This window comes from Thermorhabdus hydrogeniformans (assembly GCF_049310025.1).
Classification (GTDB): Bacteria; Bacillota; Thermosediminibacteria; order Thermosediminibacterales; family Tepidanaerobacteraceae; genus JBJYKD01.
The window spans coordinates 1-57,671 of record NZ_JBJYKD010000014.1 but is presented as its reverse complement, the minus strand read 5'-3'; the positions used below and the strand labels follow the sequence as shown (position 1 = coordinate 57,671).

Sequence of the window (57,671 nt, the reverse complement as noted above, 5' to 3'; positions counted from 1 at the left end):
TATGACGTCAACAGCCTTGATTTTCATTATATTTTCTGCCATGGGATTAAAAGTTGTAATAATACCATTCTGATCGACCGCAATAACCCCGTCATGCACGTTCTGTATTATTGTTTCTATCCTTTTTCTTTTGATTTCTTCCTCTTTTTTTATCTCCAAAATGTACTGGGCCTGCCTTAATGTCCTTAAAATAGATTCTTTATCAGTACCAATGACAATTCCCTTTTTGCCTAGTTTTTCGGCAAAACTAACGGTATAAGCTCCCCCAATGATTACGTCGGCTCCGTTTTCCAATGCAGTTATAACCAATCTTTCTATTTCATCTTTTGTTTCGTATTTATAAAAGTGAACATCTACTTGTAATAATGTATATATAAAGTCCTCGTCGTAAGAAATTTCGTTGTACCATATAATTGCTAAATTTTTTCCGTAACCTGCTGCCTTTTGAATCGCCCTTAAAATCTCTAAATTGTTGTCATAGATTTCCACGACTGGCAAACTGCATTCATTTCTTATTGCCGCCAATGTGGCCCCACGGCTTATAATTACTTCTATACCATCCTGTTCGGCTTTTTTTGCAAGTTCGGCAGCTTCCTCCATTAAAGCCGTCTTTACCTTCACATCAAAATGGTATAAGCTTGCCATTTCTAAAGCCATTTCAGCCATTTCTTGATATGGTGCGATAAACAGTATTTTTTCGCTCATAAAATCGCACTTACGCCTCCTTTCGACATATTTTATTATTTTACTTAAATTTTCAAATAATTATACCTGCCTTCTATAAAAAAACCCCGCAATCTTAGATGCAGGGGCTTCTATACACTTCGATATTATTGTATTTCTTCAAAAATTATTTAAAATCCTGCAAAACATGAGCATGCTTTCAAATATTTATTTTTTTTAATTTTATCAAATGGCCGTTATGCATAATTATACTGTATACATGCATTTAATTTCTGTTGTATTCAGTGGTTATCTGTAGATTTCGGTTACCCACGGAATAGAATAGAATAAGTGTAATTTTATAAAAATTGGTTGGGAGGGAAAAGAATGGGCAAAAAGATAATTGCTCTTACGGCAGCCGCCCTGTTGCTGGCGTTGCTGGCAGCCGGGTGCGGTGGCAACAGCGGCGGTTCTCAGGATTCAAACCAGAGTTCCGGAGAACAAAAATTTATCACCATCGCCACAGGCGGCACCGCCGGTACCTATTTCCCGCTGGGCGGCGCTCTCGCCGACATCTGGAATAACAACATAAAAGGCGTCAACTCCACGGCGCAGAGCACTGGAGCTTCTGTGGCAAACGTTAATCTGCTCAGGGACGGCAAGGTGGATGTCATCTTTGTTCAGAACGACATAGCTTATTACGCCGCCAACGGTACCGAGATGTTTAAGGACAAAAAATATGAAGACATCAGAGGCCTTGTAACTCTGTATCCCGAAACCATACAGATAGTAACGCTGGAAAGTAAAGGCATAAACAAAATTGAAGACTTGAAGGGCAAAAAGGTGGCGGTCGGCGCTGCCGGCAGCGGCGCTGAGGCCAATGCCAGGCAGATACTGGCCGCGGCGGGTATTACTTACAATGACATCAACGCCCAGTATCTTTCCTTTGCCGAAGCCGCCAACAACTTAAAAGACGGCAACATCGATGCGGCTTTCCTGACAGCGGGATTCCCCACCGCCGCAGTACAGGATATCGCAGCCCAGCACAAAATCAAACTTATACCCGTCGATGACGCTTTTGCCGACAAACTCATTCAGCAATATCCATTTTATACAAAGACGGTGATACCGGCCAACACATACAGCGGTCAGGCGGAAGATGTCAAAGCCGTTTCGGTCATGTCAATGCTGGCCGTCAGTTCCAAGATGGATGAAGAAACGGCCTACAATCTGGTGAAAACCATGTATGAGAACCTCAACAGGCTGGAAGCCGCCCATGCCGTGGGCAAGAAAATTAAACCAGAGACGGGACAATTGGGCATGTCCATCACACTTCATCCGGGAGCCGAGAAATACTTCAAAGAGAAAAAATAAGCCTGAGGAGGTCGCTGAGCATTGGAGAAATCCAATGCTCAGTATTTTATGAAGCTGCGATTGGAAATATTTATACTTCTTTTCATTTTTTTGATTGGAGCTTTTTTTGCAAATTACAGGATAGCTCATGAAAAAGCGGTAGCAATCAAAGACTTAGACCGTAAAACGAACACTGTCATACCCGCGCCGGACGGAAAATTTACTCTCAGCTTCATTCACTCGGTCCAGAAGACTCCGGTGTATGAGTTCTTTCGCATCGATGGCGATAACAAACTGGTGCTCTATGAAACAAAATACTATTCTCTGGGGGTGGGACTGCCATTTTCGGAAGAAAACGGAACATTTGTCAACGACAAAGGCGAGTTTGTATTGAACTTAACCAGAACATTCGATTCAATCCCGATCAGAGTTTCGCCTATCCCGAACCATGCCATAAGTATTGGCGGCAGGACATATCCCCTGCTGAATTTTGCAGGCCCTGAAGATCTTGTCGAAATAAGGGCAATCAACAGGTGGATAATAAAAAGAAAGGAGCGGGAAAATGACCGTTGATAAGCTGCAGGAAGCAGTAGCCAGAAACGAAGAGATCCTAATAAAGTTCGACAGGGAGTCAGATTACCGCAGGCTGACGGGATTTTCGGCAAAAATCATTGCTGCCATAGCCATTACCTTTTCTCTCTTCCAGCTTTATACGGCGACCTTTGGAGTGCTGGACGCCATGATACAGAGGTCCGTCCATGTGGCCTTCGGTCTTTGCCTGATTTTCCTGCTATACCCAGCCAGAAGCAGCTGGCCCAGGGACAGGATCCATCCGGTGGACATTGTTTTTGCCGTTCTGGGGGCCGCCGCGCCCATGTATATAGTTGTGTTTTACAGAGAACTAGTCCTGAGGGCCGGGACGGTGACCACACTGGACTACGTGGTAGGTCTCATTGCGGTCTTACTGGTTCTGGACGCCGCCAGGCGGGTGGTGGGCTGGCCCATGGTCACCATAGCTTCACTGTTTATTCTGTACGCGCTGTTTGGCCGGTACATTCCGGGGCAGCTGGCTCACCGGGGAGTTGACCTCCCGAGCCTGGTCCAGCACCTTTTCTACACAACCGAAGGTATTTTCGGAATACCCATAGGTGTTTCTTCCACTTTTATATTCCTGTTCATATTGTTCGGTGCATATTTGGAGAAAACCGGTATGGGACAGTTCTTTATCGATCTTGCCAACGCCGTGGCCGGCTGGGCTGCCGGCGGTCCCGCCAAGGTGGCAGTACTCTCCAGCGGTTTGATGGGCACCGTCTCCGGCAGCTCCGTGGCCAATGTGGTGGGAACAGGTAGTTTCACCATCCCCATGATGAAAAGCCTGGGTTACAAACCGGAATTTGCCGGAGCCGTTGAGGCTACAGCGTCCACCGGAGGGCAGCTGATGCCCCCCATCATGGGTGCAGCCGCTTTTCTGATGGCGGAATTTACTCAAATCCCGTATGTAAGGATTATCGGTGCGGCGGTCATTCCGGCCGTGTTATACTACTTTGGAGTATGGACCGGCGTCCATCTGGAGGCCAAGCGCCTGGGGCTCAGGGGCTTGAACAGGGACGAACTGCCAAAAATTAAAAATATTCTCCTGGAACGGGGGCATCTTTTCCTCCCCCTCATAGCCATTGTATATCTTCTCGTTACCGGATATACTCCTATGAAGGCCGCCCTCTACGCAATCGTCTTATCTATCGCGTGTGCAATGCTCAGAAAAAATACGCGGATCAGCTTTGCCGACATCATGAAGGGCCTTGAACAGGGGGCAAGAGGCGCTCTCGGGGTTATTGCGGCAACCGCATGCGCGGGTATCATTATTGGCGTGGTCACCCAGACGGGCCTCGGCCTTAAAATGGGGACAACGCTTGTGGGGCTTGCCAAAGGCAACCTTTTCCTCACGCTGTTCTTTACGATGATCACATCTCTTATTCTGGGCATGGGAGTGCCCACAACGGCCAATTATGTCATTACCTCCACCATTGCCGCCCCCGCACTCTTAATGATGAACGTGCCGGTGCTGGCTGCGCACATGTTTGCCTTCTATTTCGGCATTATTGCCGACGTGACGCCTCCCGTGGCCCTGGCCGCCTTCGCCGGAGCCGGCATAGCAAAAGCCAATCCGCTGCGGACCGGTATTAACGCTTCAAAGCTGGCGGTTGCCGCTTTTCTGGTGCCCTACATCTTCGTATATAATCCGGCTTTACTGCTCATAGACGTCCACGCGGCGGAAATAATCCAGATAGCCGTAACTTCAATAACAGGTATCATCGGAGTAGGCTCGGGCGTGGCCGGATTCCTTCTTACCCATGAGTCCTGGCCAGAGCGCATCATATTCTTTGTGGGCGGGATCCTGCTGGTAACCCCCGGCCTGAGAACGGACCTCGTTGGTGCGGTCCTCCTGCTGGCCGGCTACCTTATCCAGAGACAGAAATTATCGAGAGGAAGAAATATCCAGGCCGCCGAGAGTAAATAATATATAAATAATATTTAAACTTTGGTACTCTGAAGAAATCTGGCAGGCGCCGCAATACGGATCCCCTTCAGTAAATAAGGCTCCGTAAGATGAGACTTATGGAGCCTTGAATTTTATACTAAACCCGGCACAATAATGCGCTTCCCTCTATGAATTTTTTAATGTTTATCTTCCCGCCGGTGGGGCTTTTTCCTCTTAAAAAATCCATCTCTTTTTTTACCTCCACAAAATCGAATAGAGTGGAGGCAAATCTTAAAAACAGTTCGTTGTTATAATCCTCTATGCCCAGGGTGGCCACGTTGCGAAGGGCTTTGTCCACGGCCCTCCGGATCCTCATTTCAATGGCCTTTATGTCCGTTGACTTCTTCTTATCGTAGTTTTCATAATATTCCCTTAAATACTGGTACAGGTCCTGCAGGTTGTTCATCTTTTGCCTGACTGTGTCGTAGTTTTCCATTATCACCCTTATGTCTTCGCTGCCTGCTTCTCCCAGTATCCCCAGGTCCGCCAGGAAAAACTCTACTCTGGAGAGCCCCTTTTTTTTATCTATTTCCCGGTGCTCTTTACCTCCTATGTTAATCACGGTATTTTTTATCATTTCAAAGGTGTCTTTAAGCCTGATGATCTCTTCCACTTTAGAAATGACGTTTACGGTCTCTATGGCATTGATGGGCTTGTGTATAAAGAATTCAATCCCGCTCTTGTAAGCCTGGGATATCATCGCCTGGTCTTCCACCTGGGAAATCATAATAAAACAGGTTCTGATATCCCTCTGTTTAAGGCTCTTTATAACTTCAATCCCATCTTTTCCCGGAAGGAGCAGGTCCATAAGGACAATATCGGGCTTCAAAACGGATATCTTTCTCTCGGCTTCTTCCCCGTCCTCGGCCTCACCTATTATTTCTCCCAGGTCGTTGTTTTCAATGATTCCGGCCAGAATCCTCCTTACAGCCCTGTCGTCGTCCACTATTACTAATCGAAACCCCATTTTTACCTCCCTTTTCAACTGGTTAATTTTAAAAAATTGCCATCTATAGGAATCTGCACCTCAAATTTTGTGCCCCTGTTCAGAGCCGAAACTACTGATATCCCGCCCCCCATATCTTCCACGAGGTTTTTTACATGGGTTAGCCCGAGGCCCGTGGAAATAAAACCGTCCTCGGCGAATTTTGTGGAAAAACCCGGTTCAAATATATAGGGCAGGTCCCTCGGATCGATGCCTTTTCCATTGTCAAAAACCGAAAGTCTGACATACTCTTCATCCGAAGAAACTCTTACCTCTATAAAACCGTTTTCGCCGTCGATGGCGTCCAGGGCGTTTGAAACCAGATTGTTGATAATGGAGAACATGGAAAAGTAGTTCACAACAATTAAATCTTTATCGATCTGCACTCTGAATTCGGGGCTTTTCCCTGCGGTTTTCATCCACCTTTCGGTATTGGATTTTATTATGGAAACTATCGCGCTCAGCCTCATGCCTTCCCGCCTTTCTTCCGGTAAAAGCTCGTTTACCCCGGCGGCGATCCTGAGGTAGTCCTTTTTTATCTCATGAATATCCTTGGCAAGATTCAAAGCTTTCTTCTTTAACTTCACCACATCATCCTCTGAAATACCCGGATTCAATGACCGGTATATTTCATAACCTTCTTTCATGGCGTATTCCAGGTCGCCGGTGGATTTTTTTATATAAAACAGCTCGGCCTTCAACTCCGAGAGCAGTTCAAGCAATTCCTCATAGCGCTTCTGATGTTCTTCCCGGACTATTATAAGCCTGTAACGTTCAATCAGCCAGTACAGCGCAAAGGTGGTAATGCTGCGAATTAAACCCACGCCCAGCACCCTGGTAAATATATCCTGGAAATAGTTTAAACCCATTTCCCGCCTTACGGCAAGTTCAATAAAATTGGCACCGACATCAGCCAGTGTCATCACCGCAACGAAATTGACGGGTACCCTCAAAAGAGCTTTGATCCTTCCGATCCTCAAAAAAAACGCATAAGACAGGTAATAAAAGAAAGCCGGATAATGCAGATTAAAAGCTGCCATAAAGCTTTGGTACCGGATGAAACAGCCCAAAAAAACCCGGAAAGCGACCACCGCCACTCCGGAAAACGGAATGAGGACGAGTTCGGGAATCTGGTGAAAATACAGCATCAAAAAGGAAATGGTTATAACTCCGGCGGTAAATCTAAAACCGCTGTCAAAGGGGTAAAAATATATCTCTCCGGTAAGAGCTGTAAGTCCTGCGGTAATCAGCATTTCTCTATAATATTTCTTCAAAGGCAGAATATCACCTCCAATTATCCATTTCGGATGAATTGTCATTTTTAATACAATTTTTAATACAGAATTACTTTTCTGTTTGGAAAACGCCCCGGCAAAAGAGCGAAAGACCCAATTTCCAAGGGCTGCTTTTATTATACCAAAGTTCCGGCGGTTTATCTTGACATTGTAAATATCATCTGTTAAACTAGCATATTAATTTTATTAGATATCTAAATAACCGGAAGGTGACGCTATGATTATAATCCTCAAATATCTTAAACCTTACTGGAAAGCCGCAATACTTGCACCCATTCTCATGTTCATAGAAGTCATATCAGACCTTATGCAGCCGACCTTCCTCGCCACCATTGTGGATAAGGGAATCGCCGCAGGCGATTTACAGTTAATCGCCGAAACAGGACTAAAAATGATCGGCATTGCAATGATAGGTTTTTTAGGAGGATTGGGATGTGTAATCGCCTCAAGCATCGCAAGCCAGAATTTGGGAGCCGATTTAAGGCTGGATTTATTCCAAAAGGTCCAGTCGTTCTCCTTTGCCAATCTTGATAAATTCAAAACATCATCCCTTGTTACCAGACTAACCAACGATGTCATGCAGATCCAGAATATGGTGCTCATGATGCTGCGCATTTTTGTTCGCGCCCCCCTCCTGTGTATCGGCGGAATAATAATGGCCGTCAGAATCAACATGCGACTGGCCGCCATACTTCTGGTAGCCATACCCGTTGTTGCCATTCTGCTTGTAGTAATTATAAACAGGGGCTTTCCGCTTTTTGTTGCTGTGCAAAAAAGACTGGACAGGGTCAATGCGGTAGTGCAGGAAAATCTTTCGGGAATACGGGTTGTAAAGGCATATTTGAGGAGCGAAAAGGAAAAGGAAAGGTTTGGAGAGGCGAATAAGCAGCTCCGGGATATAAATTTAAAAGCTTTCAGAACGGTAATACTCACCATGCCTGCCATGATGCTTGTAATAAATCTCAGTATAGTTGCAGTTATATGGTTCGGCGGTATTCATGTAAGCAATGGAAGTATGCATGTCGGACAGGTTATGGCATTTATCACCTACATGACCCAGATACTATTTTCGCTTTTGATGGTGTCTTTTGTTCTCATGATGTTTTCCCGGGCAAAGGCTTCGGCAGACCGGATAAACGATGTCCTTGAAACCGATGTCGATATTAAAGACGCTCCCGGTGCCGTAGATAGTCCTGTAAAAGAAGGCCGTGTCGAGTTTAAAAACGTATCCTTTTGTTATGAAAACAGCAGTGCCCCGGTGCTCAGCAACATAACATTTACGGCCGAACCCGGAGAAACCATCGCTATTTTGGGGGCCACCGGCTCGGGAAAATCGACTCTGGTAAGTCTCATACCGCGCCTTTACGACCCCACAGAAGGCTCCATTTTTATAGACGGCATAGACGTAAGAGAATATAAATTAGATACTCTCAGAAGCAGTATAGGCGTCGTTCTTCAGGACACCATACTCTTTACAGGCTCAATCAAGGATAATATAAAATGGGGCAAAGAAGAGGCTTCGGATGAAGAAATAATTGAAGCCGCAAAAGCCGCCCAGGCCCATGATTTCATAATGAGCTTTCCCGAAGGATACGACACCCGGCTCGGGCAGATGGGTGTAAACCTTTCCGGCGGTCAGAAGCAGAGGCTGGCGATTGCGAGGGCGCTCATCAAAAAACCCGCCATCCTCATCCTGGACGACAGCACAAGCGCGGTCGATTTGGGCACCGAAGCCCGGATACACAAAGCGATAAAAGAGTTTATGAAAAATGTCACTTGCTTTGTAATAGCGCAGCGCGTTAGTTCTGTAATGGATGCGGATAAAATCATAATCCTGGATGGGGGCCGCATAGAAGCTGTAGGAACCCATGAAGAATTGATGGAAAAGAGTCCAACTTACCAGGATATCTACAGATCGCAAATAAGAGAGGAGGAGGGTTTAAGTGCCTGAATACAACACAAACAGTCAAAAATCCGGTATAGAGAGGCTGGCACCGCGTCCCGGGTTTGGAGGCGGGCATCACCGGGCGATGTTTGCCCCAAAGGCCAAAATAAAAGACGCAAAGGGCACATTGAAGCGTCTGTGGGGTTATCTCAGCCATAAAAAAGTTGCTTTAACTGGAGTATTTATAATGGTTGTAATCGCTACCGCTTCTAATCTGCTGGGGCCTCTTCTCATCGGAAGGGCAATTGACAATTATATAATTCCGGGAGACTTTGAAGGACTCCTTAAAATGACGGTTGCAATGCTTACAATATATGTAACAGGAGCCTTCGCCACATGGCTTCAAAATTATATAATGGTCGGCATTGCACAGGACACGGTGCAGGAATTGAGAAATGACCTTTTTGCCGGGCTTCAGACGCTTCCTCTAAAGTTTTTCGACAATCACACCCATGGAGAACTCATGAGCAGAATAACCAACGACATCGATAATATCAGCAATACATTGAACACCGGTGTAACGCAGCTTTTTTCTAGCATAATAACGGTAAGCGGGACCGTCGTGATGATGCTGCTTTTAAGCCCGCTTCTGACCTTTATAACCATGCTGATTATACCACTGATGATTTTTTGCACGGGAAAAATAACCGCCCATACAAGAAATTATTTTTTGAGCCATCAGGAAAAACTCGGCGAGCTAAACGGTATTATTGAAGAGACGATATCCGGTCAAAGGGTCGTCAAAGTATTTACCCATGAAAGAAAGGCCGTGGAAAAATTTACCTGTGCCAGCGACCAGCTTCGAGAAGTGGGTATACGCACCCAGATTTTTTCAGGCGTCATACCGCCTCTGATGAATGTGCTCAATAATCTCGGTTTCGCCATCGTAGCCGGTGTGGGCGGGTGGCTTGCGACAAAAGGCATAATCACCGTCGGCGTTATAGCCAGCTTTATAAACTACACCAGGCAGTTTACCAGACCGCTGAACGAAATTGCCAACCAGTTCAACATGATTCAGGCCGCAATAGCCGGCGCTGAAAGGGCTTTTGAAATAATGGAAGAAAGCCCCGAAATCGACAATCCCGAAGCAGATACGCTCGAAAATGTGTCGGGAGATGTAAAGTTCGAAAATGTGTCTTTTGAGTATAAAAAAGGCGTACCGGTATTAAAAGATATAAATATCGCCGTAAAACCCGGCCAGACCGCTGCCATCGTGGGGCCCACAGGTTCCGGAAAGACGACAATTGTGAACCTCCTGGCCCGTTTCTACGAAATCAATAAAGGCGCCATTTATATAGACGGAAAGGATATCCGCAACGTAAGACTGGACAGCCTGCGCTCTTGTCTGGGGATAGTGCTTCAGGACACCCACCTGTTTTCCGATACGGTGCGCGAAAATATTCGTTACGGCAGGCTTGACGCCACCGACGCCGAGGTGGAAGAGGCCGCCCGCCTGGCCTACGCAGATCACTTTATCCAAAGGCTTCCGCATGGTTACGATACCATGCTGTCAGAGGATGGCGGAAATCTCAGCCAGGGGCAAAGACAGCTTTTATCCATAGCGCGGGCGATACTGGCTGACCCTGCCATATTGATACTTGATGAAGCTACCAGTTGTGTAGACACTCGTACAGAATTGCACATACGCAAGGCCATGCTAAATCTAATGAAGGGCCGCACCAGTTTTGTCATCGCTCATCGTTTGAGCACCATACGAGATGCCGACCTCATCCTCGTCATAAACAACGGTCGGATCATCGAACATGGAACCCATGAGCAATTGATGAAAGCAAAGGGCTTCTATTATAACCTTTATATGCACCAGTTCTGGGAAAAAGCTTCATAAAAAAATCAAAACCGCACCGTGAAGACATCACGGTGCGATTTACGATTTTTTTAAAATTTTACTCGCTCCATCGCTCCATAGATCACTATCACTGTGCGCTAGTCATTTTTTAAGACTTTAATAACGGCCAGAGCCAGCAGCAGGCCGCCCGGCAAATATTTGGCCCATCCCCCGCCGGTCCAGACTTTTTTTCTTCCGATGCTGAGTCCCGCCGATAAAAACAGGAGGCTCATCACGGTGACAAGGATCGTCGTCCATATCAGCTGAAACCCCGCCACTGCCGCTCCAAATCCGGCTCCAAAGGCATCCATTGCAAGAGCTGTACCCAGTAAAAAAGCTTCCTTTGAGTCGATAACCCCCGAAGTATCGGCATCTGCAATAACAGGTTCTTTCAAAATTGTTATTACAAGGCCCAAAGGCTTTACCTTAAAGGTAGCAACGGTTTCCTGGATGTCCTTTCCGGTGTGTTTTGCAGAAGCTTCCCAAAAGGACCAGATGCCCATGGCAAATAATATAAGGGCGCCTAAAAGTCTGGCCAGGACCGGGTTGAAAAAGTTCATGATCACGTTCCCGAAGCACATGGCTATCGTCAAGGCCGTGGAAGTGGCCAGGGCAATGATTAACTGCGAAAACCAGGGAATTTTAATACCTTTCATGCCGTAAATTATCCCCACCGAAAGACCGTCAATACTTACTGCGATAGCCAGAATCAGGCTGGTAAATATACTCAATTAAAATCTCCCCCTCGCATTTTTTATACAAAAACATCAAAGAGCCAATTCTCTGGCGCTTGCTTTTATAACTTCCTCCTGCAGAAGGTGCCATATTTCCTCATATAGAGCCCCGAAATTAGGAGAAGACCTGAGAGAAAGTATATCCCTGGGCCTTGAAATATTAACATCCACAACGGCTTTCACCTTCCCCGGGTGTGCGGTCATCACCAGTATCCTGTCTCCCAGGATCAGCGCTTCATCGATGCTGTGAGTAATAAACAGCGAGGTCTTGCCGCTGCCTTCCCATATTTTTAGTAGTTCTTGCTGGAGTATCAGCCTGTTTTGCTCATCCAGAGCGCCAAAAGGCTCATCCATCAATAAAATCTCCGGATCGTTCACAAAAGCCCGGGCCACGTTAATCCTCTGCTTCATGCCCCCTGAAAGCTGATAGGGAAATGCGTCGGCAAATCTGGAAAGCCCCATCAATTGCAAATACCTCCCCGCTATTTCTTTTCTTTCCCCGGCCGGGACGCCTTTTATCCTGAGGCCGTAAGCCACATTTTCCACCACGGTCATCCACGGAAATACCGAGTCTCCCTGGAATACCATGGAAGTCATGGGTTTTTCGGGATTTTTTCTCCTCATGTAAACCTTCCCCATGGTTTGTTTTTCCAGGCCCGCCAGTATTCTGAGAAGGGTGGTCTTGCCGCACCCGCTGGGACCCACTATGCACAAAAATTCCCCTTCTTTAACCGAAAGATTCACGTTATCCAGTGCCACTACCCTTCCCCGCCGGGTGTTGAAAACTTTTGTTAAATTCTCGACGAGTATTGCTTCGGTGGGATACAAAACTTTCACCCCCTGCCCCTCTTCCACGGTATTACGATTCTTTCTATGAAATCAAGGGCGCTGGAAAAGACATAACCCAGAAATGCCATGGTTATAAGCGCTACGAACATCTTCTCTATATCGAACATGTCGTAAGCCCGCCATACCAGCCAACCGACTCCGGCCCTGGCCGCAGAAAGCTCTGCCGCCACAATCAACAGAAGGGCGGTTCCCATCCCCAGCTTAAATCCCGCAAAAATCATGGGCATTGCCCCGGGCAGAGCAACCGTAATATAAAACTGGAACCGGCTGGCGCCAAAGTTTTTGGCCACGTCCATGTAAATGTCGTCTATATTCAACACCCCCACCATCGTATTTATCAGCACCAGGTAAAACACTCCTATGGCGATGGTGAAGATTTTTGATGCTTCGCCGAGGCCGAACACTATGAGGATCAGGGGCATGACGGCCAGTTTCGGTATGGGAAAGGTGGCCGCCACCATGGGCATGAGGCTTGCTCTGACCGGCGGAAAAAGTCCCATTGAAAGGCCCAGTACGACACCCGGCACGGCTCCCGCCAGAAATCCCAAAACTATTCTTTGTGCGCTCACCAGAGTATGATGCACCAGTTCTCCGGAATAAATCATGGGAACCAGCACTCCAAATATCCTTGAAGGGCTGGAAAAAAGCCTCACATCTATAATCCCGAACCTCGCCAGTATTTCCCAAAGCACCAGGAGAAGCGAGGGTGACAGGAAAGCCAGGACTTTAAGCAGAAACGCTCCGGTAAGCCACGCGTTTTTCTTTGATTCCCCCTTTTCTTCCTTTATTATGACCTGACTGAATTTTTCACGGACTCTCCCTTCCGCCAGGCTCATCATGATGTCACTCCCTTCTAGTAATTGTGGCCGAAAACCGGTATCCGGTTTTCGGCCACAACAATTACTTTTGATACTTGCCAAGCACTTCTACAGCAAAATCCGCAAAACTATTGTCTACCACGTCTTCGGCCTTGAGGTCGCCTTTCAGCAGGCCTCTTTCTTTATACCAGTCAAGATCCATCTGGATGCCTTTCATCCTGACGTAGCCGTCAGGATTAAGACCTACCGGATACATTTTTTTGTAAAGTTCCCTGTCTTTTACCACTGAGTATTCGGCAAGAATCGATATTATCTCATCCGGGTTTATGTTTTTAAAGAACGCATCATTGTAGTCCCTGAGGGATTTTACGTACGCCACCATGAACCGCCTGGCCACTTCCGGCCGCTCCAGCATGCTCTTGCCGTAAACCAGCAGAGCCGTCTGGGCATCCGGGTCGTACTCCGAAGGGTCTTTCCACGGGTCCGCGATGCCCTTCGCCATGGCCGCGGTTACAAAAGGTTCTATGACCATTCCGCCGTCGATGCTCTTATTGCTCATGGCCGCCACTATATCGGGGAAAGCCCGGATTACCTGCAGATCAACGTCTTTTGTGGTCATTCCGCCTTTGTTTAGAACCCGGTCCAGGGCTATTTCATCAAGTGAGGCGGTGCCCACCACGGCAAGTTTCCTGCCCTTCAGGTCCCTGAAGTCTTTTATCTCATCCACCAGGTCTTTTCTGATCATCAAACGGTAGTATCCCTTGCCCGCCACATTGATGCCCTTGTCGGCCACAATTTTAATGGGGATACCCCTCAGCATGGCATTGAACAGCCCCGATGCGGTTACGGTGCAGCCCACATCCAGCTGCCCGGCCCCCAGGGCGTTTATCATGTCCTGACCGGTATTGAACTGCACCGGTTCAATCTCTATGCCCAGGTCTTTGTAATACCCCCTGGCCATGCCGATGAGGACCCCGGCATCCGAAACCACCTGCTTCATGCCCACCGTCACTTTTACCGCCGGAGATAGAGGTGCAAGTTCTGTTTTTTGTTGTGGTTCAGCGGCCTCCTGATTTGAAGTCTGCTGTGCAGGCTGTTTTTCCGCCTGTTTGGGTTCTTCCTTTACAGCCTGCCGACCGCATCCCGCCGCCAGGATGGAAAAAAGCATCACAAACACCAACACCCACGCCAAACGCTTCAACGCACTCACTCCCTTGCCCTTTTATAAGGATTTTAAAACTCAACCTTCTTTATATTATTCCAGAGGGCATGAAGAGGTTACCGGAAAATTATATTCATATCAGAAAACGGCATTGAGCATTAAGGATAAAAAAACCGGGTGATAACACTGAAAAAAGTGTCATCACCCGGATCATTTCTTTCAGGGAGTTCAGGGAGGAAGAAAAATTGTTCTGTTAGAAAATTTATTTTATTTTAAAAGGGTCTGCCTGTATTTTTGTATTGCTTTAAAGATATAAAAACTAAGCCCCACTAAATCCCCTTTTTTTAATAGATTTTCCACTTCCTCCTGCATGCGGGCCCAGTTAGGCGAATTATAGTACCTGTCGATAAAGTAAGCCAGGTTATTTTGTATTAAATCATCCTCACTATACTTTTCTCTGTTGGGAATTTTATTAATTAACTCAAGGAAATACTGGTATGTCTGTTCTTTAGTCAAAATCGAGACCCCCCATGAAAATTTGATTTTTCAATGCCGTTTTTATTGCCGCTGCTGGCATTAACAGGAAATATATTTTCCCAACAACTCTATATTATAATATTCGATATAAATTTTATTTTATTGGGGGTTTTTTAAAATAAAATTCTGGAGTACTTTACATCATGCCTTGCTGATTGGCATTCCCGACGGATTTTTACATACTTTCTTTTTTGTAAGTAAAAAAGCCGTTGACCAGCTCTGTCAACAGCCACAAAACTTTCACGAACTTTAATTTATAGATACCCTTCTGATTTCAGGATATGCACGGCCTGTTTTAAATCCTCCCCGGCCACCAGGATAACCGGACCGGTGCAGCCCATGCCGGTTTCGGCATATATGTTGTTTTTCCATAGGGTATTTGCCGCTTCTTCCATTTGAAGCACATCTATGCCGCTTATCTCTTCGGTTACGGTTTTTTTGGGGGGCGGGCAAACAGATAATTCGCTTTTCCCCGGCATTCCACCGGTTCTCCCCGTTCCGGGCAACGAAACCCGGCCGTCCGGGGCGCCTTCGGCGGCGCCTTTTAAGATTTCGTCAAACCCCAGAGCCTTAAGCTTTGAAAATTCCTCTCTGGTCTTTTCCAGGAGGTTCCCCCGGACCATTTCCACGGCATATCTTATGGCTCCCTCCACCACCGGCGCTCCCGAAGCCCGGGACAAAATCAGGATTATCCTGCGGGCATTTTCTCCAATGCCGGGGCCGTAGCCCCAGCCCGAAGCCTCATAGTGTCCACCGGTGGTGTAGGCGGAAAATATTTTCACAAGAAGGTTTCCCGTGAGGGTGTCGGTGACCATGATGTCGCAGGAGCCGGCCAGAAGGTCGTTCCCCCTCATGATACATCCGCCGTCGGCCCTGAGAGACTCGGCAAAATTTATATCATAACCTCGGTCTTTTAGGGCTTTCAACAGGCGCTCCGCCTGCCGCGCTCCGTCCAGGTTCAGGATTCCCAGAGAGGGGTTTTCATTGCCGGCGGTTCTGGCGGCGATGATGCCGTATATGGCGTTTTTTACCATGGCCTCCACCCTTCCGGCGGCGGCGCTCCCGGTGGTGGTGGCTATATACATGGGCCTGCCCTTTCCGGGGGTGACCACCCTTCCCACCGTCGAAATGCCGAGGGGGAAGTTATAGTGCATGGTCACCACTGCGTCGAGCTCGCCCTCATCCAGCATCTTTTCCATTAATCTATGCGCATCGGCCAGGCAATCCGCCGGAATGCCTTTCAGGCTTTCTCTCGCAATGGTTTCGGCCGGGCCGAGGGCGATGACCTCCACGCCGTCCAGCATATCCTGCGCTTTCCTGGCCGCGAAAAGGAGCATTTCGGGAGGGTGTTCGCCGCCTGAAACGGTAATTCCAATCTTTATTTTCTTACGTTTGCCTTCCAGGGCCTCGGCCAGGTGGTAGAAAATCTCCGCTCTGTCAAGAGCCATCGCCCTTCCCCCTTGTCCTGAGGTAATCGGCAAATTCCCTGAAGGCTTCTGCCAGGTAAATGGAAATATCTTTTGACTCAGTGGCCTTTGCCGGTTCTTTTACGTTCTCTGCCGCGGGTTTTTCTTCAGGAATAATTCCGGCGTTTTTCTCAATTATAAAGGATATGCCGTCAAAGAGGTTGGTCATACGGCCCAAAAAGAGGCTGCCCTTGCCTATGATCATGGTCCTTGTCATTTTACCGGAAAGTATAAGTTCTTTGGCGTGACCGATGAAAGGTACTCCGGAGGGGATATGGCCCTGAGTGGGTGCAAAGCCCGGCATACCATGTTCTTCTATAAATGTTTCCATGGCCGCCTTTTCTATCTCACCCCTTCTTACCGCCAGTGCCGCAATCATCTTGAAGTTTGCTTTGGGCACATCTCCGGCTCCGGCAGGTTCTGTGATTTCCGGGTTCTGGAGCTCTGGAGCAAATTTATCCACATCCGTAGCCTTGAGACCCAGTTTATCCAGCGGGTCGAAGACGATGGACTGAATCACCGCCTGGGGTGAGGCGCCGGTGGCGATGGTATGCCTCCCCACTGAATCGGTCCTTATAACGGGGTTTTTGCCGTCGTTGCTGCTTACCAGCACTCCGAATCCCCCCAGCATATCTTCCAGGAGGGGCATTCCCCTGTTGACGTGGTCTCTGCCGTTCATGCCCAGTTTTGCAACGGCTCCGCCGGCCACCACCGCCACATTTTTGAAAACCCCAGCGGACACCAGTGCCGACGCATTGACTATGGCGTGGGCCGGCCCGGCACAAAATCCCCTGATGTCCGCACCGGTGGCATTGCCGCAGCCGGCCACCTCACCGATGGCCTTGGCGAAATTGCCGCCGCCCCTCTGGTTCATATCGCCGCAGGCCTCTTCTGAGCACTCAATTATGTAGTCGATGTCCTGCGGCGATATCCCGGAGTTCTTTATTAGGTATTTCAATGCCAGCACCGCCGAAGCTTTAGCGGCGGTATTCTCCAGCATGGTATGTGCGGACAGGTTTTCATCCTTGTCATGGGCCTTTCTTACGCATCCCACCAGCCTGCCGTCATATATGAGCTCGACGGCTCCGCTTTCCAACAGCTTGCCGACGGCGTCCAGATCAGCCCCCTCTTTGAGGCGTGAAAGATCGCTTTCGGTAATAAGCGGATGGCGGGATAGCTTTTCCTTTACATCCCTGGCAAAACTCTTTTCCAGGATTACAAGGTCAAAGGCGTCGGATATGGCCATCAGGCCGTAAAACTCGTCTTCCGGCATTATTTCGCCGTAAGGCCCGAAGCGCCGGGCATCCTGCAGTAAATTCTCATACCAGGGTCTTTTATGATTTTTCAGTTCTTCAGGGGTTATGTTGCCGATGTACGCCTGATTTGGCGGGTAGGCGAGAGCATCTTTGAAACTCCTGATATGTTCCGGAGCCCTGCGGCAGTATTCCGATTTTTCGTTGTATTTTTCCAAAAGCTGTGTGGTGCCGGCCGCCATCATGATGTTCGGGGTGTGCACCAGGATGTAACCGGCACCGGAAATTACCGGAAAAGCCAAGGGACCGGCCTCCTTTCAAAAGACGATATTTTAACTTGCACTGGCCCTTTCCTGCACTGCTTCTTCGAAAACCGTCTGCTTATCCACATCGGTTTGCAACGCACGCAGCGCCTTCAACACAAGGCTCCGCCGCAAAGCTTTTTCCTGCTCGCAGGTAAGTAAGGGATTCCCCAGAGGATGAGGTATGGCCACTGCGGGCACAATGCGGTTTGCGCCTACCGTAAGGGATATGGGGACTATCGTACATACATGCACCGCCGGAAGCCCCGCCCGCTCCAGTTCCTTTACCATCGTTGCGCCGCAACGAGTGCATGTGCCTCAGGTGGATGTGAGTATAACCGCCTGGACTCCGTCGGCTATTAGTTCTCCTGCTATTGTCCGGGCAAACCTCCTGGCACTGGCCACCGAGGTGCCGTTGCCGACGGTGGCGTAGTAGTACCTGTGCAGCTTTCCTATGACTCCTTCCTTTTCCATGTCGCGCATAACATCCACCGGCAGCACGCGGTTGGGATTCTCGTTGGCGTAAGTCGGGTCGTAGCCGCCGTGGGCCGTCTGGAAATCTCTTGAAGTGAGGGATTCCACTCCTTCCAGGTCATATTTACCAAACCTGGAAGCGCTTGACGCCTCTATCCGGTCCGGGTTGCCCTTCGGGACTATCCCTCCCGACGTCACCAGAGCAATGGTGGCTCTGGAAAGGTCTTTTACCGCGGGTGCTGGTGTTACCCTGTCAAAATTCGGCATTGGATATTCGGTGGTGAAGGGTTCACCTTTCAATTTCCTCACAAGCATATCCACCGCCCGGCGGGCGCCGTTTTCTCCCGCGAAGATGTTCTTGCGGACTCCCCGGGGAATATAGCCTTCCTCGGCCGGCAGACCTATTTTTTCCCCTCTGGCCAGCTTCAGTGCCAGCCTGGCCATCTTCGGCACCGCTTCCCTCATGCCCGCCACTGAATTGGCGGTTTCTATGATATAGACGTCTTTTTTAAAGACTTCGACCCCCGGGTTCTCTGGATACATGCCCGTCACGGCAGGTATGGAAAGTTCATCCATTACGGCCTTGCATACACTGCCGCAGGCCATGCCATAGCGGCCCGCATTGAAGGCCGGCCCTGCTATGACCAGATCCGGATTATATTTTTTAATCCTGGAAAGCACATCAGCCCTGGCCTCATCCTGATGCTCATTATAGTATGAATCACCGCAGATGACGGTACCCACAATTTCTGCCTCTTCACCAAAGGCCATCTTGAAGGCCATGCCGGGCCCTACTATTCCTTCTCTATCCCGGGGGGGAGTATCGGCTTTTTCCTCTCCGCCTATCTGTCCGAAAAACTGATTTATATAATGGACAACCTTATATTTCCCCACAACAGACCCTCCTTTCAAAGTGTATTAATTTAACTTCCAGAATCATTTTAACTTCCAGAATCATTGCGATTTTATTGCCGTCTAACTCAGACAATCGGTGCCGGAAGTCAGATATACTGTAAGTTAGAGTTGTAATTTGTAGCCCGCAAATTCCTTCTATTCCGACTTCCGGCCTCCGGCTTCTTATTCGAGTGTAAGAGAGAAGATACCGGGCTATCTCCGGCAGGAAGGTTGCTTTATACTGAAATTATGCTTTATATTTCGAATACTGCTCCCTGTACTTGCTCACTTCTTTAGAAATGGCTTCAACATCCAGCACCATTTCCATCATGCCCACCTGTTCGTCGTACACTTCGGGGTCAACGGCGGCTTTTACCTCGGGTTCCACGATGTGATACACCGCAAGGCCGAGGGATACGCCCGACAGCGGCCCGGCAAAGGTGGGATCGCCGTTCGTCACCGTTTCGGCGGCAATCCCTGCGGCCTCCGGCTCGGCTCCGCCCAGAATCACCACCACGTTTTCGGGGCCGTACTTTTCCGCCAGATCTTTAATTCTCTTTTGGATCTCCAGATCCATCGCACCGGCGGCCGTTCAGACGAAGCATTCGGTGGTGGAAAACACCACTTCCGCCGGGGTGGTCTTCAGGCATTTTTCAATGGCAGGTCCGGGTACGCCGTCCCTGTCGCCCACAATTATGACCTTTTTTCCTTCAAACATCGTAAACTCCTCCCAATCATAATTTACTTTTTTAAATCGTTATCCTGACAATAAAATATATTTTCATTTCCGGGTTATGCTCTGTCAGGCATGGACGGTAAATTTATTTTTTAATTTCCGTATCTTAATTCATCGATGGTTTCCCTGGTTGTTGCAACACCTTTCCGGCAAACCCCAGGCTTACTTATTAAAGATTAATAAGTAGTTGCGCTCATGCGGGTAAAGCCAACTTCCGAAGTGGAGCCGGTGATGGCCTGCAGCTCGATTTCCAGGCTGCCGTCTTCCCGCAAAGCCTTTTGGGAGCCGCCGGCTATTATGGAAGCGGTATCCAATAATCCGATGACCCTTTTCATGGGAGGAAGTATTATCACCTCGTTGGCATTGCCCGCCGTCACCACCGCATCGGCTTTAGGGTCCGCATCGGCCAGCGACTGGGAAGCCCCATCCCTGCCCGCGTATTCGTCGGTGATCAGGACCGTCTTTATGCCCTTCTCCTCAATTTTTTTGCAGTTCATGATGAGGTCCGTGTCCGGGTTGCCAAAACCCTCTTCAGTTATGATTACACCGTCAAGGCCCAGATATTCCGTCAGTTTTGCGGTGTAGTCCGACGACCTTTCCTTGTCCGCCAGGGTTACGTTTTCATTGGTTATGATTACGCCCACGAAGTTGATATCTTTGCCGTGCCTGGCATAAAGTTCTTCTATCACCGGGTTGTTCTGGTGCACGTAAGTGGTGTTCTTATCACAGGCGGAAACACAGTTGCCGCTGACTATGGCGCCATCCATCACCTCGGTGGGAGAAATTAAAGTCGGGATGATTTTTTTTGCATCGACTCCGTAGACATAAGTATCGTGTAAAAGTCCCTGGCTCTGCAGCTGGTAAACATAGGCCACCTTTGGAAGGTCGGGATATTCCCGGAGGGTCTCCGGGATGGGCTTTGTCTCGTAAACTTTGATTTCTTCGGGCATAAGGTCCTTCACGCTTTCGGCCACGTAGGCCGCCGCCTTCAAACCGGATATTCTAACGGCTTCTTCATGCTCGTGAGAATCCAAACCTTCCACCGGATGGGCAATTACCACCAGGTTCAGCAGCCGTGAAAAGGGCGTGTAATCAGCTCCCGGCCCCGACATGTCGATGATGCCCTCCTGGAATCCCACAATCCGGCCGCAGGTGACAACGGCCATACCCTTGAGCACATGGGTCTTGCCGCTCCCCACCGTCAGGGGTTTACCCAGGAATCCCGGGAAAACGGTGCCACCGCCGGAAACCTTCACCCTGGGCTCAATTACATCCTTCACCGGGATTATCCTGACCTCTTCCCCGGGTTTTGCGATATCAAGGTCCACGCTTTTAAGCCTGGGGTCCTGCAGAAGCAGGTCGACGAGTTCCTTCTTGTTGACGGTCACCACGCCGTCCTGAAAACCCGTCCTATTTCCAAAGGTCAGGTCTTTAACATGAAAATACCCCAGCTCCAGTTTCATTCTCTTTCCCTCCTTGTGAAAAAAATCACCTGTAATGTGTTGACATACTTACCGGCCCTATCCATAATGCGGCAACACCTACAGGTTTCTGTTAATCATTTCCTCGACCATCTGGATGGTAACTTCCCGTGTAACTTCGTCGACCTTTTCGCCGTTTTTGTAAATTGCGAGTGTTGGAAGCCCCAAAACCTTTTGGGAAACGGCGAGCCTGATATTCCTGGATGTATCAAGCTTGCAGAACTTAATCCTGTCTTTGTACTTGTCTTCCAGCTTTTCGACCTGCGGCATCAGGGCCTTGCAGGGCTCGCACCTGGGGCCCCAGAAATCAACTAATACGGGCCTGTCGGACTTTATCACTTCCTCTTCAAAGTTTTCAGCGTTAAGTTCAATCATGGCCAGTACCTCCTTTTTGTAATAACAGTTATTTTTCTATTTTTCAAAAATATTTACCCGAAATGGTTTGGATTTAAAAGGTGTATCTTTTCATTAATTATTTTGCTTATATAAAACGTTCTTAAACCCGGACAAACAAAAAAGAGAAATAAAGGTATCCTCAGCCTTTATTTCTCTGTTTCTGACCTGAGAGATTCTTCCCGGAGTTTAGCTCCGGAAATTGCTCCTTCGGTGCCTTGCGGCTCTCCAGAGAGATGTCGGGATACGGTCCTTTTGCCTGAGAGTTTCACGGCATCGCCGTTTACCCCTTCGGCGCCCTTTTCAAGGGTCTCTTCCATATCCTTCATCCACAAGTTATTCTTTTCACTGGTCATATTGTATTATATATTATATTATATATTTTCGAGATTTTCAACTAATTTTTGCACGATCTGCCTTCTATTTTCACCATTAAACGCATTTAACTCCCATGGAGTCAAAATCATTTCCCCAGCAAATCCATCACAAAACTCACCACGTCTTCGAAAACCGAAGTATTAATTGAATAATATATGTTCTGACCCTTTCGCTCATCCACCACCATGCCCGCCTGTTTCAATATATTCAGGTGATGGGAGATGCTCGGCTTTGATATGTCGAAGCGCTCGGCAATTTCTCCCGCCGTCATATCCTTTTCTTTCAGCAAAAGCAAAATCTTCCTGCGGATGGGGTCCGAAAGGGCCTTGAAACTAATGTTCAGGTTCGTTTCCTTCACCCCCATGGAATTCAGGTTGTACATGCTGCGTTTTCAGTTACCGGCCGAATTTACGTATTTTCCGCTTTGCTTTACTTCCCTGATTTATTGAACAGCAAACAGGAATAAATGAACCCGAAAATTGCAGCGGCGGCCAAAACCGCCATATCAATTATGAAAGCCGGTCTGTCGGCCATAAAAATACTTATCATCCAGACAAATCCCGCAACCACCCACAGCGGACCTGAGACCCTGTGGGTTTTGTTCCACACCTCTTCGCTGGCCAGCGTCCACGGAGTTTTTATTCCAAATGTATAGTTGTGCCGCACTTTGCCGAAATAATTTCCAATAAAAACCAGCATCAGCCCCAGCATAAATCTTACAACCTTACCAACAGAAACGGGTATGCCCAGTGCAAATAAAATGGTTGCAACATATATGCTCGCAAAAACCAGAACAATAATAATTCTGAATCCCTCTACGACTCCTCTGAATTTTCTATAGCTTTCGGGCCTCGGGTCCAGAGCGGGGGCAAAAGATATCAATAAATAAATTCCCAATATGAGGGAAGGGAGAAAGATCAAATATACATTTTTTGGGGTATAGCCGTCCACCTGACCCGCCACGTTCCAGTGTGAGGGCATCATCTCAGGCAGGTAAGGATACAATAGAAAGCCCATTATATAGAGACTCAGTATTAAAAACACCATCGGCCAGTTGACCGGCAGATAGAATTTAGACCTGTCGCCCATAGTAATTCCTCCAAATCAATTTTAAAATAACCTTACACTTCTATTTGTTATTAGATATTTTTAAAATCGTCTAAATACAGTATAGGCTCAATCCATAAAAAAGTCAATAATTAAACTATGCAGGAATAATTAAACACATATTGAATATTTTAACAGGGCTCTCTCCACCAAAGAAAGATTTTGCATCCGAATACATATTATGGAGTGATTCTTTGTGATAAACATATCTCCATTCAGAAAACGTAATCAGGACACGGATTCCGTGAAAGATGTAATTACAAAGATTAAGTCTGGCGATAGGGCTTTAAAAGAAAAATTTTTAGAAGAGTATGCACCTTTTATTTTGAAAACGGTCTCCAGTGTGCTGAAGAATTACGTAGAGATTGAGAACAGCGAGGAATACAGCATCGGGCTTTTAGCCTTCAATGAAGCCATCGATTCCTATGACGACCAAAAAAACTCAAATTTTTTTAGTTTCGCTGAACAGGTGATACGCAGAAGGTTAATTGATTACATAAGGAGCAATTATAAACATAACATGGTATACCCTTTTACATATTTTGAGAATGAGGAAAGCGTCTTCGAAGAAAGGTATTTGAAGGTGGATTTTACATCCCAATCCGATAACGTTGAACTCCGGGAGGAAATTATGCTGTTTAACAGGAAGCTTGAAGAGTTCAACATAACAGTCGAAGACCTGGTTGCGTGTGCTCCAAAGCATAAAGACTCCAGAAGGCTGGCCATAAAGATAGCAAGAATGATAGCGGAAAACAAAGAAATGTTTGGGAAATTAAATAAAGAGAAAAATATACCCATGGCAGATTTGATGAAAATTATTAATGTTAATCGGAAAACCATTGAAAGAAACAGGAAATTTATAATCGCAGTGTGTTTGATTCTAAATAGTGATCTTGATGTTTTAAAAGGGTACGTAAAAAATGCTGAAAAAGGGGGTGACACCTTTGAACTATAGGGGCACCATATTAAAACTAAAAGAAAAAGAAGCCATAGTGATGACGGAGGAATGTGACTTTTTATCAATAAAAAGGCGTAGCGATATGAGTCTCGGGCAGCAGATCACATTTCAGGAATCCGATATTATAAGATATAACAGAAAGAAAGTTAAATATATTATGGTTGCAGCAAGCATATTACTAGTTTTTCTTATCAGTGTTTCGTATTTTCATTACACCGTAAATTTCGCGTACGCGTACGTGGATATTGATATAAATCCAAGCTTAGAACTGGTTATCAATAAACAGGAAAGGGTTTTAAAAACTATTCCACTCAATGAAGATGCGCGGCCTCTGCTTAAAGGATTAAAACTAAACGGTATGCCGGTACAAGAGGCTTTGTCGGTAATTATAATTAAATCAAAAGAACAGGGTTACCTTGATTCAAAAAATGAAAACGACATACTCATTTCTGCTGCTTTAAACATTGACAGTAATGGCTACGGGTTTATAAAAGATGAAGCGCAGAAAAAGCTGGATAGACTCGCGGAATCTTTGAGTGAAGTCGTAAAAAAACACGGAGGGCTAAAAGATAAAACCATAATATTAAAGATAACGCCTGAAGACAGAAAACTTTCCCTGGAGAATAAAATTTCTATGGGCAGATATTTTATTTACACTAAAATGAAGGAAAAGGGTATTGACATCACTATTGAGGAGGCCAGGAATAGCCGTGTATCCGACATCCTGAAAAAGTTACAGCTTGATACTTTAGGAGATAAAAAACAGAAGGCAGAAAACCCGGCAAATAACATGGACTTTCTTGAAAAGGCGGGCAAAAAATCTCTCAATGACGCGAGAAATACCGATCATGGTAAAATTAAGAAAGCCGACGACAATTTTAATTTATTAAATGATACCGCTTTAAAATATAATCCGAAGCCAAAGCCCTACGGAAAGGATGTAGGTATTTCGGAGAAAGTGGATAAATATGAAGATAAAATTTCAATAGATGATTTTAATGATAACGCTCGGGAAAATGGTGAAGATGAACATAAAAACTACGATGGCATAAAGGATGACGAGAAAAAGGATGCCGGCAGCGGCCAGAATTCCACTGATGAGAATGGGGGCAAAACAATAGACACGGAAAAAAATGATGAAAAGACGGTTTATGTCAATGAGAAGGAAACGGATGAACAAAAAAAAGATGGCGAAATTACAAAGCAAGAATTTGAAAATGGAAATGACGTAGATAAAGCCGTTAAAAAAGAAGATATCGATCAACAAACACAAGACAAGCATGATGGCAATATCGGCGATGGCAGCAACGGCGGTGCTGACCGTGATGATTCCGATTTCAATTATTAGTTTTATACCCACTTAAAAAAATAATAAGTAACGAAAGTAATATAACAGAAACAATTCAATAGCAGGGAGGAACAAAAGATGAGGTTCAAAAATCTATTTATTTTCTTACTGGTTATGACATTTACTTTTAGTCTTTCCTTTAACTCAGTTCAGGTTTTTGCCCAAGATAACATTCCAAAAGTAAGCATTGACAAACCAAACGGGGAGGACATTGGCCAAAACGGCGATTTAGATGAGACCCAGGACAAGGAAGAAGGTAAGGATGTTGAAGATGAAGATGAAGATGCGGATGAAAACAACCAGGACGACAAAAACGTAAATGATATAGATGAAGGCGACCAGGAAAATGAAGATGACGGCAATGTAAACATTGATATAGAAGACGGCATAGAAATACAACTTGAAACCGAAAAAGGAAAAGATCTTAAAAAAATCATAGGTGAACTTGAACAGAAGTTAAAAGAAAATCCTAACGATGAAAAGGCTTTAATCAAACTGGCTCTTGCTTATAAATCGCTGGGCAACTATGACCAGGTTATCGATATGGCCAATAAAGTACTCAGTCTTGACCCCCAAAACCATAAAGCCATGATATTACTGGCCCAGAGTTATGAATCAAAGGGAGATGTTCAATCCGCCATATCCTACCTGGAGGAACTATTGAAGGTAAATCCCGATGCAAAGGTGCAAGCGTATCTTGCAATCCTCGATGAAAAAGAAGGAAACCTGGAAAAAGCCCTTGAAAATATGGAAGAAGCCATTCAAAAAGAACCTGAAGATGATGGGCTTTACAATGAAATCGGAAAACTTTATGAAGAAATGGGTTTGAATGGCATAAAGCTATTCATAAAAGGTCAAAAAGTAGAGTCTGACGTGAAACCTCTCGTAAAAGGCGGCACGACATTGGTCCCCGTAAGAATCATCGTTGAAAATCTCGGTGCCAAAGTTGACTGGAACCCCGATACAGGGTCAATAATTATAACGAAGAATGGCAAAACCATTGAATTGAGTATAGGAAGTCGCGAGGTTAAAATAAACGGTGTAGTATCTACAATAGATGAGCCGGCCACAATTTTAGAAGGAAGGACCGTTGTACCCCTTAGATTTATATCAGAAAGCTTCGGTACAAAAGTGAACTGGAACAGCCAGTATCAAATAATAACCGTTAATGAACCTGCCCAATAACGGAACAAAAGCCAATTTTGGGAGAACAGGAATTATTCATTCCATTCTCCCTTTTTAATTTAAAAAATAAAACACGTCAGAATTCCTGACGTGACAATATATTAATTCCGATTATGTTAATCAATGGTCTTTAAGATTTCCTGGGCTTTTTCGCACCTGCCCACATGCCAGTGGGCGCAGTTCTTGCAGGATTCATACTGAACCAGATACCTGGCAGGATATTTTATACTGCTGCTCTTTTCATAATCCCCGCAACTTTTTGCTACAATAATAGTCTGTTCCGGGCTCACATTTATCCCCTCCACGATTTATTTGCACTATTATTATAGCACATTATACGTTATTTTGCTATACTTTATAAAAATTTTTTTATTTTTATCGCAGTCTGTTTAACAACACACATTTATAATTTATTATATTTGGCCGGTATATTTTTATTCCTGAAAAATGTTACAACACATTATCTTCTTTCATCTCGTTCCAAAAAGTCCGTGTATAGTGAAACAGGTACTGCTGGGCAAAACCCGCCAGGTTTTTGAACCTGTCTTCCGCAAATTCCTGCAGCTTCCGTATCGGCATGCTCCGGCCGTTGAAATAAAGTTTTTCCAGCACCCTTTTTATCCAGACATCAATAGGGAAAGCATCGAATTTTCTCATGGAAAAGAGCAGAATACAATCGGCGACTTTCCTGCCCACTCCCGGGAGCCTTTGCAGCTTTCGCCGGGCTTCCGGTGTGGGGATTTTTTGCAGGCCGTAAAGGTCAATCTCGCCTCCCGCCACCAACCTGGCGGTCTCGATGATGTACCTGGCCCTGAAACCGCATTTAGTCTTCCGGAGTTCCTCCTCAGAAACATTTGCAAGAGTCTCCGGTGATGGAAAGGAGTGGTATAATTTTCCATTATATTCCACAGGTTCCCCGTAGTACTCGCATATCCTCTCTATGGTCTTTTTGATGTTCCTTATGCTGTTGTTGGCAGAAATGATAAAGGAAACGGTAGTTTCCCAGGGGTCCTGGTGAAGTATCCTGTTGCCGCTGCAAAAATTTACGGCAGGTTGAAGTTCTTCATATTGCCTCAGTTTATTCTCTATGGCGGCATAATCTCTCTCCAGGTCGAAATAGTCCTCTATTATGCCCGCGTCCGCGGGGCCGGCATTGGTTGTTACTCTCAGGGTATCGCTTTCCTGAACCGCTTTTAATACCAGCTTCCCCACTACGCCGGTATATCCCCCGGTCGGCTCCGGGTTCCACCTGAAAGCCTGCCCTCCGTCGGATACAATCTCCAGGTTAAATGGAAGAATGTCAGTAAAAGTAAATACGGTGTCCATTATTTCGCCACGGTTTCTCCTTTCTCCCGAATGTTTTGTTAAAAACATCGGTAAAAATTCATAAAAATGCGGCATCCGCCCACTTAAATTATAACATGGGCGAATGCCGCCATGACATAAAAATATATTTTCTCGACCCGTTTCCAGTTTGGTCATTTAATCGCTGGTGCAAAACCGGTTCAATATTTTTCCCACCTGAGTACCTGGTTCAGCGACTTCTTCGGCCTTTGGGCGGTCCTGTCGGAATACCCCAGGGAAACAAGGGAGATCAGGGTGTACTTTTCCGGGACTCCCAGAAGCTTTCTCACGGCTTCGCTGTAATTTCTCTGATAGCCCGCGACCCAGCAGGAATCGATGCCGTAAGCTTTTGCCGCAATTATAATGTTCTCGGTGGCCGCCGCGCCGTCTTCCACCAGGTGGTTGTTGTCCTTTTCGCAAAATACCGCCACGCAGGCCGCGGCGCTCGCTATAAATTTACCGTAGGTCGCCAGGCTGGCCAGTTCCTTTTTCCCTCCCTCTTCGGTCACCACCACAAACAGCCACGGCTGGACGTTGTTGGCGCTTGGAGCCAGCCTCCCGCAGTCGATAATGTCCTCAAGGATTTCCTTCGGTATGGGCTTTGGGAGGTATTCCCTTATGCTCCGGCGCTCCTTTAAGACCCTGATTACCTCATTCATACTATCACCCCTTAAGCTTTTTTGACTCCAATATTGACCCTGTGGTCATTGATGTTCCACATTCTGGAAAAGCTCCCCTCCGGTGGGGTTGCCTTCTCTACCAAAAGGGCCAGGGTATCGGTCATTATTTCCCGCCCGTGTTTTTCCATCACCTCATCTATTGTCTCATCGCCTGTATAATAAAGGTATATCTTGTCCTCTACTTCAAATCCGGCTTCTTTCCTCATGTTCTGGATCTTGCTGGTCATTTCCCTGGCTATGCCCTCCAGCATCAGATCATGGGTGATGGTGGTATCCAGCACCACATAGTAACCACCTTCGCCCTCGGCGCAGAAGCCTTCCTTATCCTGGGCGCGGATATCTAGTTCGTTCTGGGCGATGATTATCTTTTCACCGTTTACGTCGAGGATTACTTCCCCTTTTTCCCGGGCTTCGTTGATAAGCTTTGTGGCCGGAGCCGCCGAAACGGCCCGGGCTATGGAAGACATCAGTTTGCCGTATTTGGGGCCCAGGAGGTCGAATCGGGGTTTTACGGTGTAGGTGAAATATTCCTCCGCCACATGGATATATTCGATTTCTTTTATGTTGAGCTCTTCCTTTATTATATCCGAAAGGTCTGAAAGTAAAACTTCGTCTCCCGGGTTCCTCAGCTGTACCATCATTTTCTTTAGCGGCTGGCGGTTTTTGATCTTGGCCTTGTTCCTGGCGGCCCGGCCCAGTTCTACGATCTTTCTTGCCAGCACCATCTTGTGTTCCAGGGTTTCGTCGATAAGCTGCTCTTTCACCTCGGGGTAATCGCAAAGGTGCACGCTTACGGGCGCCTCGGGATAAGGCCCGCGCACGAGGTTCTGATAGAGCTCTTCGGTGATAAAGGGTACAAAGGGAGCCGCCATCTTTATAAATGCCACCAGAGCCTCATACAGAGTGAGGTAAGCGCCTATTTTGTCGTCGTCCATCTCCGACTTCCAGAAGCGCTCCCTCGAGCGACGCACATACCAGTTGCTCAGGTCGTCCACCAGCTCCTCCAGGGTCCTGGCGGCGCCGGTGATGTCCAGGTTGTCCAGGTCCCTTCTAACCTTTTTGTTGACGCTGTTTATCCTGGACAAAAGCCACCGGTCCATTTCCGTCCGCCGCTGCGGCGGCAGGGAATATTTTTTCGGGTCAAAGCCGTCGATATTGGCATACAGCACGAAGAAAGAATAAACGTTCCAGAGGGTGCCCAGGAATCTCCTCTGGGCTTCGCTCACAGCCTCCTGGTAAAAACGGCTGGGGCTCCAGGGAGGGCTTGCCACGTACAGGTACCAGCGCATGGCGTCGGCTCCCTGCTCATTCAACACCTTCCACGGGTCGAGCACATTGCCCTTGTGCTTGCTCATCTTCTGGCCGAATTCGTCCAGAACGTGCCCCATGACCAGCACATTCTTGTAAGGCGACCGGTCAAAAAGCAGTGTGGAAATCACCAGAAGGCTGTAAAACCATCCCCTGGTCTGGTCTATGGCTTCCGCGATGAAATCGGCGGGGAAGTGCTTTCTGAAGTATTCCTCGTTCTCAAAGGGATAGTGGTGCTGGGCAAAGGGCATGGAGCCTGAATCAAACCAGCAGTCTATAACCTCCGGCACGCGCTTCATATCGCCACCGCACCCGGGGCACTTCAGCACCACTTCGTCCACATAGGGCTTGTGCAGTTCTATATCGCCTACGGGATTTTTGCTCATCTCCTTGAGCTCTTTCAGGCTTCCCACCGCGTGCTCGCGCCCGCATTCCTGACAAATCCAGATGTTCAGCGGGGTCCCCCAGTAGCGCTCGCGGCTCAGGCACCAGTCAATCACGTTTTCAAGGAAGTTCCCGAAGCGCCCATCCCTGATATGCTCAGGGCGCCATCCAATCTCTTTATTAATCTCAAGAAGTCTATCCCGGATGGCCGTTGTCTTTATGAACCAGCTGCTGCGGCCGTAGTAAAGAAGCGGTGTGTCGCAGCGCCAGCAGAACGGGTAGCTGTGCAGGTATTTCTGTGATTTATACAGAAGGCCCCTCTGCTTCAAGTCCTTGATAATGCCCCTGTCGGCGTCTTTCACAAACATGCCCGCCCACGGCTCCACCTCGCTGGTAAACCTGCCCTGGGCATCAACCGGCTGCAGCACCGGTAACCCGTATTTCTGCCCAACCCGGGAATCGTCCTCTCCGAACGCCGGAGCGGTGTGGACTATGCCGGTGCCTTCGTCTAGGGTTACGAAATCGGCGGTCACCACATAAAAAGCCCTGTCTTTTTCCTTTTCAAAGAAGGGAAATACAGGCTTATATTTCATACCAGCCAGTTTTTCGCCGGGGAAGCTTTCAAGAACGGTGTATTCCCCATCCAGGACCTGCAGCCTGCCCTCGGCCAGGATGAGTTTTTCGCCGTTGTTCTCTACCTTGACGTAGTTGTAATCGGCTTTTACCGCCAGGGCCACGTTGGACGGCAGTGTCCATGGAGTGGTAGTCCATGCCAGCAGGTAGGTATTTTCTTCACCGACCACCGGGAATTTTACAAATACCGACGGGTCTTCCACCTCTTCGTAGCCCTGGGCCACCTCGTGGCTGGAAAGGGACGTGCCGCAGCGGGGGCAGTAGGGCACCACTTTGTGACCTTTGTATAAAAGGCCTTTTTCCCATATCTTCTTCAGCGCCCACCATACCGATTCGATGTAGGTGTTGTGGTAGGTGACGTAGGGATGATCCATGTCAATCCAGAAGCCCACCCGCTCCGTCATTTTGCGCCATTCCTGCTCGTAGGTAAAGACGCTGTTCTTGCACTTTTTGATAAAATCCTCCACACCGTACTCTTCTATCTGCGGCTTGCCGCTGATGCCCAGCTGTTTTTCAACTTCCAGTTCCACCGGCAACCCGTGGGTGTCCCACCCGGCTTTCCTGTCCACCTTGTAGCCCAGCATTGTCTTGTAGCGGGGTATCAGGTCCTTTACCACCCTTGTCAGCACATGGCCGGCGTGAGGCATGCCGTTGGCCGTCGGGGGGCCCTCGTAAAAGACGTAATCCGGGGCGTCTTTCCTGTTCTCAATGCTCTTTTCAAATATTTTTTCTCTTTTCCAGAAATCCAGAATGTTCTCTTCAATGGGAACAAAGTTCATTGTTGGCTCTACCTTTTTAAACATTGCATACCTCCTGAACAAGTCAAAAATCTACTCCGGACATCCGACAAATAAAAAACCCCGCCCCCAAAGGGGCGAGATTTCTCCCGCGTTACCACCCTAATAGACCGGAAGCCTTCCAGCAGCCTATATCGGTGAGGGGAAGAAAGACCTCAAACAAATATGTCCCCTTCCCAAAAAAATGCTGCGCCCGATAAAGCCCTGACAAAAAAGGCTCCGCATCTACTCATTTTGATAACGGCTCCTGCCGTCGGCACCTACTCCTTCCGTTTGGGCACCGCACTCCGGGGCGATCTTCAGATGCCGTTTGCCGCCGGGCTTCCACCCTCCCCGGCTCGCTGCCGGCCTCCCGGCAACCTACTGTCCCCGTCATCGCTTTTGAAAAATATCTTAATTATAATTATAATATACTCGGGATTATAATATGCTCTGTTAATTAATATTATCGTATTTTGTATTCATTGTCAATGCGAGTCACTTACATTGCAATAACCAGGCATTCTGCGATTACGTTCGGGATAACCGCCTAGTTGTCTATGCAATGTTTTTTGTTTAGGTCGTAATTCATGACAATTTTATTGCAGTCTCACCAGGTGGTACACCTTTTTCCCCTTCCTTATTATAAGTTTTTTATCGTCGTCAAAATCCCGCTCAGATATCTTGAGGTCAATATCATCCACGCGCGCGTCCTTTACGTAAATGCCCCCCTGTTGAATTAGTCTCCTGCCCTCGCTTTTCGAAGATGTTAAGCCGGTCATCATCAAAAGTTCCAGTATCCCTATTCCCTCACCAAGTTCCTGTAAGGTTATGGTGGTGGAAGGAACCGAAGACAGGTCGGAACCGTCGTAGAAAAGGGCCCTTGCCGACGCTTCGGCTTTTTTGGCTTCCTCTTCACCGTGAATCATTTTTGTAAGCGCGAAAGCCAGGATTTCCTTTGCCCTGTTTATTTCGGCGCCCTCCAGCGAACCCAAACGCCTCACTTCTTCCATGGGCAGGAAGGTTAGAAGGGACAGGCATTTTTCCACATCCCTGTCGTCAACGTTTCTCCAGTACTGGTAAAAATCATAGGGGGATGTCTTTTCAGGATCAAGCCAGATGGCCCCGGCTTCGGTTTTGCCCATTTTTTTGCCTTCGCTGGTGGTCAGGAGGGTAAGTGTGAGTCCGTATACTGTGACGCCTTCCACCTTCCTCACCAGTTCAACGCCGCCTATGATATTTGACCACTGATCATTGCCGCCCATCTGCAGCCTGCACCCGTATTTCCGGTAAAGCTGCAGGAAATCGTATGACTGCATGAGCATATAATTGAATTCAAGGAAAGTCAGCCCCGTCTCCATGCGCTGCCTGTAGCATTCGGCGGTTAACATCCTGTTGACGCTAAAATGCCTGCCGATTTCGCGCAAAAAGGTAACATAGTTTAATTTTAAAAGCCAGTCGGCATTGTTTACCATAAATGCTTTACCGTCGGAAAAGTCGATGAGCTTTTCAAACTGTTTTTTAAATCTTTCAGCGTTGCTTTGAATCTGCTCCTGAGTCAGCATCCTGCGCATTTCAGTCCTCCCGGAGGGGTCTCCTACCATGGCGGTCCCTCCACCCAGTAGGACAATGGGTATATGACCGGCTTTCTGCATGTGGGCCATGGCAATCATCTGGAGAAGATGACCCGCGTGCAGGCTGTCGGCGGTGGGGTCAAATCCGATATAAAAAACTACCCTTTCTCTGCCCAGGAGGTCTCTGATTTCTTCTTCATGGGTGGCCTGTTCTATAAATCCTCTTTCTTTCAATATGTCGTATACATTTTTCATGCCTCGCGCCTCCTCTTCTGTCTTGCGTATCCAGATATGATTATGGATTAAAGATAGGCTAAAAATAAAAGCCCCCGGTCTTTTAAGGACGGGGGGGCCCGTGGTACCACCTTAATTCGCATCACACGATGCCTCTGGGCCGCTTAACGGGCGGCAACCGCCAGATATGCGGCAACTCCTGAGTGTAATTCGCCTCCCCTGGTGCTGCGGCCCTTACACCGGCCGGACCGCTCTCTTTGTTGTAACCCCGGGCAGCTACTCGCTCATTCATCGCTTACATTTTGCATTTATTATATACTACCATAAATCTCTGTATTATGGCAAGAGACCTTATAAGGGGGCTTTTAACCCCCTTATATTACAGTTTTTCTTTCCCTAAATCTTTCATTATTTCATCGACAGTATTAACCGCATCCTCGGCCAAATCCACAGCCTCCGACGCTATTTTCCTATTGTATACCTTTGAGTGGATACTATCCGGCAGGCCGTTTGGGATATCTTGTAGGAATATAATAGCCGTCTAGTATAGACCACTTTCCACACTTTTCTCCACCCGAAGAGCAGTATTTTTTCCGTCCCAAGTTGCTTTAACTCTGCTGTAATTCTTTCCAGTTCACTCTCAAGCAAAGTTTTATATTCTTTTTCTGCCGATCTTATGTCCATGCGCCTTTCATCCCAAATCATGGAAATAGTTGATTTCCTAATAACATATTCGCAGTTTTTTGTAAATAAAAGCTGTTAGTGGTATAATGCCGGCAAAATGACAAGGAGCTTCAACATTTTTGTATCTTTTAATATTTCATTCCTGTGCTTCTAGGGCTTTTTCGAATTGACACCCCTATTACACTCAAACTTCCTTGTCTTTTCAAGTTCCTGCAAAGCCTTTCTTATATGGCCCCGACTATGTTCCAGCAGTATTGCGGCATCGGTCTTATTAAGGTCTGTAAGCAAAATAATAATGGCAAGTTTTACGTTGTAACCTGTCTCATTTAGCGTCTTTTCTATCAGCTCCTCCGGCGCATTGGTCACTGTTTTTACTATTCTTTTTGCCCGCTCCATGAGCTTCATATTATTCGCCTGGACATCGACCATCAAATTGCTGTATACCTTGCCCAGCTTGATCATCACTCCGGTGGAGATCATGTTCAGCACCAGTTTCTGAGCCGTGCCGGCTTTCATGCGGGTGGACCCCGTGATAACCTCCGGCCCGACGATGGGGGTAATCATGATATCGGCATATTCCTCCATAGGGCTTTTTGTGGTGCAGCATAGGCCGATGCAGAGAGCTCCTACTTCTTTTGCATATTTCAGGGCCCCCAGTACATACGGCGTCCTGCCGCTGGCCGCAAGGCCCACCACGGCGTCCCTCGAACCGAGGTTTTTTTCCCGCAAATCCCTTACTCCGGCTTCAAAGTCGTCTTCCGCTCCTTCTATAGACCTTCTTATGGCGGCATCTCCACCGGCAATTATACCCTGCACCATCTCCGGATTTACGCCGTATGTGGGAGGACATTCCGATGCATCCAGTATTCCGAGCCTTCCGCTGGTCCCGGCTCCGATGTAAAAGAGCCTGCCTCCCTGCCCGAGCCTCAGCGCTATTCCGTCAACCGCTTCAGCGATACGGGGTATCTCTTTTTCCACCGCAAAAGCCACTTTTTTATCCTCATCGTTAATTTTTTTTAACATGTTTACGGTATCCAGTATGTCAATGTCCATGGTTTCCGGATTACGCTCTTCGGTAATTAATTTTGCCAGGTTCATTGTTTCATTCCTTCCCTGAATCTGAATTTTTTTCCGGGTTTTATTTGGTGCGCTAAAATATGCTCGTCTTCCGGGATTCTGCCTGCAACATTCACCCTTTTATCCGCAGGCAGGTCTTTTAATACAATCTGAAGTTCACCGGAATATCTTTTGTAATCCTCGTTATCAATGGTCACGCTGTAAGCTTTTCTTTCGGCGGTGTTGTTCGGTTTTATCTTTTCACCTATCCCTGCATAACCCCTTGACTCTTCCGATCTTATGAGGCAGTCGGGGGCATCGAGGCGATTCGTATGGTGCGGAAGAAATACAATGTTTCTTTCTTGCTGGGTGATACCGGGATGCAGCTCTATGCTTAACTCGATCACATCCGGATCTATGGAAACAACCTGTATCAGTTCACGTTCCGACGCATAAGCGTCACCGAATATAACCCCGTCAATTACCCCCGTATACAGCAGATGCTTTGCCGCAATTTCAGAGTCAATGTCTCTGTGCATTTCCAGAGTGGGCAGGCCTTCATAGATGGGACCCCTTCTTCCTTTTCTGGAGGGTATAAATGCAAATACCGTCATATTGTATTCCTTACAAAGCAGGGTTTTTTCAACAAAAGCCCTGTAGGACAGGCCCGTCTCCGGTCTCGGGTAAAAATTATGACATGCCGAAATCCTGCCAAAATCGGCACCCGATTCTTTTAATGTATCAAGCAGGTTTTTCGCAATGGTGCTGGCGTTTATCTGAATATTTATGCCGTATTCATTGCGGGTCATAATCGATAGTTCGTCCGGGCTAAAACCGTAATCTGCTCGCAAAAAACTTATTCCAAATTCCGAAAAAGGCTTTAAATCCATGCATGTGGCGCCAAAAATTCTCATGGTCGCCGGGGATATGTCCGCTATTAATTCCATGCCACTCTCTCTTGCCGTTTTTGAAATTTCTTTAAAACCATCCAGTGTTTTCCCATAATCGACTTCGGGCAGATGCAGTGAAGTAAATACAAGATTGTAGCCTATACCCCCCGCCTTTTTCATATATTCCAGATTGCCTTCAAGCGTAAAATCGGAAGTCTGGTAAACAGATATGCCGTAGTACATAATCATCCTCACTCTTGCTACCTAGATGTTAAATGAAAAACCGCTTTCCGCATTCACCCGCTCGTCTACCGGATCGTCAAATCCCAGCAAATATGTGGCTATAAAACCCGCGATGTATGAGACGGCAAGGCCAAGCAGGTAATAAACTATTTTTTCGGGCTGGATAAGCGCCGCCAGCGGTATGCCTGATATGCCGAGGCCCTTTGAACCGACGCCGAAGAAAGCCTGGAATGCCCCTCCGAAAGCCCCTCCGATACAGGCGCCTATAAACGGCCTGCCCAGCGGCAGGGTAACGCCGTAAATCAACGGTTCCCCTATCCCGAGAATGCCTACCGCTATGGAACCTTCGATTATTTTTTTAAGCTGTCTGCTTTTCGTCTTTACGTAGACGGCAAGGGCAGCACCCACCTGCCCGGCTCCGGCCATAGCAAGGATGGGCAGGAGAACAGTAACACCAGTCGACTCAATCAACTGCACATGGATTGGGGTAAGGCCCTGGTGTAGACCTGTCATGACCAGAGGCAGAAAAGTCCCAGCCAGAACAAAACCGGTGAAAACCCCGGCTTTGCCCGCGATGGCCACGTTGACGGCGTTGCCTATCGCATCGGCGATTAGCCCGCCCACAGGTTGCAATACATATAACGTCGCAAAACCCGCTATTAGTATCGTGAGCAAAGGCGTGGCCAGGAGCTCGATAGTATTGGGCATTTTCTTCCTGATATTTCTTTCGAGGTAACTGGCAAAAGCCGCCGCAATAAGTACCGAAATTATCCCTCCCCGCCCGATAATGAGCGGTTTTCCGGCAATTTGAATATTGGCCAGCGCCGGGTTATAAATGATACCGGCGATAATCCCGCCTATGGTTGGGGAACCGCCAAACTCCTTTGCTGTATTTATGCCGACCATGATTCCCATATAAGTAAAAATGGTGCTGCCGAAAACACCTAGCATGGCCAGTAAATTTTTGTCGGCTATCCATTCAAATTTTGTAGCCACATTGGTAATCCCCAGTATCAGGCCACCACCAATTAAGCCCGGTATAAGCGGTATAAATATCCCCGCGATGCGCCTTAACAGCAGCTTGAACGGTGTTTTATTTTTCTCGTTAATGGCTGCTTTAATTTCCCGTGCGTCTCCCAGCTTTATGCCGACGACTTTTGACAGCTCGCCGGCGACTTTCGCCGCAGCACCGGGCCCAAGTACAATCTGCAGGCCTTCACCGTTGTCGATAACTTTTATAACCCCATTGATTGCTGAAAGCCGTTCTTTGTCAACTTTGGACCTATCTTTGACTTCCACCCTGAGCCTTGTCATGCAATTCGTTATAGATACAACATTATCCTTTCCTCCCAACCCCTCCAGAATTCCGACGGCCATATCTTTCTCTTTCGACATAAACGGTACCTCCTTTACAAAAAATAATTTTCGTGCTTACATGGATTGAGATTTAATCTTTCATCTCACCTCCTGTAATGCTTTTTCTTTTTTTGTCTTATTATATGAAATTTTGTTTCATTATAGGATTAAAAAAAATTAATACTTTCTCGGTGCCACCGCCTGGCTGGTGTTTTCCAGGTATTTAATAATGCAGTCGTATTTCTTGCATGCCACGATGGAAAACAGTATATCAATCACATTCATCTGGGCTATCCGCGAAGCCATGGCACCGCTGCGGAACAGGGCCTCTGAAGATGTGACAAAAAGCTTTATGTCCGACACTTCCGTGATGGGTGAGCGTCCGAATTTGGTTATGCAGATGGTGGTGGCCCCGGCGTTTTTGGCAACTTTTAAAGCGTCCACCGTATCCACAGTCTGTCCGGAGTAGGATACGCCTATGGCCACGTCGTCTTTTGTGAGATTGGCCGCCGAAGCCAGCTGCATGTGGGTATCCGTGTAAGCGGTACAGGGTTTATTTATCCTCATGAATTTGTGCATGGCGTCCTGAGCAACGATGGCTGACGCTCCCACACCGTATATGTCGATCTTTTTTGCTTCAAGTATCGCGTCCACAGCCTTTTGCAGTTCCTGCCTGTCAATTACATCCATGGTGCTTTCTATGGCCTGAATGTTGTTTTTTGAAATCTTTGTAATTATGCTGTCTATATCGTCATCAGCATTTACCACCCCCTGAATTTTTTTGGTTTTCAAAGTGATATCCGCGGATATCTTTATTTTCAAATCCTGATAACCCCTGTAGCCCAGCGTGCGGCAAAACCTCACCACGCTGGCTTCGCTTGTGCCGCATTTTTGCGAAAGTTCCGCGATAGACAGATCGGATATCTCCGAAGGATTTTTGAGAATGTACCGGGCAATCTTTTTTTCCGAAGGCTTTAAATCATTCATTACCGCCTGAATTTTTTCAATGTCTCCGGCCATTGTTTCACCTCTTGTTTTATATATATTCTACACAAAATGTAATATTCCTTCTTTTGCTATAATTTACTGCGTAGCTTTACTTCATATAGGCAAAAAAATGCATCACTTCTTCATAGCTTTTTTAAATCTTTATGCGAAATTTTCCCGCCCAGCGTTTCTGCACTCCTCACGGCTCTTACCACGGCTTTTGCCACGACCTCGGCGGCGAGAGCCCCGACTATGGAGACTTCCGCCCGCACCCGGCCGCAGGACAGGCAAAAAACGGTATCGCCGTCGTACATGGTGTGAACCGGCCTGATGGTCCTGGCATAACCGTTATGGGCCATGGATGCCACTTTCCCGGCACCGGCCTTTGTAAGCGCGGCATTGGTGGCCACCACGCCTATGGTGGTGTTTCTGCCGAAACCGCCGGGGCCTGTCACACCGGCCTTCATCAGTTTCATGGTATCGGCGAAACCCGTTTTTGTTTCGTTCAAGGCTCCGGCGACGATTTCCCCCGTATCCGGGTCTATCACATCCCCCAGGCAGTTCACCGCCACCAGGGCGCCCACCACCAGGTCACCGACCCTGATGGACGCGGTGCCCAGCCCACCTTTCATGGAAAACTCATCCCCAAGAAACTTGCCCACCGTCGCTCCTGTGCCCGCCCCCACATTCCCCATCATATCGTTATTATCGGTGGCGTTCAGACAGGCTTCGTAGCCCATGGCAAAATCCGGTCTCTTTCTGTAATCCCCTACCGTCAGGTCAAAGAGTACGGCGGCCGGCACTATAGGGACTTTGGTCACCCCCACGTCAAAACCTATGCCCCGCTCTTCCAGATAGCGCATGACCCCTGAAGCACCGTCCAGCCCGAAGGCGCTCCCTCCGCTCAGGTAAACCCCATGAACCTTTTCAACCAGGTTCCGGGGACCGAGCAAATCCGTCTCCCGTGTGCCCGGCGCCCCTCCGCGAACTTCCGCGCCACCCACCGCTCCTTCTTCGCACAGGACCACGGTGCAGCCGGTGGCGGCGTCAAGGTCCTGGGCATGTCCCACTTTAATCCCCTTAACGTCGGTGATGCAATCCAGCATTGCGCACATCCTGCTCCTTTTTTCAATATTCAATCAGACTAGTAGTTCTTCAACGCCGTCCTCTACAGGCCTTTTATGTACCTTATAATCTGCTCGGCTATTTTATAATCCGGCAGCACCATGTCGACGCATCCCGTCTCAAAGGCGGCCTTCGGCATTCCGTAGACCACTGAGGTAGCCTCATCCTGGGCAAGAACAACCCCTCCCATTGCCTTGACGGCCTTTACTCCTTCGGCCCCGTCCTTTCCCATGCCCGTAAAAACGCAGCACAGCAGCCCTTCTTTATAGACCTCTGCCGCCGAAACAAAGAGCTTGTCGGCGGCGGGCCTTACCCCGTGGACGGGTGGAGAAGAATCCAGCTTGATTTTGCCGTCCTCTATCAGCATGTGATAACCGCCGGGGGCCACATAAACTTTCCCCGGCCGCACCGGCTCCCCGTCAAAAGCTTCCGACACTTGAAGAAAACTGTTGTTGTCAAGCCTTTCGGCAAAGGCTTTTGTAAATCCCGGCGGCATGTGCTGGACAACAAAAACAGGCACATTTAAATCGGGCGGCAGTTTTGTGATGACATCATGCAGCACCTTCGGCCCTCCCGTAGAGGCCCCCAGGGCTACAGCCTTAATTTTGCCCTCCAATTTTGAAGTGCCACCGGTGCTCCTTTCCCGGTATTCCTCGGTTCCTGGCATGGAAATTGGCAACGCACCCTTCCGGCAATTTAAATCGCTTTTACCTTGAAGCTTTCTTTTACACGCTGCCGCATACCTTATTTTCTCTACGAGCTCTTTTTTGATCTCGTCGATTTTAAAATATTTAAAACCTGAGGGCTTTTGCACGAAATCAAATGCCCCTATTCTCAGAGCCTCAATGGTTATGGATGATCCCCGGGCGGTCAGGCCGCTGAACATAATGACCTGAGAAAGGCCGGTATTCTTTATTTCTCTTAGCACTTCAAGCCCGTTTTTACCGGGCATTTCAACATCCAGGGTGACCACATCCGGCGCAAGGCTTTTTACCTTGTTTACCGCCGAATCTCCGTCTTTTGCCGTATCAACGACCTCCATGTCGGGTTCGTTGTTTATCATATCCGATATGAATTTTCTCATAAAAGCCGAATCATCGACTACAAGCACCTTTATTTTGTCTGCCATCTGCACATACTCCTGATTCTTCATGTTTGTGTTTATGGATGTATTTATATTATACATGATGTTTCGAGTTAATGTTTGAGAAATTTTTTGTCCGCATATGGAAAACCCCTGAGAATTTTTTATAATATATAAAGGAGACGTGCAAGAACCGCTATTTAAACTTTTACAGAAGTACGCAATAAATTCTTAAGGAGGAGAATTATGGGCGCTAGGGTTGAAAGCTTCAAACTCGACCATACAAAAGTTAAGGCGCCGTATGTGCGGCTGGCGGAACGGCTGGTAGGCCCCAGGGGGGATGTGGTGGTAAAATACGACCTCCGCCTGGTGCAGCCCAATACCGTACCGATCCCGACCGGCGGCCTTCACACACTGGAGCATCTCTTTGCGGTGTATTTCAGGGAGTACATGGATGACATAATCGATGTTTCCCCCATGGGCTGCCGCACCGGTTTTTATCTTACCAAATTCGGCGAGACTCCCGTTGAGGAAGTCAGGGACATATTTGTAAAAGTCCTGTCGAAAGTGGCAGATTCAAAGCCCGGAGACGTGCCCGCCACCACCGAAAAGGAATGCGGGAACTACAGGGACCATTCCCTTTTTTGCGCAAAAGAATACGCCAGAAAAGCCCTGGAGGGGTTTAAATCATAGTTTTGACGGAATGTATGGAACAAAAGATAGGTACAAGTAATGTGGGTTTATAAAAAATAAAATCGTAAATTAATTTCACAAAAATTGAGCCCTGCCGAAAGGCAGAGCGATTTTTTTACCAGATCTTAATAGTTTTTACGGTTGGGCGGCAAATACTATTTGTTTAAAGTGATTTTTCTTATACGGCACCGGCCCTTACTGACGTCATTTGTGTAACTCCGAAAGCGGCTTTCCGCCAATGCCGATGTTATCAGGATTATTTTCGCGGATTATAACGGTGAAGGCCTGTTCAGGGATCTTCAATATGGAACTAGCCGTCTCTGTCAAGCCTTTGATAAGTTCGGCTTTTTTCTCTTTTGACATGCTTCCGGCGTCGATTTGTATATAAGGCATTTTCCCTCATCCCTTTGGACCAAATTATATAAGCTGTATCTGAAGGCATATCAGGCTTTTAATCCCTTTTTCAGTCTTTCGAGGTGCTCTTTCCTTTCCTTAAACTTCTTTTCTTCACCTTCGCCTGCCGGAGAATAATACTTCCTGCCCCTCAAATTCTCAGGCAGGCACTCCATATCCGCAATCTTGTTTTCATAGTCGTGGGCGTATTTGTATCCTTCTCCGTAACCCAGTTCTTTCATAAGGCCCGTCGGGGCGTTTCTCAGGTGCATTGGCACTGGCTGGGCGACGGTCTCCAGGGCATCCCGCCTTGCGGTGTTGTAGCCCGCATACAGGGCGTTGGATTTTGGGGCCAGGGCAAGGTAGACCGCCGCCTGGGCGAGATTGACGCTGCATTCGGGCATACCGATAAAATGTGCCGCCTGGTACGCCGCCACCGCCTGTTCAAGGGCTTTCGGGTCCGCCAGACCCACGTCTTCCGACGCAAACCTTATCATCCTCCTTGCCACATACAGCGGGTCTTCCCCCGCCTCCAGCATCCGCGCCAGCCAGTACACCGCGGCGTCGCTGTCGCTGTTTCTCAGGGATTTGTGGAAGGCGGAGATGAGGTTGTAATGCTCTTCCCCTGTCTTATCGTACAGCAGTGTCTTTCTCTGCAGTGCGCCATCCAGAACCCTTTCGGTTATATTCAGGGTTCCATCTTCTCCCGGTGAGCAGCTTAACACCGCCAGTTCCAGGGTATTTAAGGCCACCCGGGCGTCGCCGTTGGCGTAATTGGCAATCTTGTATAACACCCCATCATTAATACCGATCTTTAATTTGCCCAGCCCTCTTTCCCTGTCGGCGAGAGCCCTCTTTAACAGTGTCACCAGGTCATCCGGCCTCAGGGGATTCATAACAAAAACCCTGGAACGGGAGAGGAGGGCGGAATTCAATTCAAACGAGGGGTTTTCGGTGGTGGCCCCGATGAGGATGATGTCCCCCTTTTCCACATAGGGGAGGAACGCATCCTGCTGAGCCTTATTGAAACGGTGGATTTCGTCGATAAAAAGCAGGGTGCGCTGCCCGTATCTCCGCCTCTCTTCGGCCTGTTTCATTACTTCCTTTATTTCCTTTATGCCGGAGAGCACGGCGCTGAATGTCTCAAATTTTGCCCTGCTTTTCGCCGCTATGATTTTCGCCAGCGTGGTCTTTCCCACCCCAGGAGGGCCCCAGAGTATCATTGAAGTTATGCTGTCGCTTTCTATGAGTTTCCTTAAAATACCGTCCTTTCCCAGGAGATGCTCCTGACCCACAAACTCATCGAGGTTCCGGGGTCTCATCCTGTCGGCCAGCGGCGCGGTTTTTTTCATCTCTCCGTCGAACAGGGAGCCCTGCTCCATTTCCATACCATCACCAGACATTTACAGTCTTTGTAAAATCCTCTTCAATATATTTTCCATCAGTAGGTTATCTCAAAGCCCCTGAACTTTCCCCCGTATTCGGCCCACACGACCTGCACATCATCTACCCGGGCCCACGGGATACCGGTCTTTATATAGTCCAGGAGCTTCATTATATCCTGCTCTTCACCTTCCGCCCTTATCTCCACACTGCCGTCCATCATATTTTTCACATATCCGGACAGCTTGAGGCCCACGGCCTTCCTGTATACCGAGTATCTCATGCCCACCCCCTGGACTATGCCGTATACCCTGATGTATGCCGACTTTTTCATCAAACCCCTCCAAGGAGCTGTGATAATTGTTTCTTTTATTATATACAAACTGCAGTACTATTACAACATTAGTAAAAAATAAAGGGGGGCACAAATATCTCCGCCTGCTCCCCCAGAGCCTTATAAAAATTACAAATTAGCACAATGCTCTAAGCCGTGCGATAGAAATTGAATAATCATGGTTGTCTTTTTTGAATATTGAAGATGTGCCCAGCACAAGAACGTTGGCCCCTTCATTAACCACTTCTGGAATTGTTTCTTCATTTATATTTCCATCAACTTCAATTAATGGGTGTACATCATACTTTTCGCAAAGGGATTTTAATTGTCTGATTCTTTTCGGCGTTTGTGGTTTAATTTTTTGTCCGGCAAAACCCGGATTTACCGCCATAATGAGCACCATATCGACTTCTCTAATCACAGGTTCCACGGCACAAATCGGGGTATCGGGTGAAACGGCCACAGAAGCTTTAATCCCGTTTTCTTTGATAAACTCTATTGTCTTATGAGGATTTTCCACTGTTTCTATATGAAAGGATATAATTTCCGGTCTGAGTTTTAAGAAAAGTTTTGCGTAATTTTCCGGATTTAATGTGGCCAGGTGAATATCCATAGGCAGTTTTGAATATTGGGCTATCTGCTCCAGCACATACGGCCCCATCCCCAGATTTGAAACAAAGGCTCCATCCATCACATCGCAATGCAGCATATCAATACGGGCTTCTTTCAACCGGTCCAGTTCGGTTTTCAATTCCAGCTGATTGGCACACATTATGGAAGCAGCAAATATAGCCAAAATTCAATCACCCTTTGAACGATTATACTTTAATTCTATTTCAACCACCTGTTCCAGGCGCCTTTGATGCCTTCCACCCATAAACTCCGCTTTCAACCATTCATCCACAATTTGTTTTGCCATCTCCGAACCGATTATCCTGCCACCCAGACATATCACGTTTGCATTGTTATGTTCTTTGCAATATCTTGCACAGAGAGTATCGGACACCACAGCCGCTCTAATCCCCGGCGCTTTATTTGCTGCGATGGACATTCCGATTCCGGTGCCGCAAAAGAGAATCCCGGCATTGCATTCGCCTTTTACAACACTTTCTGCGACCTTCATGGCAAATTCGGGAAAGTCCACCGGTTGGGGAGAAAAGGTACCAAAATCTACGTGGGAAATCCCTTTTTCATCCAAATAACGTTTTATTATTTCTTTCAGGTCATAGCCTGCATGATCTGAGCCGATGGCGATTTTCATTCATGTCCCATCTCCAACCTGAATATTTACTGACTTTTTTACTGCTGTCCGTAATATGCCTTCGTCCCGTGCTTTCTTAAATAATGCTTATCAAGAAGTGCTCGCTTTATACCGCTCACATCCCTGTTCAGAAAAAGGCTTGTTATAGCCATTCTGGCAACCTCTTCCATAACTCTTGCGTTGTGCACCGCATCCAGGGCGTCTTTCCCCCAGCAAAAAGGTCCGTGACTTTTTACCAGTACCCCCGGCACATCCATAGGATTTTTATTTGCAAAAGTTTCTACAATCACTTTTCCGGTGTTGGCTTCATAATTCTCATTGATCTCTTCATCCGTCATACTCCTGGTGCAGGGTATTTCGCCGTAAAAATAATCGGCATGGGTCGTCCCCATAGGGGGTATTCCTCTTCCTGCTTGTGCCCAGGCCGTAGCCATAGGAGAATGAGTGTGCACAATACCACCTATTTCAGGAAATTCTCTGTACAGTATAAGATGAGCAGGGGTGTCCGAAGAGGGTCTCAAATTTCCTTCCACTATATTCCCTTCCAGGCCCATCACGACCATATCGTCAGCTCTCATTTCTTCATAAGGCACCCCGCTGGGTTTTATTACCACAAACCCTCTTTCACGGTCTATTCCGCTCACATTCCCCCAGGTATATATGACCAGCCCCAGTCTAAAAAGCTGCAGATTTGCTTCTAAAACCGCATTTTTTAAACTTTCCAGCATCTTTGTCTCCTCCCATGTCTAAAATCCGAACATATTTTTTACAGCCAAGCCATTCCTGTGCTGCATCTGCTCAAATGGTTTTAAAAGGTCCTCAATTTTGTAAATACCGGAAATAAGCGGCTCTGTTTTTATCTTCCCTTCTTTTATATAGTTAATCGCCGCATCCCATTCATATCCGGGGAAAGGCAGGCTGTAAGACATCCATGAGCCGGTAATATTTAATTCACCGCGCAAAATCTTTTCAAAAACCTGCGATGGAAAAGTTATATCACGCGAAGCCGTTCCAACGTAAACCACACTCCCCTGCTTTTTCACCACTTCCAAACTCTGCTTCTGTGTGATGGGAACCCCGGCGGTTTCAAAGACCATGTCCACCCCGCCGGTATCTTTTATATATTTCACCACGTCCAAATCTTCGGGATTTAGAGTCTTGTCGGCTCCAAGTCTATCCGCTATCTTGAGTTTTTCTCTGTTTACATCTATCACAAAAACCTTACCAGCACCTCTTGCTTTCAAGCACTGCAGCGTCAAAAGGCCGATGGTACCGGCTCCGAATAAAGCCACAGAGGCTCCAGCCCTAAGAAAAATTCTTTCTACCGCATGGATTGCCACGGTTACAGGTTCAACCATGGCACCCGAATAAAAATCCACTTCCTCCGGCAATCTCAAAACATTTGCCGCCTTTACCTTCACGTATTCTGCCATGGCTCCATTTATTCGGGTTCCTATCAAATTGTAAGACTCGCACAAAGCCGGTCTTCCGCTCCTGCAATAAAAGCACCTGCCGCAGGAAACAAGGGGAGCGGCCGTCACCCTGTCCCCCGGTTTAAATTTCGAAACTCCAGCGCCGGCCGCCACAATTTCCCCTGAGAATTCGTGGCCGAGCACTATTGGATAAACATGACCGCTCCCGTAAAAGACCCTTCCCAAATCCGAGCCGCATATGCCGCAGGCCTTAACTCTGATCAAAACCTCGTCGTCTTCACACACCGGCATAGGGATCGTCTCCAAGCGCAAATCATTTGCTCCGTATAAAACCAAAGCTTTCATTTTATCCATTTCAAACACCTTTTCCTAAACTATAAAATTTATACAATTATTTAATCCAGACGTTAATATCTCCTAATCATTAATGACACTGTTCTCCAAATATTCATAAATAGCAGTTTTATTTTTCTTGAAAGCAAAATAGCACATGAAATATATTACGATGGTCAATACTATCAAATACCATTTCTGAGAAAGGAAAGCCAAAAAGATTAACCCCACTATGGGTTTTGCCAGAAGGTTAAAACTAGTTATTAACAAAGCTCCCACAGGAAGATTGACGCCCACCTGGGAGGCTATCTGGGTGAAAAGAGGAGCCGTAAAACTTCCCATATAAAGGCCGGTGCTGAACCATATGGCGCCGATGAGCACTATTTTGAAAATATTGCCGTTAACGATGGCCACTATACCCTCAACCATGAATGGAAGGGCCACCAGATCCACTACCGGTAAGACCTTGTTCCCCGGGAGAATTACGGCCAGGATAATCATTATGGGGATGAGCACTATACCAGATATCAACGTGGCAGGTTCCCCGTATCCCACCGCATCGTTAATGCCAAGATACCACTCTCTGGACTTTGCGCCTACATTTTGGGCGGTTTTTCTGGCCGCCTCTGTCAGCGGTAAAAACGCCTGAGCAAAAATGCCTGCTATTCTCGGGAAAATTGCCATAATGGCGCTGGTGGCGATAGCCGTGGTACTTATCTGCCCCCATGCCGATAAATGACCCAGATTCCTGTAATTACCGGCGATTCCGATCAAGAGGCCCAGGATTAAACCCAGAGAAACCGGTTCCCCCAAAAATCCCATTTTCTTCTGCAACTCTTCGGGACTTAACTTGATCTTATTCAATCCCAATTTATTAAGTAACCAGTTCATCCCTATGGCAAAAATCGCAGGTTCTATGTTGTGCATGGCCACAATGGTACAATTCGGGTATTTGTAATAGTTGGACCATCTTTTGGCTATCAGTTCGGTAATGAGCAGACTGTATAAATTCAAAACAACCATGCATAGAAGTGCCAGAAACATATTGCGGGTCACAAGATAAACCATTGAACCCCATAGCATGTAGGAGTAATTGTTCCAGAGGTCTCCGGGTTGAAATACATCGGTCCATCGCACTGCAAAAAGCAATATCTGCAAAATCAGTCCCACCCCCAGGTAAACCATGCCCGCCTGACTGGCATAGGCCACAAGAGCCGCAGCCTGCCACCCGGCATCAAAAACGGGGAGTTTAATGCCGGTACTTTCTACCATATTCTTAACCACCGGCGTTATAATCGGCGTGAAAGAGTTTAGCAACAACATGAAGCCCTCCAGGCCTACACCGGCAAAAAGCGCCGAAAAAAAAGCCTTCTTTCTATCGACCTTCATGATTAATGCGATTACAAATATAACTATTGGAATAAACACAGGCGCGCCAAAAGTATCGAAGATATTTTTCAATATTTTAAAAAACATTTTTCATACCTCCCTTAACTTTTTTTACTTTCTTTTTCCATAATCTCAGAAATAACGTTCTCAACCTCTTCCAAAAATTTTTCTTCCCCAAATCCGGTTAGAAATCCAACGGCGTTTATTACTGGTATGTTATAGTTGCCGCTGAGGGGACTGGTATGGATTATGAAATCAAAATTCCCCTGGCTGACATAATTTTCAACCTCCGTGGGCTTTGCTTCGGTGGTATTTATTTTGATTCCCTTTTTTTCCATAATGTCTTTCAACTTTTCGGCCACCATAGAAGAACTCACCGTGCCGGACCCGCATACGGACAAAACATTAAAAGTTCTCATCGCATTCCCTCCCCAATTTACAAATTAAGAGATGCAAAAATTTCAGCCACTTGCTTTGGCGTTGCGGCACTAGCCAGCTTCAAAAGCGTATTTTTGTTCTGAAAAATTTCCATCAATTGTTTTAAAACCTGCAGCTGACCATCCGGGTCTGCAATAGCCAGAAGCATTACCAGGCAGACCTCCAGCGGCCTTTCAGGCATTCCCATCATTTTGAAAATCACGGGCTTTTTCAATGTGGCTATCGATATGCAGGACCGGATCACATGAGCCGCATCCGTGTGAGGTATGGCCACACCTACACCTTCAGCGGGAAGGCCTGTGGGAAAGTTTTTTTCCCTTTCGAGTACGGCATCCGGAAAACTTTCCTTTACATAGCCTTTGGACACCATCTTACCGGCCAGCCTTTTTATCACATCGCCGGCAGTTTCAGCCTCCATGTTTAATTCAATCAAATCCAAATCCAGCACCCGTCTTCATTCTCCCTTCGAAACCTTCAAATCCAACGGCTCTTGTTGATTTAAAAAAACGGTTATAGTATGATAAAAACGTAAGCTTTTGGGCCCGGGATGTTTTGGCGTGGTCTTTTGCGCCAAAACCCCGGCTTTGCGTGTATTTAGTTTTATAGATTTTTTACGGTCTCCCTCCTTTTTTAAATGCATCAAAATTAATTTTCTCTTATAGATTAAACTATAGGTTTAAAAATTTCAATATTATTTAAACTAACTATTATGTAATTATTTTAAATTAGTACTTCTTTTTCTTCATATCTCTTTAAATTTCTTGATTATTTGCTGTAAGCCACGATATTTTAAAATTAATCTTATAGTTTAACTTGAGGTTGATAATCGTGGACATTGGTGAACGCATCAAACAGATAAGAATATCAAAAAACATGCAGAGTAACGAACTGGCAAATAAAGTCGGCATATCTAACGTTTATTTAAGTTACATAGAACACGGCGTAAAGACCCCCACTATCGACACCCTGAGAAAAATTTGCGACGCCCTGGGAATAACCCTCGCCGAATTTTTCAGGGATACGGATAATACTTTCCCCATGGAGTATCAAGAATTAGTTGAAAACGCAAAAACCCTTTCCCCAAAACAGCTGAAAATATTGAATGAAATCATAAAACTTATCAAAGAATAAGCAGGCACTCCATTTTTTGATATTGCTTTCCCACGGTGAAGTCAAATTTTACGTTAGCGGAAAATCCTTCTCATGCTGATTTTTCCAGCAATTCTGTCACCGCCACTTCCAGCGCATCGGCGATAACTTTCAATTCCTCAGCCTTCAGATACCTCTCATTGTTCTCTATTTTACTAATTTGAGACTGGTTAAAAATTTTAGTTCTTTTTCCCAGCTCATACTGCGATATTTTCTTTTGTTGCCGTAGCTGCTTAATTTTCTGGCCAATCACGATCAACCCTCCTTTCAAAAATATCTTATTCTATAATAGTATAAATTACAATGTATTATTATTCGTTATATGAATTATTTACTTTGATATTTTTAGTTTTACTTAAAATTACTTGCATTTTCACATTTTTTCATATATATTTGGTTTAGACCTATTCCATTTTAGAATATGGAGTAATACTTATGAATGTTGGTGAAAGAATTCGACAATTGAGAGAAAAACTAGGCCTATCAAACCGTCAATTAGCTCTAAAGGCTGGCTTGTCTCAGCCGGTTATGTATAGAATTGAAAACGGCTATCGCAGGGTGGATATAGAAACCCTTGAAAAAATATGTGATGCACTGGGCATTACTCTGGCGGAATTTTTCAATATGGAGGAGGGTGAAATGTCTCCAGAATATATGGAACTTATAAAAAACGCCAGAGAACTTACTCCGGAACAGTTAAAAATATTGAATGATATCATTAAAAAATTCTAAAAAAATAAAGGGGGTTTATTTTATTACCCCCTGGTAAACGGTATCGTAAGTAACAACAGCATCAACAGGCAAAGCCGATACTCTCTTAAGAAAACTTTTATCGTTTTTTACACCCTTCATTTTTGATAAAAAAATGTGTAAGAGGTTATACTCTTAACACCAAACGGCCGAACTTTTAATACCCGGCTTCTATATCTTTTTTAAAAAGCTTTACGAATGCAACTCCGAAAGCGGCTTTCCGCCAACGCCGATGTTATCCGGATTGTTTTCGCGGATAATAACGGTAAAGGCCTGTTCGGGAATATTCAATATGGAGCTTGCCGTCTCTGTCAGGCCCTTGATAAGCTCCGCCTTTTTCTCTTTCGACATGCTTCCTGCGTCAATTTGAATGTAAGGCATTTTATTCCCTCCTTTACATATTGATTTTATGCCTATATTTTTTATCAAACCCCTCCAAGGATAATGTGCGGGATAATTATTTACTTTTATTAAAACTGCGTTGCCATCATTGATGAAAATGACTGTTTTTTGCTTTCTTCTGCCTACATAATAAAGGGGCTTTTGCCCTCTTATCCCTGGTTTTCCCTTTTATCTTCCTGGATGTCCTCCGGTTTGATGATCCTGTCAATGATGATGTCCACTTTATCCACTTTGTAGCCGGTCAGGCTTTCCACATCGCTGACGATTCTTTCCCTCACTTTCTGCGCCACTTCCGGAATTTTCACTCCGTATACCACGGTCAGCTTGACTTCAAAGGCCACACTCCCGGGCGACTCCTCCAAATCCGGTGCTTCCGCCTTCTTCACCGTTATCTGGGGTGCAAACCTCTCTGTGAAAATCCGCGTAAGTCCCGAAAGGGCTCCCTTCCGTTCCTGCTTGAATACTTCCTCCTCCTTGTGCATCGCTTCCCTTGCAATTTCCACAAACACCGAGTCGTTTATGAAGGTCTTTCCGCTCATAGTGGGTTCCCCCCTATTTTATGTTTTACGGAATATAATATTCTTCAAAAAATCAAAATTACCTTTCACGGTAATAAAAATTTCTATATTAAATTTGAGGCCGGTGTTAAAATTGAGCGGAGGGAATGAACCCTCCGCTCTGCTAATTTTAATCTATTTCGTTATCAGTTTGAGTTCCACAGGCACGTATTCGGGAACGCTTTCACCCTTTAATACCTTGTCGGCATACTCCACTCCCAGGGAGCCGATAAGTTCGGGTTGCTGTGCTACAGTGGCGGCCATTTTACCTTCCTCTATGGCCTTCAGTGCATCGTCTATCGCGTCGAACCCCACCACCAGTATGCCCTTTCTGCCGGCGGCCTCGATAGCCTGGATAGCACCAAGAGCCATTTCGTCATTCTGTGCAAAAACCGCATCTATTTGGGGCTGGGCCTGGAGTATGTTTTCCATGACACTCAAGCCCTTCTGTCTGTCAAAGTCTGCCGGCTGAAAGGCCACAATCTTTATTTCGGTTCCCTTGATGGCTTCCTCAAAACCTTGCCCCCTGTCTCTCGCAGCCGAAGCGCCGGGTATTCCCTGCAGTTCCACCACATTGCCTTTACCGCCCAGTTTGTCAACTATGAACTGACCCGCCATTTTTCCCCCGGCAACGTTGTCGGAGGCTATATGGGTGACCACCTTTCCGTCGTTGGCACTCCTGTCAAGGGTGATAACCGGTATGTTTTTTTCATTGGCCATCTTGACGGCGTTGGCAACAGCGTCGCTGTCCACGGGGTTAATCATAAGGAGAGAAACGCCCTGCTGCACCAGGTCTTCCACATTGGAGAGCTCTTTGGATGAATCATTTTGAGAGTCCAGGATTATCAATTCATACCCCAATTCCTGAGCTTTTTTCTGGGCTCCGTCCCTCAAAGTTACAAAGAAGGGATTGTTCAGCGTAGAAATGACCAGCCCCACTTTCTTGTTCTGGTCTGCGGATTGACCGCCCTGATCCTGAGCCTGCTGATTTTTGGAATTTCCGCAGCCCGCAAGCAAACTCATCATAACCAGCAACACAAGACCAGCCACTAACAGCTTTTTAAACCTGAACATACACTAAAACCCCCAATTTTAATGTTTTTATTAGGATAAAGCCGAGATATCTCAGCTTTTCCTCCTGTCGAGCAGTACGGCCAAGAGAATTACCGCACCTTTGGCCAGCAATTGATAGTATGAGGAGACGTTTAATAAATTGAGGCCGTTGTTGAGCACGCCTATTATAAGGGCGCCCACAAAAGTCCCCAGTATGGAGCCCTGACCTCCGGCGAGGCTGGTCCCCCCAAGCACCACCGCAGCAATGGCGTCGAGCTCCGCCCCGGTGCCTATGGTCGGCGGGGCGGAATTCAACCTGGAGGTAATAATCACCCCGCTTAAAGCGGCGGTAAAACCGGATATGGTATACACCTGGAGTTTGATGTATCCTGTGTTTATCCCCGTTAACTTCGCAGCCTCCTCATTACTGCCTGTGGCATAGATATACCTGCCCAGGCGGGTTTGGCCCAGAACATAATATGTCAGGGCAAAGATGGCCAAGACAATCACCACCGGAAAAGGGAAGGGGCCCAGATAGCCGTTGCCTATGAAATAGAAACCTTCTCCAAGCCCTGTAATGGGCTGACTGTTTGTGTAAACAAGAGTGGCCCCGCGGGCCATGGTCATCATGGCAAGGGTGGCGATGAACGGCGGAACGTTACCTTTTGTAATGGCAATGCCGTTAAAGAATCCGAGCATGCAGCCGATGATCAGCCCCACCAGGATCGCTATCCATGCGGGGCCCCCTCCATGAGCCATACTGGCCGCAACCACGCTGGAAAAAGCCAGAATGGACCCCACGGACAGATCGATACCCCCGGTCAATACTACGAAAGTCATCCCCACCGCTATAATGGCGTTCAAAGCGGTTTGACGCAGGACATTGAATAGATTGGAATAGGTTAAAAATCTTGGTGTCAGAACGGTTAGAACGGCGCATAAAAGCAAAAGTCCCACTATCGATTGCAGTTTACAGATCTTTTCCTTCAAACCGGTCTTTTTCTCAAACGCGCTTGCAGGATTCAACTTCTATCACCCCTTAAATATTCACGGCGCATTTCATGATTTTTTCCTGTGTGGCCTCATCGCGGGTGAATTCGCCGGTAATTCTGCCATCGTGCATCACCAGTATCCGGTCGCTGATGCCCAGTATTTCCGGGAGTTCGGAGGAAATCATTATTATCGCACTCCCCTGTTTTTTCAAAAAATTGATAATGTTATATATTTCCACTTTTGCCCCCACGTCCACACCGCGGGTGGGCTCATCCAGTATTATTATCCGTGGATTTATCATCATCCACTTGGCAAGGATAAGTTTTTGCTGGTTACCTCCGCTCAAGTTTTTTACCTTTTCCTTGACCGATGGCGTTTTGATTTTCAATTTACCTATATATTCATTCACCTGGGATTTTTCTAAATATTTCAAAATTCTGCCGCTCCTTGTGCTCATATTTTTGATTGCCGCCAGGGTCATGTTAAAGAAGACTTCATGATCCAAAAACAATCCTTCAGCCTTGCGGTCCTCGGTAATATACACTATGCCGTGTCCTATGGCTTCTTGTGGCGATCTTATTTTAACCGGCCTGCCTTCTAACAGAATTGTCCCCGAATAATCGTAAACTCCGAAAATGGTCTTGGCAAGCTCCGTCCTGCCGGCTCCCACGAGTCCCGCAATCCCCAGAACCTCCCCCTTATATGCCTTAAAGCTGATGTCTTTCAAACGGCCCGGCGAATTGACATTTTTAAGCTCCAGTGCGACGTTTCCCGGGTCGGGGGGAACCCGTGGAAATTTTTCGTTTAATTCCCGGCCTACCATCATCTTTATGAGTTCCTCGGCATTGGTGTTTTTTACGTCTTTAACCCCTATAAATTTGCCGTCCCGAAGCACCTGAACCCTGTCGGCTATTTCAAAAATTTCTTCGATCTTGTGGCTGATGTAAATTATTCCTTTTCCAGAAGCTTTGAGAGTCTTTATGATATTGAACAAAAAAACAGTTTCCTGGGCGGTGAGGGTATCGGTAGGTTCATCCATTACAATGATTTTACAGTTCATGGAAAGGACCCTTGCTATTTCGACCATCTGCTGAACCGCCACGCTCAGGTCTTTTACGCTTTTTGTCAAGTCAATATCCTCCAGGCCCAGCTGCGTCAGAAGTCTTTGACTTTCTTCATCCATACGTTTCCAGTCTATTCTTTTTGTAATTGGGTTGACCTCTTCCCTTCCGAGAAAAATGTTTTCCCTTACCGACAGATGTGGTATCAGGCTGAGTTCCTGGTGGATTATCCCTATCCCGTTTTTCAATGCATCATGCGGCGAATTAAACTCCACCTTCCGGCCTTCTATATGTATCTCTCCCGAATCTTTCCGGTAGATGCCGCCCAGAATCTTTATAAGAGTGGATTTTCCGGCGCCGTTTTCCCCCAGGAGTGCCAGGACCTCGCCTGAATTTAGAATAAGATCCACATCGTCCAGAGCCTTAACTCCCGGAAATGACCTGCAGATGCCTTTCATCTCAAGAAGCGGCATTTAAAACATCACCCCGGCCTGTAAAATGATATTGGCGTATGGCGTAAATTCCCCCGTCCTTATAACGGCCTTTGCCCTGGCGGTTTCGCGCTTAAATTCTTCATGGCTCAATTCTCCAATTGCGACATTCTTCAAACTCTCTTTTATTTTGGAGTAAAGCCCGGGGCTTTTCTGCTTCATTTCCGAAGCCACCACGGCGCTTTCAACCTTTAATTCCGTAAGCACCGCCTCCAGTGTGTCCAAAAACGACGGCATGCCCGGTACCAGTGCCAGATCGATTCTCCTTACATTGTCGGGGATAGGAAGGCCGGCGTCGGCAATGACTATAGTATCGGTATGACCCAAGCGGGATATGATATAAGATATTTCGCTGTTTAACAGCGGGTTCTTTTTCATCATTCACGCCTCCTTAAAAAATCTTCGACGTCCTGTCTGAACGGCAATGATTCCTGGGCTCCGGGTTTTGTAACCGTTAAAGCTCCTGCAGCACCCGCAAAGGTCAGCGCGTCTTTAAAAGACCTGCCCTCGCTCAGGGCCACGGCCAGGCCCGCTGTAAAGGCGTCTCCCGCTGCGGTGGAGTCCACGGCATTGACTTTAAAGCTATCAATGAAACAGGAATCTTTTTCATTCATATAAAGACAGCCTTTGGCTCCAAGGGTCACTACCACATGCGGAACTCCCTTATCCAGCAACACCCGGGCGGCCTCAAGAATACCGCCTTTTTCCTCCACCCGCATACCGGTTAAAATTGAAAGCTCACTCTCGTTGGGTGTTATGATGTCTATCTTTGAATAAACCTCGTCGGGTATTTTTTGGGCCGGAGCCGGGTTTAAAATTATCCTGGTTCCCACATCGTGAATTAGATTTATTGAATCGATTATGGTATTTAATGGCACTTCCAGCTGCAAAACGGCGTACGACGCCTTTTTTATTTCCGCTGAAAATCTACAAACCCAATCAAATTCCAGAACATCGTTGGCCCCGGGGAATACTATGATGGTGTTGTCGCCCATTTCATCCACCGTAATAAAGGCCCTTCCGGTGGGTTCCCCCACTTCCTTTACGCCTTTTACATCCACGCCGCTGTTTGAAAGAGATTTCTTCAGGCTTTTTCCCGCATCATCGCTGCCCACGGCACCGATCATCAACACTTCGCCCCCCAGCCTTGCAAGGGCCACCGCCTGATTGGCGCCCTTGCCTCCGGGAGTCGTTCTGTAATCCGCCGCTTTTAAAGTCTCGCCGACGGCCGGAAGGTGCGGGACCTTGAAATTAAAATCCATATTCAGACTTCCAATGACAACAAAGTTCAAAGCTCTACCCCCTTTTCGCTACGGAATCCCTTACTATGAGCCGGGGCTTCAGGACCACCTCGTTTTTTTTCAGGGGCCTGCCTTCAATCAGTTTAACAAGCATTGCAGTGGCCTTCTGCCCCATTTCATAAGATGGCTGTTCAACGGTGGTCAATTTTGGATGCACCACATTTGAGAGCGAGATATTGTCAAAACCCGTAATAGAGATTTCTTCAGGAATTTTTATCCCTTCCTGCCGCAATACCTCCATGGCACCGACAGCCATGAGGTCATTGGCGCACGCCACGGCGGTAAAATCTTCCCCGCATGCCAGCAGGTCTTTTATGGCATTTTGCCCACCTGACATCTTAAAGTTACCGTCTTTGATGAGGCCGTCTCGCACTGATATGCCGTGCTCCTCAAGGGCTTTAACATATCCCAGAAACCTTTGATTTGCTGTTTTGCTCTGTTTCGGCCCGGAAATAAAGGCTATCTTTTCATGGCCCATTTCTATGAGGTGTTTTACGGCCTGATACATACCAGAGACGCCGTCCGTATAAACACCCGGAAGGTGGTCTATGTCGATATAGCGGTCCACCAGCACAAAAGGTATGCCGAAATCGATGAGTTGTTTTATATTTTCAGCGCTGGGATTGGTGCTGGTGGTAAATACGATCCCGTCCACGCATTTTTCTTTTAACACCTGGATATACAGTCTCTCTTTGCCGCTGTCATCGTCGGTGTTGCAGAGTATGAGATTGTAGCCGAACTTATTCGCCGTATCCTCCACCGCCCTGACGATTTGCGGGAAAAAGGGGTTGGTTATGTCGGGAAGTATCAGGCCGAGAGTGTTGGTACGCTTTGTCACAAGGCCTCTGGCCAGTCGATTGGGCCGGTAGTTCAATTCCCCGGCTATTTTCTCGATTCTCTTTCGAGTAGTTTCGCTGACGCCGTCAAATTTACCGTTGAGAACTCTTGAAACCGTTGTTATGGAAACATTGGCGAGTTTGGCGATGTCCTTTATGGTAGCCATAAAAAGCAAACTCCTCACGGGAAAATTGGTCAAACGTTTTACGAAAACGTTAAACTAAAACGTTTAACTTAATTATATTATAACAATTAGCAAAAGTCAATAAGTTTTAGACCATAATTGTGGTTATTTTATGATAATGTCACCTTGTAGACTATCGTGATAAAATGTCACTATGGGGAATGAGGTGCGTTATCT

The 57,671-nt window shown here is 46.9% G+C and carries 58 protein-coding genes, 1 riboswitch and 1 other annotated feature (1 of these 60 running past the window's edge); of the genes, 11 read left to right on the top strand and 47 right to left on the bottom strand.

Going from position 1 to position 57,671, the window contains the following annotated elements; all coding sequences use genetic code 11:
- Positions 1-705 carry the 5' portion of a sigma 54-interacting transcriptional regulator gene (locus tag ACKX14_RS08725; RefSeq protein WP_422446705.1) on the bottom strand. 1,167 nt of this gene lie to the left of the window's left edge, so only the first 705 of its 1,872 coding nucleotides appear in the window; it begins with the start codon at positions 703-705; its stop codon lies off the left edge, out of view.
- 345 nt (positions 706-1,050) lie between these two features.
- Here ACKX14_RS08725 and ACKX14_RS08720 point away from each other — a divergent pair, with 345 nt between their 5' ends.
- Genes ACKX14_RS08720 through ACKX14_RS08710 form a run of 3 tightly spaced genes read left to right on the top strand, consistent with a single transcriptional unit; the run spans position 1,051 to position 4,534 of the window.
- The gene (locus ACKX14_RS08720; protein ID WP_422446703.1) at positions 1,051-2,037 is read left to right on the top strand and encodes a TAXI family TRAP transporter solute-binding subunit; all 987 of its coding nucleotides are present in this window, start codon (positions 1,051-1,053) and stop codon (positions 2,035-2,037) included.
- A gap of 21 nt (positions 2,038-2,058) precedes the next feature.
- Positions 2,059-2,589, top strand: a complete 531-nt coding sequence (locus tag ACKX14_RS08715; RefSeq protein ID WP_422446701.1) for a DUF1850 domain-containing protein — start codon at positions 2,059-2,061, stop codon at positions 2,587-2,589.
- Positions 2,579-4,534: a TRAP transporter permease gene (locus ACKX14_RS08710; RefSeq protein WP_422446699.1), complete on the top strand. Its 1,956-nt coding sequence runs from the start codon at positions 2,579-2,581 to the stop codon at positions 4,532-4,534. The genes ACKX14_RS08715 and ACKX14_RS08710 overlap by 11 nt, the downstream gene beginning before the upstream one ends.
- Positions 4,535-4,652: 118 nt before the next feature.
- Here the strand turns inward: ACKX14_RS08710 and ACKX14_RS08705 are convergent, their stop codons facing one another.
- Positions 4,653-5,522: a response regulator gene (locus ACKX14_RS08705; RefSeq protein WP_422446697.1), complete on the bottom strand. Its 870-nt coding sequence runs from the start codon at positions 5,520-5,522 to the stop codon at positions 4,653-4,655.
- 14 nt (positions 5,523-5,536) lie between these two features.
- The gene (locus ACKX14_RS08700; RefSeq protein ID WP_422446695.1) at positions 5,537-6,814 is read right to left on the bottom strand and encodes a sensor histidine kinase; all 1,278 of its coding nucleotides are present in this window, start codon (positions 6,812-6,814) and stop codon (positions 5,537-5,539) included.
- A gap of 238 nt (positions 6,815-7,052) precedes the next feature.
- Between ACKX14_RS08700 and ACKX14_RS08695 the strand changes: the two genes are divergently transcribed.
- Positions 7,053-8,786: an ABC transporter ATP-binding protein gene (locus ACKX14_RS08695; RefSeq protein WP_422446693.1), complete on the top strand. Its 1,734-nt coding sequence runs from the start codon at positions 7,053-7,055 to the stop codon at positions 8,784-8,786.
- On the top strand, positions 8,779-10,626 hold the full coding sequence (locus ACKX14_RS08690) for an ABC transporter ATP-binding protein (RefSeq protein WP_422446691.1): 1,848 nt from the start codon (positions 8,779-8,781) through the stop codon (positions 10,624-10,626). The genes ACKX14_RS08695 and ACKX14_RS08690 overlap by 8 nt, the downstream gene beginning before the upstream one ends.
- Before the next feature lie 98 nt (positions 10,627-10,724).
- Here the strand turns inward: ACKX14_RS08690 and ytaF are convergent, their stop codons facing one another.
- The 13 genes from ytaF to ACKX14_RS08625 form a co-directional block, all read right to left on the bottom strand.
- Positions 10,725-11,357 (bottom strand): sporulation membrane protein YtaF, encoded by a 633-nt coding sequence (ytaF, locus tag ACKX14_RS08685; protein WP_422446689.1) that lies wholly within the window; start codon positions 11,355-11,357, stop codon positions 10,725-10,727.
- Positions 11,358-11,393: 36 nt separating this feature from the next.
- Positions 11,394-12,188, bottom strand: a complete 795-nt coding sequence (locus ACKX14_RS08680) for an ABC transporter ATP-binding protein (protein ID WP_422446717.1) — start codon at positions 12,186-12,188, stop codon at positions 11,394-11,396.
- 5 nt (positions 12,189-12,193) lie between these two features.
- Positions 12,194-13,045, bottom strand: a complete 852-nt coding sequence (locus tag ACKX14_RS08675; RefSeq protein ID WP_422446715.1) for an ABC transporter permease — start codon at positions 13,043-13,045, stop codon at positions 12,194-12,196.
- Positions 13,046-13,109: 64 nt separating this feature from the next.
- The gene (locus tag ACKX14_RS08670; RefSeq protein ID WP_422446687.1) at positions 13,110-14,228 is read right to left on the bottom strand and encodes an ABC transporter substrate-binding protein; all 1,119 of its coding nucleotides are present in this window, start codon (positions 14,226-14,228) and stop codon (positions 13,110-13,112) included.
- Positions 14,229-14,456: 228 nt separating this feature from the next.
- The gene (locus ACKX14_RS08665) at positions 14,457-14,705 is read right to left on the bottom strand and encodes a hypothetical protein (protein WP_422446685.1); all 249 of its coding nucleotides are present in this window, start codon (positions 14,703-14,705) and stop codon (positions 14,457-14,459) included.
- 275 nt (positions 14,706-14,980) lie between these two features.
- Positions 14,981-16,174 (bottom strand): glycine/sarcosine/betaine reductase complex component C subunit alpha, encoded by a 1,194-nt coding sequence (gene grdD, locus ACKX14_RS08660; protein WP_422446683.1) that lies wholly within the window; start codon positions 16,172-16,174, stop codon positions 14,981-14,983.
- Positions 16,164-17,747 carry a glycine/sarcosine/betaine reductase complex component C subunit beta gene (grdC, locus tag ACKX14_RS08655; RefSeq protein ID WP_422446681.1) on the bottom strand — a complete coding sequence of 528 codons (1,584 nt, stop codon included), beginning with the start codon at positions 17,745-17,747 and terminating at the stop codon, positions 16,164-16,166. The genes grdD and grdC overlap by 11 nt, the downstream gene beginning before the upstream one ends.
- A gap of 30 nt (positions 17,748-17,777) precedes the next feature.
- On the bottom strand, positions 17,778-19,115 hold the full coding sequence (gene grdB / locus ACKX14_RS08650) for a glycine reductase complex selenoprotein B (protein WP_422446679.1): 1,338 nt from the start codon (positions 19,113-19,115) through the stop codon (positions 17,778-17,780).
- Positions 19,116-19,362: 247 nt separating this feature from the next.
- A complete protein-coding gene (gene grdA, locus ACKX14_RS08645) occupies positions 19,363-19,833 on the bottom strand; it encodes a glycine/sarcosine/betaine reductase complex selenoprotein A (RefSeq protein ID WP_422446677.1) in 471 nt (156 codons plus the stop codon).
- A 194-nt stretch (positions 19,834-20,027) separates the two neighbouring features.
- Positions 20,028-21,314: a glycine/sarcosine/betaine reductase component B subunit gene (locus ACKX14_RS08640; protein WP_422446675.1), complete on the bottom strand. Its 1,287-nt coding sequence runs from the start codon at positions 21,312-21,314 to the stop codon at positions 20,028-20,030.
- 78 nt (positions 21,315-21,392) lie between these two features.
- Positions 21,393-21,707: a thioredoxin TrxA gene (trxA, locus tag ACKX14_RS08635; protein ID WP_422446673.1), complete on the bottom strand. Its 315-nt coding sequence runs from the start codon at positions 21,705-21,707 to the stop codon at positions 21,393-21,395.
- Between the two features lie 255 nt (positions 21,708-21,962).
- A riboswitch (glycine riboswitch) is annotated at positions 21,963-22,054 on the bottom strand.
- Positions 22,055-22,188: 134 nt separating this feature from the next.
- Positions 22,189-22,461, bottom strand: coding sequence for an autorepressor SdpR family transcription factor (locus ACKX14_RS08630; RefSeq protein WP_422446671.1), 273 nt, complete (start codon positions 22,459-22,461; stop codon positions 22,189-22,191).
- A gap of 71 nt (positions 22,462-22,532) precedes the next feature.
- Positions 22,533-23,192, bottom strand: coding sequence for an SdpI family protein (locus ACKX14_RS08625; RefSeq protein ID WP_422446670.1), 660 nt, complete (start codon positions 23,190-23,192; stop codon positions 22,533-22,535).
- Between the two features lie 214 nt (positions 23,193-23,406).
- On the opposite strand from ACKX14_RS08625, the gene sigI reads away from it, so the two are divergent.
- The 3 genes from sigI (at position 23,407) to ACKX14_RS08610 (ending at position 26,701) form a co-directional block, all read left to right on the top strand.
- Positions 23,407-24,165 carry an RNA polymerase sigma-I factor gene (sigI, locus tag ACKX14_RS08620; protein WP_422446668.1) on the top strand — a complete coding sequence of 253 codons (759 nt, stop codon included), beginning with the start codon at positions 23,407-23,409 and terminating at the stop codon, positions 24,163-24,165.
- Positions 24,155-25,516, top strand: a complete 1,362-nt coding sequence (locus ACKX14_RS08615; RefSeq protein WP_422446666.1) for an anti-sigma factor domain-containing protein — start codon at positions 24,155-24,157, stop codon at positions 25,514-25,516. Before sigI ends, ACKX14_RS08615 begins: the two co-directional genes overlap by 11 nt.
- Before the next feature lie 78 nt (positions 25,517-25,594).
- On the top strand, positions 25,595-26,701 hold the full coding sequence (locus ACKX14_RS08610) for a stalk domain-containing protein (RefSeq protein ID WP_422446664.1): 1,107 nt from the start codon (positions 25,595-25,597) through the stop codon (positions 26,699-26,701).
- 116 nt (positions 26,702-26,817) lie between these two features.
- Here ACKX14_RS08610 and ACKX14_RS08605 read toward each other — a convergent pair whose 3' ends face one another.
- From ACKX14_RS08605 to ACKX14_RS08550, 12 genes are all read right to left on the bottom strand, one after another.
- Entirely contained in the window at positions 26,818-26,991 is a 174-nt protein-coding gene (locus ACKX14_RS08605; RefSeq protein WP_422446662.1) for a hypothetical protein, read from the bottom strand.
- 160 nt (positions 26,992-27,151) lie between these two features.
- Positions 27,152-28,102, bottom strand: a complete 951-nt coding sequence (locus tag ACKX14_RS08600; RefSeq protein ID WP_422446660.1) for a DNA-3-methyladenine glycosylase family protein — start codon at positions 28,100-28,102, stop codon at positions 27,152-27,154.
- A 104-nt stretch (positions 28,103-28,206) separates the two neighbouring features.
- Positions 28,207-28,704 carry a nitroreductase family protein gene (locus tag ACKX14_RS08595; protein ID WP_422446658.1) on the bottom strand — a complete coding sequence of 166 codons (498 nt, stop codon included), beginning with the start codon at positions 28,702-28,704 and terminating at the stop codon, positions 28,207-28,209.
- An 11-nt stretch (positions 28,705-28,715) separates the two neighbouring features.
- Positions 28,716-31,853: an isoleucine--tRNA ligase gene (gene ileS / locus ACKX14_RS08590; RefSeq protein WP_422446656.1), complete on the bottom strand. Its 3,138-nt coding sequence runs from the start codon at positions 31,851-31,853 to the stop codon at positions 28,716-28,718.
- 64 nt (positions 31,854-31,917) lie between these two features.
- Positions 31,918-32,232 (bottom strand) — a binding site (T-box leader).
- A 193-nt stretch (positions 32,233-32,425) separates the two neighbouring features.
- Entirely contained in the window at positions 32,426-33,655 is a 1,230-nt protein-coding gene (tyrS, locus tag ACKX14_RS08585) for a tyrosine--tRNA ligase (RefSeq protein WP_422446654.1), read from the bottom strand.
- Between the two features lie 441 nt (positions 33,656-34,096).
- On the bottom strand, positions 34,097-34,318 hold the full coding sequence (locus ACKX14_RS08580) for a hypothetical protein (protein WP_422446652.1): 222 nt from the start codon (positions 34,316-34,318) through the stop codon (positions 34,097-34,099).
- 150 nt (positions 34,319-34,468) lie between these two features.
- Positions 34,469-35,416: an N-acetylmuramic acid 6-phosphate etherase gene (gene murQ, locus ACKX14_RS08575; RefSeq protein ID WP_422446650.1), complete on the bottom strand. Its 948-nt coding sequence runs from the start codon at positions 35,414-35,416 to the stop codon at positions 34,469-34,471.
- Positions 35,413-36,507, bottom strand: coding sequence for a DUF871 domain-containing protein (locus ACKX14_RS08570; RefSeq protein ID WP_422446648.1), 1,095 nt, complete (start codon positions 36,505-36,507; stop codon positions 35,413-35,415). The genes murQ and ACKX14_RS08570 overlap by 4 nt, the downstream gene beginning before the upstream one ends.
- A 21-nt stretch (positions 36,508-36,528) precedes the next feature.
- Positions 36,529-37,902 (bottom strand): PTS transporter subunit EIIC, encoded by a 1,374-nt coding sequence (locus ACKX14_RS08565; RefSeq protein WP_422446646.1) that lies wholly within the window; start codon positions 37,900-37,902, stop codon positions 36,529-36,531.
- A 138-nt stretch (positions 37,903-38,040) separates the two neighbouring features.
- The gene (locus ACKX14_RS08560) at positions 38,041-38,883 is read right to left on the bottom strand and encodes a MurR/RpiR family transcriptional regulator (protein ID WP_422446644.1); all 843 of its coding nucleotides are present in this window, start codon (positions 38,881-38,883) and stop codon (positions 38,041-38,043) included.
- A 110-nt stretch (positions 38,884-38,993) separates the two neighbouring features.
- On the bottom strand, positions 38,994-39,956 hold the full coding sequence (locus tag ACKX14_RS08555) for a P1 family peptidase (RefSeq protein ID WP_422446642.1): 963 nt from the start codon (positions 39,954-39,956) through the stop codon (positions 38,994-38,996).
- 62 nt (positions 39,957-40,018) lie between these two features.
- On the bottom strand, positions 40,019-41,104 hold the full coding sequence (locus ACKX14_RS08550; RefSeq protein WP_422446640.1) for a protein-glutamate methylesterase/protein-glutamine glutaminase: 1,086 nt from the start codon (positions 41,102-41,104) through the stop codon (positions 40,019-40,021).
- A gap of 201 nt (positions 41,105-41,305) precedes the next feature.
- Here ACKX14_RS08550 and ACKX14_RS08545 point away from each other — a divergent pair, with 201 nt between their 5' ends.
- Positions 41,306-41,752, top strand: coding sequence for an S-ribosylhomocysteine lyase (locus tag ACKX14_RS08545; RefSeq protein WP_422446638.1), 447 nt, complete (start codon positions 41,306-41,308; stop codon positions 41,750-41,752).
- Between the two features lie 204 nt (positions 41,753-41,956).
- Here the strand turns inward: ACKX14_RS08545 and dmpI (ACKX14_RS08540) are convergent, their stop codons facing one another.
- The 10 genes from dmpI (ACKX14_RS08540) to ACKX14_RS08495 form a co-directional block, all read right to left on the bottom strand.
- Positions 41,957-42,145 carry a 4-oxalocrotonate tautomerase DmpI gene (dmpI, locus tag ACKX14_RS08540; protein WP_422446636.1) on the bottom strand — a complete coding sequence of 63 codons (189 nt, stop codon included), beginning with the start codon at positions 42,143-42,145 and terminating at the stop codon, positions 41,957-41,959.
- A 50-nt stretch (positions 42,146-42,195) separates the two neighbouring features.
- Positions 42,196-43,533, bottom strand: a complete 1,338-nt coding sequence (locus tag ACKX14_RS08535) for a replication-associated recombination protein A (RefSeq protein WP_422446713.1) — start codon at positions 43,531-43,533, stop codon at positions 42,196-42,198.
- Positions 43,534-43,586: 53 nt separating this feature from the next.
- The gene (locus ACKX14_RS08530) at positions 43,587-43,862 is read right to left on the bottom strand and encodes an acylphosphatase (protein WP_422446634.1); all 276 of its coding nucleotides are present in this window, start codon (positions 43,860-43,862) and stop codon (positions 43,587-43,589) included.
- A gap of 136 nt (positions 43,863-43,998) precedes the next feature.
- Positions 43,999-44,658 (bottom strand): ribulose-phosphate 3-epimerase, encoded by a 660-nt coding sequence (rpe, locus tag ACKX14_RS08525; protein ID WP_422446632.1) that lies wholly within the window; start codon positions 44,656-44,658, stop codon positions 43,999-44,001.
- Between the two features lie 3 nt (positions 44,659-44,661).
- A complete protein-coding gene (rpiB, locus tag ACKX14_RS08520) occupies positions 44,662-45,123 on the bottom strand; it encodes a ribose 5-phosphate isomerase B (protein ID WP_422446630.1) in 462 nt (153 codons plus the stop codon).
- A 38-nt stretch (positions 45,124-45,161) separates the two neighbouring features.
- Positions 45,162-45,851: an L-ribulose-5-phosphate 4-epimerase gene (gene araD, locus ACKX14_RS08515; protein ID WP_422446628.1), complete on the bottom strand. Its 690-nt coding sequence runs from the start codon at positions 45,849-45,851 to the stop codon at positions 45,162-45,164.
- Between the two features lie 18 nt (positions 45,852-45,869).
- Positions 45,870-46,847, bottom strand: a complete 978-nt coding sequence (locus ACKX14_RS08510) for a galactitol-1-phosphate 5-dehydrogenase (protein WP_422446626.1) — start codon at positions 46,845-46,847, stop codon at positions 45,870-45,872.
- Between the two features lie 126 nt (positions 46,848-46,973).
- Positions 46,974-48,365: a PTS galactitol transporter subunit IIC gene (locus ACKX14_RS08505; protein ID WP_422446624.1), complete on the bottom strand. Its 1,392-nt coding sequence runs from the start codon at positions 48,363-48,365 to the stop codon at positions 46,974-46,976.
- A 14-nt stretch (positions 48,366-48,379) separates the two neighbouring features.
- A complete protein-coding gene (locus ACKX14_RS08500) occupies positions 48,380-48,697 on the bottom strand; it encodes a PTS sugar transporter subunit IIB (RefSeq protein ID WP_422446622.1) in 318 nt (105 codons plus the stop codon).
- Between the two features lie 17 nt (positions 48,698-48,714).
- A complete protein-coding gene (locus ACKX14_RS08495; RefSeq protein WP_422446620.1) occupies positions 48,715-49,164 on the bottom strand; it encodes a PTS sugar transporter subunit IIA in 450 nt (149 codons plus the stop codon).
- Between the two features lie 380 nt (positions 49,165-49,544).
- Between ACKX14_RS08495 and ACKX14_RS08490 the strand changes: the two genes are divergently transcribed.
- Positions 49,545-49,847, top strand: a complete 303-nt coding sequence (locus ACKX14_RS08490; RefSeq protein WP_422446618.1) for a helix-turn-helix domain-containing protein — start codon at positions 49,545-49,547, stop codon at positions 49,845-49,847.
- 70 nt (positions 49,848-49,917) lie between these two features.
- On the opposite strand, the gene ACKX14_RS08485 is transcribed toward ACKX14_RS08490, so the two are convergent.
- Positions 49,918-50,118 carry a helix-turn-helix domain-containing protein gene (locus tag ACKX14_RS08485; protein ID WP_422446616.1) on the bottom strand — a complete coding sequence of 67 codons (201 nt, stop codon included), beginning with the start codon at positions 50,116-50,118 and terminating at the stop codon, positions 49,918-49,920.
- Positions 50,119-50,300: 182 nt separating this feature from the next.
- Here ACKX14_RS08485 and ACKX14_RS08480 point away from each other — a divergent pair, with 182 nt between their 5' ends.
- Positions 50,301-50,597, top strand: a complete 297-nt coding sequence (locus tag ACKX14_RS08480; protein ID WP_422446614.1) for a helix-turn-helix domain-containing protein — start codon at positions 50,301-50,303, stop codon at positions 50,595-50,597.
- 210 nt (positions 50,598-50,807) lie between these two features.
- Here ACKX14_RS08480 and dmpI (ACKX14_RS08475) read toward each other — a convergent pair whose 3' ends face one another.
- The 8 genes from dmpI (ACKX14_RS08475) to ACKX14_RS08440 form a co-directional block, all read right to left on the bottom strand.
- Entirely contained in the window at positions 50,808-50,996 is a 189-nt protein-coding gene (dmpI, locus tag ACKX14_RS08475) for a 4-oxalocrotonate tautomerase DmpI (RefSeq protein WP_422446612.1), read from the bottom strand.
- Positions 50,997-51,166: 170 nt separating this feature from the next.
- The gene (locus ACKX14_RS08470; protein ID WP_422446610.1) at positions 51,167-51,556 is read right to left on the bottom strand and encodes an Asp23/Gls24 family envelope stress response protein; all 390 of its coding nucleotides are present in this window, start codon (positions 51,554-51,556) and stop codon (positions 51,167-51,169) included.
- Between the two features lie 153 nt (positions 51,557-51,709).
- Positions 51,710-52,648 carry a ribose ABC transporter substrate-binding protein RbsB gene (gene rbsB, locus ACKX14_RS08465; RefSeq protein WP_422446608.1) on the bottom strand — a complete coding sequence of 313 codons (939 nt, stop codon included), beginning with the start codon at positions 52,646-52,648 and terminating at the stop codon, positions 51,710-51,712.
- Between the two features lie 51 nt (positions 52,649-52,699).
- Positions 52,700-53,653 carry an ABC transporter permease gene (locus ACKX14_RS08460; RefSeq protein ID WP_422446606.1) on the bottom strand — a complete coding sequence of 318 codons (954 nt, stop codon included), beginning with the start codon at positions 53,651-53,653 and terminating at the stop codon, positions 52,700-52,702.
- Between the two features lie 13 nt (positions 53,654-53,666).
- A complete protein-coding gene (locus ACKX14_RS08455) occupies positions 53,667-55,154 on the bottom strand; it encodes a sugar ABC transporter ATP-binding protein (protein ID WP_422446604.1) in 1,488 nt (495 codons plus the stop codon).
- On the bottom strand, positions 55,155-55,550 hold the full coding sequence (rbsD, locus tag ACKX14_RS08450) for a D-ribose pyranase (protein WP_422446711.1): 396 nt from the start codon (positions 55,548-55,550) through the stop codon (positions 55,155-55,157).
- Positions 55,550-56,464 (bottom strand): ribokinase, encoded by a 915-nt coding sequence (gene rbsK, locus ACKX14_RS08445; RefSeq protein ID WP_422446602.1) that lies wholly within the window; start codon positions 56,462-56,464, stop codon positions 55,550-55,552. Before rbsK ends, rbsD begins: the two co-directional genes overlap by 1 nt.
- A 4-nt stretch (positions 56,465-56,468) precedes the next feature.
- The gene (locus ACKX14_RS08440) at positions 56,469-57,476 is read right to left on the bottom strand and encodes a LacI family DNA-binding transcriptional regulator (protein ID WP_422446600.1); all 1,008 of its coding nucleotides are present in this window, start codon (positions 57,474-57,476) and stop codon (positions 56,469-56,471) included.
- Positions 57,477-57,671 lie beyond the last annotated feature (195 nt).

Excerpts from the sequence above, each read along its gene's own strand:
- ACKX14_RS08720 (WP_422446703.1), top strand. The coding sequence starts at position 1,051 with ATGGGCAAAAAGATAATTGCTCTTACGGCAGCCGCCCTGTTGCTGGCG.
- ACKX14_RS08710 (WP_422446699.1), top strand. The coding sequence starts at position 2,579 with ATGACCGTTGATAAGCTGCAGGAAGCAGTAGCCAGAAACGAAGAGATC.
- ACKX14_RS08705 (WP_422446697.1), bottom strand. The coding sequence starts at position 5,522 with ATGGGGTTTCGATTAGTAATAGTGGACGACGACAGGGCTGTAAGGAGG.
- ACKX14_RS08695 (WP_422446693.1), top strand. The coding sequence starts at position 7,053 with ATGATTATAATCCTCAAATATCTTAAACCTTACTGGAAAGCCGCAATA.
- ACKX14_RS08675 (WP_422446715.1), bottom strand. The coding sequence starts at position 13,045 with ATGAGCCTGGCGGAAGGGAGAGTCCGTGAAAAATTCAGTCAGGTCATA.
- grdD (WP_422446683.1), bottom strand. The coding sequence starts at position 16,174 with ATGGCTCTTGACAGAGCGGAGATTTTCTACCACCTGGCCGAGGCCCTG.
- ACKX14_RS08640 (WP_422446675.1), bottom strand. The coding sequence starts at position 21,314 with ATGAAACTGGAGCTGGGGTATTTTCATGTTAAAGACCTGACCTTTGGA.
- trxA (WP_422446673.1), bottom strand. The coding sequence starts at position 21,707 with ATGATTGAACTTAACGCTGAAAACTTTGAAGAGGAAGTGATAAAGTCC.
- ACKX14_RS08625 (WP_422446670.1), bottom strand. The coding sequence starts at position 23,192 with ATGGGCGACAGGTCTAAATTCTATCTGCCGGTCAACTGGCCGATGGTG.
- ACKX14_RS08610 (WP_422446664.1), top strand. The coding sequence starts at position 25,595 with ATGAGGTTCAAAAATCTATTTATTTTCTTACTGGTTATGACATTTACT.
- ACKX14_RS08600 (WP_422446660.1), bottom strand. The coding sequence starts at position 28,102 with ATGCCGCATTTTTATGAATTTTTACCGATGTTTTTAACAAAACATTCG.
- ACKX14_RS08595 (WP_422446658.1), bottom strand. The coding sequence starts at position 28,704 with ATGAATGAGGTAATCAGGGTCTTAAAGGAGCGCCGGAGCATAAGGGAA.
- ileS (WP_422446656.1), bottom strand. The coding sequence starts at position 31,853 with ATGTTTAAAAAGGTAGAGCCAACAATGAACTTTGTTCCCATTGAAGAG.
- tyrS (WP_422446654.1), bottom strand. The coding sequence starts at position 33,655 with ATGAAAAATGTATACGACATATTGAAAGAAAGAGGATTTATAGAACAG.
- ACKX14_RS08580 (WP_422446652.1), bottom strand. The coding sequence starts at position 34,318 with ATGGACATAAGATCGGCAGAAAAAGAATATAAAACTTTGCTTGAGAGT.
- murQ (WP_422446650.1), bottom strand. The coding sequence starts at position 35,416 with ATGAACCTGGCAAAATTAATTACCGAAGAGCGTAATCCGGAAACCATG.
- ACKX14_RS08570 (WP_422446648.1), bottom strand. The coding sequence starts at position 36,507 with ATGTACTACGGCATATCTGTTTACCAGACTTCCGATTTTACGCTTGAA.
- ACKX14_RS08565 (WP_422446646.1), bottom strand. The coding sequence starts at position 37,902 with ATGTCGAAAGAGAAAGATATGGCCGTCGGAATTCTGGAGGGGTTGGGA.
- ACKX14_RS08560 (WP_422446644.1), bottom strand. The coding sequence starts at position 38,883 with ATGGCCGGAGACATTGAAAAAATTCAGGCGGTAATGAATGATTTAAAG.
- ACKX14_RS08555 (WP_422446642.1), bottom strand. The coding sequence starts at position 39,956 with ATGCTGGATTGCATCACCGACGTTAAGGGGATTAAAGTGGGACATGCC.
- ACKX14_RS08550 (WP_422446640.1), bottom strand. The coding sequence starts at position 41,104 with ATGGCAGACAAAATAAAGGTGCTTGTAGTCGATGATTCGGCTTTTATG.
- ACKX14_RS08545 (WP_422446638.1), top strand. The coding sequence starts at position 41,306 with ATGGGCGCTAGGGTTGAAAGCTTCAAACTCGACCATACAAAAGTTAAG.
- dmpI (WP_422446636.1), bottom strand. The coding sequence starts at position 42,145 with ATGCCTTATATACAAATCGACGCCGGAAGCATGTCAAAAGAGAAAAAA.
- ACKX14_RS08535 (WP_422446713.1), bottom strand. The coding sequence starts at position 43,533 with ATGGAAATGGAGCAGGGCTCCCTGTTCGACGGAGAGATGAAAAAAACC.
- ACKX14_RS08530 (WP_422446634.1), bottom strand. The coding sequence starts at position 43,862 with ATGAAAAAGTCGGCATACATCAGGGTATACGGCATAGTCCAGGGGGTG.
- rpiB (WP_422446630.1), bottom strand. The coding sequence starts at position 45,123 with ATGAAAATCGCCATCGGCTCAGATCATGCAGGCTATGACCTGAAAGAA.
- araD (WP_422446628.1), bottom strand. The coding sequence starts at position 45,851 with ATGCTGGAAAGTTTAAAAAATGCGGTTTTAGAAGCAAATCTGCAGCTT.
- ACKX14_RS08510 (WP_422446626.1), bottom strand. The coding sequence starts at position 46,847 with ATGCCGGTGTGTGAAGACGACGAGGTTTTGATCAGAGTTAAGGCCTGC.
- ACKX14_RS08505 (WP_422446624.1), bottom strand. The coding sequence starts at position 48,365 with ATGTTTTTTAAAATATTGAAAAATATCTTCGATACTTTTGGCGCGCCT.
- ACKX14_RS08500 (WP_422446622.1), bottom strand. The coding sequence starts at position 48,697 with ATGAGAACTTTTAATGTTTTGTCCGTATGCGGGTCCGGCACGGTGAGT.
- ACKX14_RS08480 (WP_422446614.1), top strand. The coding sequence starts at position 50,301 with ATGAATGTTGGTGAAAGAATTCGACAATTGAGAGAAAAACTAGGCCTA.
- dmpI (WP_422446612.1), bottom strand. The coding sequence starts at position 50,996 with ATGCCTTACATTCAAATTGACGCAGGAAGCATGTCGAAAGAGAAAAAG.
- ACKX14_RS08470 (WP_422446610.1), bottom strand. The coding sequence starts at position 51,556 with ATGAGCGGAAAGACCTTCATAAACGACTCGGTGTTTGTGGAAATTGCA.
- rbsB (WP_422446608.1), bottom strand. The coding sequence starts at position 52,648 with ATGTTCAGGTTTAAAAAGCTGTTAGTGGCTGGTCTTGTGTTGCTGGTT.
- ACKX14_RS08455 (WP_422446604.1), bottom strand. The coding sequence starts at position 55,154 with ATGCCGCTTCTTGAGATGAAAGGCATCTGCAGGTCATTTCCGGGAGTT.
- rbsD (WP_422446711.1), bottom strand. The coding sequence starts at position 55,550 with ATGAAAAAGAACCCGCTGTTAAACAGCGAAATATCTTATATCATATCC.
- ACKX14_RS08440 (WP_422446600.1), bottom strand. The coding sequence starts at position 57,476 with ATGGCTACCATAAAGGACATCGCCAAACTCGCCAATGTTTCCATAACA.